A 56,845-nucleotide genomic window follows, 5' to 3' on the forward strand; every position below is an offset into this window, starting at 1 on the left:
TATTTTCTAATATAATCCATTCCGTCGTCGCCGCTTGCGGCGACCGGGTTTGCCATCAGATCGAATTCCAACGACCGGAGAGATCAATGAAAAAGCTTGCTACCGCCGCTGCAGTCGCTGCCCTCCTGGGTGCCTCCGCTTCCGCTTCTGCCTGGTGGGGGCCGGGCGGTGGTTACGGCCCGGGCTATGGTTCCGGCTTCGGCGACATGTTCAACGACATGTTCGGTGACGGCTGGGGCGACTTCAACATGAACATGAGCGGCGGTGGTCGCGGTTATGGTCGCGGTCGCGGCTATGGTCGTGGTTACGGCTATGGCTACGACAACCCCTACTACGGCGGCTACCCCTACTACGGTTACGGCGCGCCCTACTACGGCGGCCCCTACGCAGCGCCCTACGGCGCACCTTACGGTGCCCCCTATGGCGCTCCCATGCCGGCTCAGCCCGCGCAGCCGGCTCAGCCCGCCTCGAAGTAAGCAGGGTCAAGCCTGATCGCCCCCTTGGCGGGGCGAACGACAGGACGCCGGGCGCAAGCCCGGCGTCCTGTTTTGCGTTCTGGGGGGCGTGAGGCGCGGGCTAGCCGAGCAGCGCCAGGCTGGTGTCGGCGAGCAGCAGGCCGATGCCGGTGGCCACCAGCACGTCGCTCGGGTAGTGCAGCCCGAGGATCACCCGCGAGCCGGCCACCAGCAGGGTGAAGGGCACCAGGATCCAGGCGAGTTGGGGGAAGTAGTGGATCGCCACCATGGTGAAGACCACCGCGTGCAGGGTGTGCCCCGAGGGGAAGCTGTAGCGGTCGAGTGGCGGCACCAGTGCGACGATGTCGCTGGCATGGTTGCAGGGACGCTCGCGGCGGGTGAAACGCTTGAGCGATTTGTAGAGCGCCAGTGCCACCCCGCCGGTGAGCAGCATGTGCAGACTGGTCTGCAGCCCGTAGGCGCCGTGGGTCAGTGGCAGCAGTGCGATCAGGCTGTACCAGAAGATACCGTCGCCGAGCCGGCTGATCAGGGCGAAGCTGCGCTGGATCCACTGCCGCCGGCTCGGGCGGCTGCAGGCTCGGCAGAGCGTCGTCTCCAGGTCGTTCAGGTGTTGTAGCCACATCTGCATGACAAGTCTCCGCTGCGACGCTGTCGATGGATGACTTCGATCAGTCGCTCCTCGAGCCCCTCGAGGACGCGTTCCCAACTCATGCCCTCGGCGTCGTGACGGGCCGCCTCGCCGATCCGGCGCAGTCGCGCGCGATCGCTCGCCGCCTCGCGGGCGGCCCGGAGGTAGTCGTCGCGCTCGCCTAACGGCACTGTAACGCCGTTTCGCCAGGGGTCAATGTATGTGTGTGCGGCGGCATCGTCGTAGGCGATCACCGCCAGGCCGCTGGCCATCGCCTCGGTGACCACGTTGCCGAAGGTCTCGGTCTCGCTGGGGAACAGGAACAGGTCGCCCGAGGCATAGTGCGCCGAGAGCGCCTGGCCGGTCTTCGCCCCGGTGCAGACATAGTCGGGGGCGCTGCGGCGCAGCGGTGCCAGCTCCGGCCCGTCGCCGACGAGCACGAAGCGCGCGCTCGGGTGCTCGGTGCGGATCGCCTCGAAGGCGGCGCAGGCCAGCTCGAGGTTCTTCTCCGCGGCGATCCGTCCGACATAGAGCACCGCCAGGTCGTCCGTCTCGCAGCCCCAGGCGCGGCGCAGCGCCGGGTCGCGCCAGCGCGGCGAGAAGCGCTCGATGTCGACCCCGCGCCCGAACACATGGACATTGGTGAAACCGGAGACGGTGAGCGTCTCGCGCAGCGCCTCGGTGGGCACCAGGGTGGCCTGAGAGCGGTTGTGGAAGCGGCGCAGCGTGGCGACGATCGGGCGGGTGAGCATGCCCAGCCCATAGTGCTGGCTGTATTGGTGGAACTGGGTGTGGAAGCCGGTGACCGTCGCCACCCCGAGTGAGCGCGCCGCGGCGAGCGCGGCGTGCCCGAGAGGTCCCTGGGTGGCGATATAGACCAGGTCCGGGCGGGTGCGGCGCCACAATCGGCGCAGCCGCCAGTAGACCGGCAGACCGAAGCGCAGTCCGCGATAGCCGGGGATCGGCAGTCCGGGGACCACGATCTCGATCGGGGTTGCGCCCGACTCGTCGCGTTGGCGCGGACGCACCACCCTGACCCGGTGACCGCGCGCCATCAGCCCCTCGGCGAGGTGACGCATGGTGTGCGCCACGCCGTTGATCTCCGGGGGGTAGGTCTCGGTGACGATGGCGACACTCAACACGGTGGGTCGGGGGGCGGTGGTGTTCATGGCTCAGGCGGCTTCGGGCTGCAGGTCCAGTGATCGGGCAATGGCCGTGCGGGTCTGCTCGGCCAGTTCATGACGTCTTGCGCTCGGCGCCGGCGCCAGTGGCGCCAGACACTCGATCCTGACCTGCAGCGCCGGGTGACGCACGATGCGCAGCAGGCTGAGGACCAGGTTGTCGTCGTCGGTGTAGGCGGCGGCGCGCTCGGGGGCCGGGTGGTCGGCGTGCTGGTAGCGGATGGCCACCGGCTGAACCCGGGTGCCGGGGATCTGGGCGAGCGCGAACAGCCGTGGGTGGAAACGGCGCAGTCCCTGGCCGTCGCTGGTGGTGCCTTCGGGGAAGATCACCACCGCGCGACCGCCGCGCAGGTCATCGGCGATGCCCTGCATCACCTGTTCGGTCTGGTGGGCGCCGCGGACGATGAAATGGGTGCCGGCGAGGCGCGCCAGCCAGCCGATCAGCGGCCAGCGCCGCACCTCTGACTTCGACAGGAAGCCCATCTCGCCCTGGGCGCCGAGCACCGGCACGTCGAGCCAGGAGACGTGATTGGCGACCACCAGCGCGCCCGGTGCGACCCGGCCGCTGACCTCCAGGGTGAGGCCGAGCACCCGGCACAGCCGCCGATTCCACCAGCGCACCGCGCGCGCGGTCCAGGCCGGTGGATGGCCGAGGCGATCGAGTAGATGGATCCAAAGACCGATCATGGTTCCGGTGATCAGGTGCTCGATCAGGCGCAGCAGGCGCCAGCCGGTCGTCAGCACGCCGGCCCGCTCAGGATTGCGCGGCGCGTTCGAGGAAGTGTCTGGAGTAGCTTGGGTTGAGTTCATCGACATTGAGCAGCATCAGTACGTCCGCGACGCCGAAGTCGGGGTCGCGACAGGGTTCGCCGCATGCCTTGGCGCCGAGCCTGACATAGGCGCGCAGCAGCGCCGGCAGCGGGGCGTCGAGGTTGTCGTCCGAGGCGTGTTCGGTGTGCAGCGGCGCGCGCGGGGTGACCCGCAGCGTCTCCGGCGCCAGCGCCTGGCGGCGCAGCCGGTTCATGATCGCCGCCGCCTGCAGATCGTGCTCGCCGAGCGGCACGCTGGCGCAGCCGAACAGATAGTCCACCCCATGGAGATGGATGAAGCCGGCCAGTCCCGACCACAACACCGCGATCGCCGGACCCTGGCGATAGGCCGGGTCGATGCAGGTGCGCCCGATCTCGAGCTTGCGCCCGGGCAGCGCCAACACCGGGTCGAGCCGGAACTCGCCCTCGGAGTAGAAGCGTCCGAGCCGGGCCGCCTGGTTGTCGAGCAACAGTCGGGTGCAGCCGATGATGCGTCCGGTGCGCCCCTCGCGGACCAGCAGATGCTGGCAATAGGCATCGAAGGCATCCTCGTCGAGCCCTGGGGTGAGGCTGTCGAGCGTCGCTCCCATCTCGCCGGCGAACACCCGATGACGCAGGGCCAGGGCCTCGCGGATTTCTGGTGTGGACGAGGCCAGTTCGACGTAGAGACGTTCGGTGCGCTTGACGACCGACGCAGACGCGGATGCGACCATTGCAGACCCTCTGCTGTTTCCCTGATTGACTGAGAGGGTGATGGTAGGTCGCGACTGTTGCGGGGCGGTGTGGGTGAGATGACGCCAGCATGAAGACCGCCGGACGACTTTGGTGGGTCAGTCGCGCAGCGAGATCACCGGCCAGCCGCGGGCCTCGGCGGTGGCGCGCAGTTGCGGGTCGGGATCGACCGCGACCGGGTGCTCGACCTGCTCGAGCAGCGGCAGGTCGTTGTGCGAGTCGCTGTAGAAGTGGCTGCCGGCGAGGTCGCGATCGTGCTCGGCGAGCCAGGCGGTGAGTCGCTCGACCTTGCCCTCGCGGAAGGTCGGGGTGCCCTCGACCTCGCCGGTATAGCGCCCGTCGCGCTCGGCCGGCAGGGTGGCGAGCAGGTGCGGGATGTCGAAGCGCGCGGCGATCGGCGCGGTGATGAAGGCGTTGGTGGCGGTGATGATCATCGGGGTGTCGCCGGCGTCGCGGTGACGCGCGATCAGCGCATGCGCCTGCTCGAGCATGATCGGGGCGATGCAGGTGTCGAGGAAGTCGGCGCGCAGCGCCTCGAGGCGTTCGCGCGGCAGCTCGCTCAGTGGCCGCAGGGTGAAGCGCAGGAAGGCGTCGATGTCGAGCGTGCCGTTGCGGTAGTCGTGGTAGAAACGGGTATTCTCACGGGCGTAATGCTCGCCGTCGACGATGCCCTGGGAGACCAGGTACTCGCCCCAGAGGTGATCGGAGTCCCCGGCGAGCAGGGTGTTGTCGAGATCGAAGATCGCTAGTGGCATCGGGCGGTGAATCCTGATGGCTGTTGGTGTGGATGGGTTGGGCGGGCTGCGGGAGAGGGGACGCCCCTTGGGCGCGAGCCCGCCGCTCGATGGTCCGGGATTCCCCGGATGCTTGCAAGCACGCACCGCGCCAGTGCCGGGAGGCGGTGCGCGGTATACGGGAAAGCCCTTGGTTTGCAGACGCTTACTCGGGTCTTCGCTTGCCGCTATCAACGGGGTATGGAAGAATGCGAAGGCGCGATCCAGTGGGACAGAGTGACGTGATCGATCACGACGGCTTCAGACCGAACGTAGGCATCATCCTGAGCAATCGGGAGCGCCGTCTATTCTGGGGCCGGCGGATCGGACAGAACGCCTGGCAGTTCCCGCAGGGCGGCATCCGCTCCGACGAGACCCCCGAGCAGGCGATGTTCCGCGAACTCCAGGAGGAGGTCGGGCTCGACCACGACCAGGTCACCATCCTCGGCAGCACCCGCGGCTGGCTGCGCTATCACCTCCCCAAGCGCTATATCCGCCGTCATTGCGGCCCGACCTGCATCGGGCAGAAGCAGGTGTGGTTCATGCTCCGCGTCGACTGCGACGAGGGCGCCTTCCGCCTCGATCACTCCGACAAGCCCGAGTTCGACGCCTGGCGCTGGGTCCGTTACTGGCAGCCGCTCACCGAGGTCGTCTACTTCAAGCGCCACGTCTATCTGCAGGCGCTCGAGGAGCTTGCCCCCGCGCTCTACCCCGAGGGCGCGCCGACCCGCGAGCTGCGTCAGCGACCGCGCCAGTCGGCCGGCGGCGCGCTGCTGCGTCAGCGGCGCCGCTGAGTCGGTCGCGGCATGGCCGGAGGTCTCTGCAACCCCGGCCGACGGGTCTGCCGACCCGGATTCATCCATCCATCTCTCTAGAGTCCAGCTCCCTCTATGCTCGAAGCCCTGCGCCGTATCGTCCAGGAAGTCAACAACGCCCGGGATCTCGAACAGGCGCTGGGGATCATCGTACAGCGGGTCAAGCTGGCCGTCGGGGCCGACGTCTGCTCGGTCTATCTCAACGATTTCGACAAACGCCACCACGTGCTCCAGGCCAGCGACGGGCTGCGCGCCGCGGCGGTCGGTCGGGTGCGCCTGGAGATGGGCCGCGGGCTGATCGGTCTGGTCAGCGAGCGCGCCGAGCCGATCAACCTCGACGACGCCTTCAACCACCCGCGCTATCAGTGCATCACCGATACCGGCGAGACCAGCTATCACGGCTTCCTCGGCGCCCCGATCATCCAGAACCGCAAGGTGCTCGGGGTGCTGGTGCTGCGCCAGCGCGACAAGCGTCACTTCGACGACGCCGAGGTCACCTTCGTCGTCACCCTGGCCTCGCAACTCGCCGGCGCCATCACCTTCGCCCGCACCAGCGGCGAACTGGCGCGGTTGCAGGACGACGGCATCCCGCAGCGCTTCCTGCCCGGGCTGGCCGCCTCGCCGGGGGTCGGGCTGGGGCAGGCGGTGGTGGTCTATCCACCGGCCGATCTCGACGCCGTGCCCGATCGCGTCCCCGAGGGCGTCGAGGGTGAGATCGACCACTTCCGCGAGGCGCTCGATCAGGTTGCGGCCGATCTCGACCGCTTCGCCAGCCACACCCACAGTCATCTCGGCGCCGAGGATATGGCGCTGTTCGATGCCTGGCGGCTGATGCTCGAGAGCGACACCCTGGTCGACGGCACCATCGGGCGCATCCGCGCCGGCAACTGGGCGCCGGGCGCGCTGCGCGAGACCATCGCCGAGCACACCCGGGTGTTCGACGCCATGGATGACGCCTATCTGCGCGAGCGCGCCTCGGACATCCGCGATCTCGGGCGCTGTATCCTCATGCACCTGCAGAACCGCACCGTCGACCCCTTGCGTTATGCCGAGCAGACCATCCTCGTCGGCGAGGAGATCAGCGCGCTGCAGATCGCCGAGGTGCCGCGCGAGCGCCTCGCCGGCATCGTCTCGACCAAGGGTTCGGGCTCGTCCCACGTCGGCATCCTCGCCCGCAGCATGGGCATCCCGGCGGCGATGGGGGTCTCCGACCTGCCGGTGAGCCGGGTCGAGGGGCGCGAGATGATCGTCGACGGCTATCGCGGTCGCGTCTATGTCTCGCCGACACCGGCGGTGCGCACCGAATACCTGCGTCTGGCCGAGGACGACGTCGCCCTCACCAATGAACTCAAGGCGCTCTGCCACCTCCCGGCCGAGACCACCGACGGTTATCAGGTGCCGCTCTATCTCAACACCGGTCTGGTCTCCGAGAGCCGTCCGCTGGGCATCGAGGAGTCGGCCGGGGTCGGGCTCTACCGCACCGAGCTGCCCTTCCTGGTGCGCGACAGCTTCCCCGGCGAGGCGGCGCAGATGGCCAACTACCGTCAGGTGCTGGAGCTGTTCGCGCCGCGCCCGGTGACCATCCGCACCCTCGACATCGGCGGCGACAAGCCGCTGCCCTATTTCCCGATGCAGGAGAGCAACCCCTTCCTCGGCTGGCGCGGGGTACGCATCACCCTCGATCACCCCGAGATCTTCCTCGCCCAGGTGCGCGCCATCCTGCGCGCCGCCGTGGGGCTCGACAACCTGCAGCTGCTGCTGCCGATGATCAGCACCATCACCGAGCTGGAGGATGCGCTGCAGCTCATCCATCGCGCCCACGACGAGCTGCGCGAGGAGGGCTACCAGGTGCACATGCCGCCGGTGGGGGTGATGATCGAGGTGCCGGCGGCGGTCTATCTGATCGATTCGCTGGCGCGTCGGGTCGACTTCCTCTCGGTCGGCACCAACGACCTCACCCAGTACCTGCTCGCGGTCGATCGCAACAACCCGCACGTGGCCGAGCTGTATGACGAATTCCACCCGGCGGTGCTGCGCGCGCTGATGCAGATCGTCTCCGGTGCGCGGGTGCACGGGCGCGAGGTCAGCGTCTGTGGCGAGATGGCCGGCGACCCGCTGGCGATCTTCCTGCTGCTCGGCATGGGCGTGCACAGCCTGAGCATGGGCGCGGGCAGCCTGTTGCGGGTCAAGCGGGTGATCCGCAGCATCAGTCGCGCCCGCGCGCGCGAGGTGCTGCAGATGACGCTGCAGTGCGAGGACGGCGCCTCGGTGCGCCGACTGCTGCTCGACGAACTCGAATCCATGGGGCTCGGCGCACTGGTGCGTCCGGGTCGGTAGCACGCATCCAAGGGGGAGATCAGATCATGGGGCTGTTGAGTGCCATCACCGGCAATGCCGCCAGTCGCGATGCCGAGGCCGTCGGCGAGGAGCTGGCGCCGATCCTCGCCGACGGGGAGCGGGTCGAGCTGGCCTTCCAGCTGGTGCGCGACCAGTTCGTTTTCACCGACGCGCGGCTGATCCTGATCGACAAGCAGGGGCTGACCGGGCGCAAGGTCGAGTACCAGTCGATCCCCTATCGCTCGATCACCCGCTTCGCGGTCGAGACCGCCGGCCACTTCGACCTCGACGCCGAGTTCAAGCTGTGGATCGGCAGCGACCCCACGCCGCTGGTGCGCGAGATCCGCGGCGGCGAGAACGTCGCCGCCATTCAGCGCGCGCTGGCGACCATGGTGCTCGGCGGGTGAGCGGCGCGGGCAACCTGCTCGACGACCTGCGCCCGCCCGTCGAGGGCGAGCGTTTCGAGACCCTGTTCGCCCGTCCCGGGGCGCGTATCGAGCGTATCGTCAGCAGCGCCACCCCGGAGCCGGTCGACTACGATCAGCCGCACGACGAGTGGGTCTGCCTGCTCCAGGGCGAGGCCGTGCTGTGGATCGACGGCGAACGGGTGCGGCTGCGCGCCGGCGACTACCGACTGATCCCCGCCCAGACCCCGCACCGGGTCGAGTCCACCTCGACCGAGCCGGCCTGTGTGTGGTTGGCGGTTCACGTCGGGACATCCTGAAAAGTCTGCCCCGGCCTGGTGCCGGGGCAGCGCTGGCTCGGTCTGTCTCGACGAGCCTGTCACCAGGCTTACGGGGAGGCCGGGCAGCCCTTGGTGGCGAACTTCTTGTCGCCGCTGAACGCGCAGGTCCAGTCCCCGGCGGCGTCACGACTCCAGACGATGGTCTTGCCGATGATCTTGGGGTTGCCGGTCAGGGTGCAGGTGATGTTGCCGACCCCTGTGTCGGCGATGGCCGCCGTGACCGTGCAGCTCGAGGTGGTGGCCTTGAGACCGAGGTCGGTGACATCGCCAAAGTCAGGGGTGCGCCCCTCGTTGACCATCAGCTCCATCTCGGTCTTGCCGGGGGTGATCTCCGCAAGCCCGGCTGCGACCTGGGACTTGGCGACATAGTCCTGATAGGCGGGCATGGCAATCGCTGCCAAGACGCCGATGATCGCCACGACGATCATCAGTTCGATGAGCGTGAATCCCGACTGCTGTCTTTTCATTCCTGCTCTCCATTCTGTGGGTTGAGTTCGCTCTGCGATGCGTGCTCGACAAGCCTTGGCATCTGCTCCATGCAAGACAACTTTCGGGCCAGTTCCAATGATGCCTTAAGCGATTGATTGTGCGTATTCGCTGCTCGGCCTGTCGTCGCCGTTGGGTGAGACGATGTCACGATGTCCGGGTGCGGGGTGAGACAGTCGATCGAGCGTCACCGTTCGCGAGCGGGAAGCGCGAATGGCTTGGTCGGCGGGGTTTTTAAGCCTTGTGGTCGCTGTGAATTTTCATTCGAATGATTGGATTTTGTTTCTATGGTTGTCTAGAGGGCTGTTCCTGGTTGCTGTGATTTTTCATGAGGAGTCGTTTGAATTGCTCTTCATCTGTTATTTGGCGCTATGTATTGATGGCTTTTTTGCTGGTTGTCTGCCATTGTCGCTGGCGGATTTTGAGGTTTTTCGGGATCGTGCCTGTCACTGCTCAAAGGTGTGACATCTGGTGATGTCGCTATTGCGAAGTGTGACTCTGATGGTGAGTTGGCGCCCCTCTGTGTCGGCGATTTAAACTGGTCGTCTTGTTTATTGAATTGAGGTTTTGGAGGGGCTGTGCCGTCGGTATGTCTGGATACCGCGAGCGCCATTACCGGACTGACCAAGCGCACCCTGTGGCGCTATATCCAGGACGGACGCTTGCATGCGATTCGCGAGGGCCGGGGTCGACGCACCTCGGTGCCGCTGGCCGAGGTGGTGGCCCTGACCGACCGCGTGCTCGATGCCGAGGCCCAGGCGCTGGTGCTGGCCGCCGATCGCGGGGATGCCGAGGCGCAGTGCGACCTGGCGCTGCGGCTGCTCGAACTCGAGCGTCTGGGGAGCGCGCGCGACTGGTTCGCCCGCTCGGCGCGTGCCGGGTATGCCGATGCGATGTGCTGGCTGGCGCGGGATCTGTTGGTCGGGCGCTGCGGCGAGCGCGATGACGCCGGCGGGGTGCTGTGGCTGAGTCAGGCCGCAGCCTGTGGTTCGCCGCTGGCCGAGGCACTGTTGATCGAGCTGCACGGTGCGGTCTGTCGCAAGGCGCGCGCCGCGGCCGATCTCGAGGCCCTGGAGACGCGTCTCGATGCCGTCGAGCGCGAGGTGCTGTTGCGGGTCTTGAACGAGAGCGGCGGCGCGGCGGCCGCAGACGCGGACGGCGAGGGCGACATCGACCGTGTCGCGACCGCACCGATCGAGGAGGTCTGAGCGGTCTCGCTCAGTCGACGGGCGGCAGCCCCTTGTCGGGGTTGAGGATGCCGGCGGGGTCGAAGACCTGTTTGATCTCGCGCATCAGCGCGAGCGCCACCGGATCGAGTTCGCGGTCGACGAAGTCGCGCTTCTCCAGCCCCACCCCGTGCTCGCCCGAGAGGGTGCCGTCGAGCCCGATGACCAGCGCGAAGACCGCGTCCAGACAGGTTGCGGCGCGGGCGACCTCGTCGGGGTCGTCGGGATCGATCAGCAGGTTGACGTGGATGTTGCCGTTGCCGGCATGACCGAAGTTGACGATGGTGATGGCGTGCTCGCGCCCGAGCCGGTCGAGTCCGTCGATGAACGCGCCCATGCGCGAGACCGGCACCACCACGTCCTCGTTGATCTTCTTCGGCGCGACATGACGCAGCGCCGGCGACAGCGCCTTGCGCGTCTTCCACAGCGCGGCGACCTCGGCGGCGCCGTTGGCCCGGCGCAGCTCGATCGGCCCGCCCGCGCGCGCCGCCTCGGCCACCGCCGCGAGCGCGGCCTCGATCCCGGCCTCGGGGCCGTCGACCTCGATCATCAGCAGCGCGCCGGCGCCCGCCGGCAGTTCGAGTCCGGCGTAGCGGCTGACCATCTCCAGGGCGCGCGCGTCCATGAACTCCAGCGCGCAGGGCGTGATCGGCTGCGCCATGATCGCCGAGACCGCCGCCGCGGCGCCGTGGATGTCGCCGTAGGTGACGCGCAGGGTGCGCTTGGTCTCGGGCAGCGGGGTGAGACGCAGCGTCGCCTCGGTGATCAGCCCCAGGGTGCCCTCGGAGCCGATCAGCAGCCGGGTGAGGTCGTAGCCGACCACGCCCTTGGTGGTCTTGACCCCGGTGCGCAGCACCCGACCGCGACCGTCGACGGCGCGCAGTCCCAGGGTGTTGTCGCGCGGGGTGCCGTACTTGACCGCGCGCGGTCCGGCGGAGTTGTAGGCGAGGTTGCCGCCGATGGTGCAGGTGGCGGCGCTGGAGGGGTCCGGCGGCCAGAAGAAGCCGGACGCGGCGAGCGCCTGCTGCAGCGCGCCGTTGGTCACCCCGGGCTGGACCACCGCGAGGCGGTTGTCGGGGTCGATCTGCAGGATCTGGTCCATGCGCTCGAACGACAGCACCACGCCGCCGTGATCGGGCACCGTGGCCCCGGATGTGCCGGTGCCGCGCCCGCGCGCGGTCAGCACCGTGCCGGTGTCGTGACAGAGCCGGGCGAGTGCGGCGACCTGGTCCTCGTCGGTGGCGAACACCACCGCCTGGGGCAGGGCGTGGCGGCGGCTGTTGTCGTAGCCGTAGGGCCAGCAGTCGGCCGGGGCGGTGAGCAGGTTGCCGGGACCGGCGATCGCGGCGAGCCGGTCGCGCAGCGCGCGCGGCAGTTCAGTTGCCGGTGGGACGGTATTCAAAGAGCTTCACCACGCGCTTGACCCCGCGCACATAGCGCGCCTTCTCGGTCGCGGCATCGGCCTCGGCGGGGCTGACCAGCCCCATCAGATAGACCACGCCGTCCTCGCTGATCACCTTTACCCGGGTGGCGTCGAAGTCCTCGAGGTCGACCTTGGTCAGCGCCAGCTTGACCCGCGAGGTCAGGTAGGCGTCCTCGGACTTGCGCGCCAGGCTCACCCGCGGGCCGATGGTGATCTCGTCGACCACCCGCTGCACCTTGGCCAGACGACGGACCTTGTCGGCCGCGCGCCGGGCGAGTTCGGCGCGCTCGGCCTGACCGGTGAGCAGCACCGTGTAGTTGTAGCTGGTGACCGAGATGCGGGCGTGGTCCTGCAGCTCCCGGTCCTGCTGGATGGCGCTGATCGCGTTCATCTCGATCTGCTGGTCGTCGATGACCACGTAATAGGGCCGGCGGTCGTAGAGCGCGGCGGCGCCGACGGTGATGCCGCCGACCACCAGGGCACCACAGCCGCCGAGCAGGCTGCTGGCGAGAACGAGCGCTAGGGTTGCCGCGCGCCTCGTGCGCGCGCGCTCAGGCGTCGAGCGAGAAGGCATGTTTCACCCACTGGATCTGGTCCTGGCCGCTGATGGCGACCACATCGAAGCGGCAGCATAGCATGGTCGGATGACGCTGCAGGTAGTGCGCGGCCGCCGCCGCCAGACGGCGTTGCTTGCGCGCGTCGACGGTCGCCGCCGGGCTGCCGTAGCGCTCGCTGCGGCGATAGCGCACCTCGACGAAGACCAGGGTGTCGCCGTCGCGCATCACCAGGTCGATCTCACCGTAGCGGCAGCGATGGTTGCGCGCCTCGGTGGTGAGTCCGCGAGCGCGCAGATAGCGCTCGGCGAGCCGCTCCTTGGCCGCGCCGAGTCTGCCCGGGAGCAGCGCCATCGGGGACTCAGCGCGCCGCGCGCAGGGCCTCGACCTCGACCGGGCGCGGCCCGTCGACGGTGAAGCGCGCGAGGCTGAGACGACGGCGGATCTGTCCCGAGGCGTCGACCGAGAGCCCGCCGGTCTGGCCGGGATAGAGGCTGCCGGGATGACGGGCGAGGTCCTCCATGCGCGGCGCCAGGCGGTAGGCGTCGATGCCCATGGCATAGAGCCTGGCGAGCGGGTCCGGGGTGTTGTCGAGCCCGGCCATCATCCGATAGCGCGACAGCGGTCCCTGGCCGCCGACGCCGAGCATCCAGGGGATGTCGACGAAATAGAGCCCGACCAGGTCGCGGTCGCGCACCCGCTCGAAGCCGCCGGAGTAGACGTGCGAGGTGGCGATCACCGGCAACCGTCCGGCGCTGGCCTTGGTGATGAGCGGGTTGACCAGCCGCGCCAGATCCGGGGTGGCGATCAGGAACACCAGATCGGCGGCGGTGTTTTGGGTCAGCTCGGTGACCTGTCGGGCATAGCCGGCGTCGCTGGCGTCGACGGTGCGCTCGGCGACGAGGATGCCGCCGAGTCCCTGCCACTGATGGCTGAAGGCGCGCGCCAGACGCTCGCCCCAGCGTCCCTCGGGGCGTAGCACCAGGGCGCGTCTGAGACCGGCACCGCGCGCCTTGTGCGCGACCTCGGCGGCCTCGTCGTCGGGCGAGAGCGAGAACTGGTAGAGGCCGCTGGCATGGCCCTCGCGATGGGTGGTCTCGTTGAGCGCGAGGGTCGGCACGCTCAGCCGACCGCCGCGCGAGAGCGCGTCGACGCTCGCCTTCTGCAGCGGACCGATGACATAGTCGGCGCCGCCCTTGGCGGCGCGGGCATGGAGCCTGCGCACCGCGCCGGGATCTGTGCTGTTGACGAAGCGCAGCGCCGGTCGGCGTCCGCTGGCATCGGCCGCGCGCGCCGCCTCGATGCCGTCGCGCACCGCCGTGGCCGCCCCGGCGAAGCGACCGCCGCGCGGCAGCAGCACGGTCAGCACGTCGTCCTTGGCATAGCCGCTGGCGAGCTGGCTGACGTAGGCGGTGGCCAGCTCGGGCAGTGCCGGGTGCTTGGGGTGCGCGGCGCGCCAGGCGCGGTACTCGCGGGCGAGCGCGGAGGCGTCGTTGCCCCAGCGCTCGCTCAGGCGCAGCACCTCGACCCAGCCGCGCATCCGGCCCTTGCCCTCGCGGGCGAGGGTGTCGAGCCGATCGGGGGCGGCTTGTGACAGGGTCGAGAGCAGCGAGACCTGGTTGACCAGCCGTGCCTGCGGTCGGTCGAGCAGGGTGTCGATCATGTCGAGCGCCCGTGCCGCGGCGATCGGGTGATCGAGCAGCCGCTCGGCCGAGGCCAGGATGCCGTAGTACTGCAGCTGCAGCGCCTCGGGCAGGGCACGGTGACGGACCCGTTCGAGCCGGGCGACGGCCTCGCGCGGTCGGCCCTCGAGCAGCTCCAGGTCGGCCTCGGTGAGCAGCAACAGCTCGCGCTGGGCGGCGCTCAGCTCGCTCTGGCGGATGGCTGCGAGCGCCTTGCGCGCGGCGCCGGTGTCGCCGGCGGCGAGGAGGATGCGCGCGGCCTTGAGACGCAGCTGGGCGCGGGCCGGCGGCTCGGACTCGGCGGCCAGCGCCAGATAGCGTTCGGCGGCCTGCGCCGAGCGCCCCGAGGCGGCCAGCGCCTTGGCCTGGCCGAGCTCGGTGGCGCTGACCTCGGAGAGCGTCTGCCCCTCTTCCCAGATCGGATCGACTGCACAGGCGGTGAGCAACAGTGGCAAGATCAGGAGGGTCAGGAAGCCAGGGGTGGACAGCAGGGAGGGGTGGGCGCGATTCTTGTTCTTTTGCATGATTCCGTTGCGCTCGGTGGCCGGCGGAGGTGGGGGGATATGGAACGAGGTCGCGGAGTACTATACGTGGTGGCGACGCCGATCGGCAATCTTGCCGACATCTCGGAGCGTGCGCGTAACACCTTGAATGCGGTCGATTTGATCGCCGCTGAGGATACCCGGGAGAGCGGGCGGCTGCTCGCTCATCTGGGGATCTCGGCACGCCTGGTGTCCTGTCACGAGCACAACGCCGAGGGCTGCTGCGCGCGGGTGCTCGAGGCCCTCGGCGAGGGCCGCGACGTCGCACTGGTCTCGGATGCTGGGACCCCATTGGTGAGCGATCCGGGCTACGAGCTGGTGAATGCGGCACGCGCGGCCGACTTCACGGTGGTGCCGGTGCCGGGACCGAGCGCACTGATCTGCGCGCTCTCGGCCGCCGGGCTGCCGAGCGATCGCTTCCTCTTCCTCGGTTTCCCGCCGCGTGGTCAGTCGCAGCGCGTGGCGCTGTTCGAGTCGCTCCTCGCCGAGCCCGGCACCCTGATCCTCTACGAGAGCGGCAAGCGCGCGGTGGCGACGCTGCGTGACCTGGCCGCGGTGCTCGGCGAGCGCCGGGCGGTGGTCGGGCGCGAGCTGACCAAGCGCTTCGAGACCTTCCTCTCGGCCACCCCGGCGGCCTTGGCCGAGCGTCTGGAGGACGATGCCGAGCAGCGTCTCGGCGAGCTGGTGATCCTGGTCGAGGGCCAGCGCGGCGAGGCCGCCCCGGATCGCGCCGAACAGGAGCGGGTACTGCGCATCCTCGCCGAGGCCCTGCCGCTGCGCCGCGCCGCCGCACTCGCCGCGCAGATCACCGGCGCCAAGACCAACGCCCTCTACCGTCTCGGCGTCGAACTGGAGCTGGGCGGGAAGGGGTAGGGGGCGGCTTTCAGCCGCCAGCCTCCAGCCTCCAGCCTCCAGCCTCCAGCCGCCAGCCGCCAGCCGCCAGCCGCCAGCCGCCAGCCGCCAGCCGCCAGCCGCCAGCCTCCAGCCTCCAGCCTCCAGCCGCCAGCCGCCAGCCAACAGCCAACAGCCAACAGCCAACAGCCAACAGCGGATTGTCTTCGGCCCCCGATGGTGAGGGCAGGCGCCTACTGGGGGCTGGCGGCTGATCGCTCGATCCCGCGCGACCTAAGGCATGGTTCTCGGGTATACTGATTGCTTGGGAGTCGGCCAGACAGTCGCTTCCGTCCTGGTGACGGGGGAGGAAAGTCCGGGCTCCATAGGGCAGGGTGCCAGGTAACGCCTGGGGGGCGAGAGTCCACGGAAAGTGCCGCAGAAAAGATACCGCCGATCCCGTCCTCGGACGGGAGGTAAGGGTGAAATGGTGCGGTAAGAGCGCACCGCGCTGGTGGCAACATCAGTGGCAGGGTAAACCCCACCCGGAGCAAGACCAAATAGGGGAACTCGCGGCTTCGACCGCAGCGCGCGGCCCGCGCGTGTTCCCGGGTAGGTCGCTAGAGGCGTGCGGCGACGCGCGTCCCAGATGAATGACTGTCCACGACAGAACCCGGCTTATCGGCCGACTCCCTTCCTTCCATCGATCTACGTCTCCGTCCCCATTCAGTGCTCGCGCTCGACCTGGTCGAAAGGTAAAGCGTGATCTGAAGTTTATTCTCCAGCCTTTTGATATCAAAACCTTTCACCGGGTCTTCGGCGCTGGTCGAGCTTGCCGGCGTAAGTTGCTGACTGTCCAAGAATAAACTCCACCGTTTCCTTGACTGGCCCCAGACCCCTCTCTAACATGGGAGCCAAGTGGGGGGGAGTGGGGAATCAGGGAGCAGGAACCAGGCGGTTCGCCGCGGGGGCGCTCGGTGTTTCGGGGGGTCAGTCTCGTCAATCTCGATGCCAAGGGGCGTCTCGCGGTACCGGCCCGGTACCGTGAACGGCTGCGTGCTGCCTGTGATTCCCATCTGGTCGTGACGGTCGATCGTGACCGCTGTCTGTTGCTCTATCCGGAGCCCGAGTGGGAGACGATCGAGCACAAACTCGCCGCACTCCCCGCCTTCGATGCCACGGCACGCGCCATCCAGCGCCTCTATATCGGGAATGCACAAGACGTGGAAATGGATGCTCAGGGTCGAATCCTGTTGCCCCAGCATTTGCGTGATTTCGCCACGCTCGACAAACGGGTCGCCTTCGTCGGTCAGGGGGCCAAGTTCGAGCTGTGGGACGAGCACGCCTGGAACGCGCGTACCGCTGCGGCACTGAATGACACCGCGATCGACGAGCTGGCCGCCGCGGCCGGACTCGGGTCCTTCACCCTGTGAGCCCTCACATGCCCCTTGCACGCCCTGTCCCCGTGGACTCCCAGACCATTCATCGCTCGGTGCTGCTCGAGGAGGCGGTCAACGCGCTGGTGACCGAACCGGGCGGGCGCTATGTCGACGCCACCTTCGGGCGTGGCGGGCACAGTCGCGCCGTGCTCGCGCGCCTGGCTCCGACGGGTCGGCTGATCGGGCTCGACCGCGATCCCGAGGCGATCGCCGCCGCGCGCGCGCTCGACGACCCACGCTTTCGCATCCTCCACAGCGCCTTTGGCGGGATCGGTGCGGCGCTTGCCGAGGCCGGCGAGAGCGAACCGCTCAACGGCATCCTGCTCGATCTCGGCGTCTCCTCGCCGCAGCTCGATACCGCCGAGCGCGGCTTCAGCTTCAGCGCCGACGGGCCGCTCGACATGCGCATGGACCCGAGCCGGGGCGAGTCGGCCGCGGACTGGCTGATGCGTGCCGAACAGCAGGAGATCGCGCGCGTATTGCGCGAGTTCGGCGAGGAACGCTTCGCCAAGCGGATCGCGCGTGCGATCTGCGAGCGTCGCGCCGAGGCCCCGCTGCGCACCACCGCCGAGCTTGCCGCGCTGGTCGATCGCGCCCAGCCGGGGCGGCGCGAGCCGGGCAAGCACCCGGCCACCCGCACCTTCCAGGCGCTGCGCATCCAGGTCAACGACGAGCTCGGCGAGATCGAGCGCTGTCTCGACCAGGTCTGCGAGCTGCTCGCCCCCGGCGGGCGGCTGGTGGTGATCAGCTTCCACTCGCTGGAGGACCGCATCGTCAAGCACTTCATGCGTCGCGAGTCGCGCGGCGCGGTGTTGCCCAAGGGCGTGCCGGTGACCGGCGCCCCGGCCCCGGGGCGGCTGCGCCTGCTCGGCAAGGCGCAGCGTCCCTCGGCGATCGAGTCCGGGTCCAACCCGCGCGCGCGCAGCGCGATCATGCGGGTGGCCGAGCGGAGCCCAGCCGATGGCGCGAGCTGAGTTCTGGGTCGCCGCGGTGCTGGGGCTCATGGTGGTGGTCTCGGCCATCGCCGTGGTCCATACCAAGTATCTGACCCGGGTGCACTTCGCCCAGCTCCAGGACCTGCGCGCCCAGCGCGACGCCATCGACGTCGAGTGGAACCGGCTGCGACTCGAGGAGGCGGCGCTCTCCACCCATTCGCGGATCGAGCGGATCGTGCGCGAGCAGCTCGGCATGTTCTCGCCGCGCCCCGGCGACGTGCTGTTGCTCGAGGAGACCGGCCATGGCCAACCCTAGCCGTCGCCCCCGCCGCCCGCTCGAACCCGTCAAGCCCCGTCGTCCCGACATCGGGTTGCGCCGTCGGCTGTTGCTGATGGCACTGGTGGGGGCCTTCGTGCTGCTCGGCGCCGGGGTCTTCTATCGTCAGGTGGTCGAGACCGATTTCCTCCAGACCGAGGGCGAGCGGCGCTATCTGCGAGTGGCCGAGATCGCCGCGCGCCGCGGCATGATCAGCGACCGCAACGGCGAGCCGCTGGCCGTCAGCACCCCGGTCGAGACGGTGTGGGCCGATCCGCGCAAGCTCGTCGAGCGGCTCGACGTGCTCCCCGAGCTGGCGGCGTCGCTAGACCTTGATCCGCAGGCATTGCGTGAGCGGGTGCTGGCCAAATCCGATCGCGGTTTCATCTATCTCAAGCGTCGGGTCGACTTCGACGAGGCGCGTGCGGTGCGCGAGCTGATCGCACGCGAGCGTCTCGGCGGTGTCGACTTCGAGACCGAGTACCGGCGTTTCTATCCGGGCGCCGAGGTGTTCGGGCACGTCATCGGTTTCACCGACATCGAGGACCGCGGCCAGGAGGGCATCGAGTTCGCCTATGACGCCCAGCTCCAGTCCGAGCCGGGGCTGCGGCGGGTGATCCGCGACGGGCGCAAGCGCATCGTCCAGGAGGTCGAGCAGCTGCGCCCGCCGCGTCAGGGCGCCGATCTGGTGCTGAGTCTCGATCGGCGGCTGCAGTTCCTCGCCTATCGCGAGTTGCTTGCGGCGGTGCGCGAGCACAAGGCCGTCGGCGGTACCCTGGTGGCGCTCGACGTCGACACCGGTGAGGTGCTGGCGATGGTCAACCAGCCCGGCTACAACCCCAATGCGTTGCGCGACGGTGGCAGCGAGCGCCGCCGCAACCGCTGTGTCACCGATGTGATCGAGCCCGGCTCCACGGTCAAGCCGCTGGTGGTGGCCGCGGCGCTCGAGCGCGGGCTGATCACCCCCACCACCGAGATCGACACCGAGCCGGGCTACTTCCGGGTCGGGCGCAACCTGGTGCGCGACGTCCACGACTACGGTCTGCTCGATGTCACCGGGGTGATCGCCAAGTCGAGCAACGTCGGCGTGGTCAAGATCGCGCAGATGATGGAGTACGCCGACCTCTGGAACCTCTACGACCATCTCGGCTTCGGTCGTGTCACTGGGGTCGGCTTCCCCGGCGAGAGCCCCGGCAACCTGCGCCACTACTCCGACTGGCGGGTCTTCGAGCACGCCACGCTCGCCTTCGGCTACGGCCTGTCGGTGACCACGCTGCAGCTGGCCCAGGCCTATGCCGCACTCGCCGCCGACGGCATCAAGCGCCCGGTCACCCTGCTCAGACGCGAGCCCGGGGCGGCGGTGCCGGGGACCCGGGTGCTCAGTGCCGAGACCGCGCGCATGGTGCGCGCGATGATGGAACAGGTGGTGTCCGAGAAGGGGACCGCCCGGCGCGCGGCGATCGCCGGCTATCGCGTGGCGGGCAAGACCGGGACGGCGAAGAAGGCCGGTCCCAACGGCTATGCGGGTCGGCGCTATCAGGCGGTGTTCGCCGGTTTCGCCCCGGTGGACCGACCAAGACTGGTGATGGTGGTGATGATCGATGAACCGGGCGGCAAGTCCTACTACGGTGGGGTCGTCGCCGCCCCGGTGTTCCAGAAGGTGATGGAGGGTGCGCTGCGGCTGTTCAACGTGCCGCCGGATAATCCGCCTCCATCGATGTTGCTGAGTGGACGAGGAGGGCTGGGGCTGTGATCGCGCTCTCCTCGACGGCCTGCGCCTGGCGCCTGGGTGATCTCATCGACGGGTTTGCCGAGGCCGGTGATGCCGCCGATCGCCCGGTGTGCTCGATCGCCCTCGACAGCCGGTTGCTGTCGCAGGGCGGGCTCTTCCTCGCCTGCCAGGGTGGCAGCCTGCACGGGCTGGCCTTCGCCCAGGAGGCCAAGCATCGTGGTGCGACGGCGATCCTCGCCGAGGTCTCGGCCGACTGGCCGGTCGATGCCATCCTCGATCTCGGCGCCTGTCTCGGCTTGCCGGTGATCCCGGTCGAGGGGCTCGCGGCGCGCGCCAGCGCGCTGGCCGCGCGTTTCTACGGTGCGCCCAGCGAGCGTCTCGAACTGTTCGGCGTCACCGGCACCAACGGCAAGACCAGCGTCAGCCACTTCCTCGCCCAGGCGCTCGCTCCGGAGCTCGACTGTGCGGTGATCGGCACCCTCGGCAACGGCTTCCCGGGGGCGCTGCGCTCGCCGACCCACACCACCCCGGATGCGATCTCGCTGCAGGCGCTGCTCGAGTCGCTGCGCGCCCAGGGCGCGCGTGCGGTGGCGATGGAGGTCTCCTCGCACGCGCTCGCTCAGGGGCGCACCAGCGCCGCGCGTTTCAGCCATGCCGTCTTCACCAACCTCAGTCGCGACCATCTCGACTATCACGGCGACATGACCGCCTATGGCGAGGCCAAGCGCCGGCTCTTCCTCAGCCCGGGGCTGCAGTGGGCGGTGCTCAATCTCGACGATCCGTTCAGCGCACGTCTGCTCGAGACCCTGGCCCCGCAGGTCCAGGTCGCCGGTTACGGCACCGACCCCGAGGGTCCGACCCCGTCGCGCTGTGCGCTGCGGCTGCGCGCCCTGGCCATCGAGCCGCGTCCGCACAGCCTCTATCTGCATGTCGAGTCGCGCACCACCCGACGCACCGAGCGCGCCGAGCTCGAGGTTAGGCTGATCGGTCGCTTCAACGCCGCCAACCTCCTTGCGGTGCTGGCGGTGATGTGCTCGCGCGGGCTGCCGCTGGAGCGCGCGGTGCGCGAGCTGGCGCGCATCCGCGGGGTGCCGGGGCGGATGGAGTGCTTCGGCGGCGGAGATGCGCCGCTGGTGGTGGTCGACTACGCCCATACCCCGGACGCGCTCGAGAAGGCGTTGGTCAACGTCCGCGAACACATCAGTGGTCGGCTGATCACGGTGTTCGGTTGCGGCGGCGATCGCGATCGCGGCAAGCGCCCGCTGATGGGGTCGATCGCCGAGAGTCTCAGCGACGGCCTGATCCTCACCGACGACAATCCGCGCACCGAGTCGCCCGAGGCCATCGTCGCCGACATCCTCGAGGGCGTTGGCGAGCGCGAGCGGGTGCGCGTCGAGCACCAGCGAGGGTTGGCGATCCGGCTGGCGATCGCGCTCGCCGGTCGCGGCGACGCGGTGCTGGTCGCGGGCAAGGGACACGAGACCTATCAGGACATGGGTGACTTGAAGAGACGATTCAGCGATCGCGCACAGGCCGTCGAGGCGTTGCGCGAGTGGCGGGAGGGACATCACTGATGTGGACGCTAGGCGAGGCCGTGGCCAAGGCCGGGGGCCGACTCCAGGGCGCTGACTGCCGTTTCGACGGGGTTGGGACCGATAGCCGGGTCGACTGCAGCGGCCAGCTGTTCGTGGCCCTGCGCGGGCCGCGCTTCGACGGTCATGAACACGTCGAGGCGGCGCGTCGCGCCGGCGCGGTGGCGGCGCTGGTCGATCATCCGGTGGCGGTCGATCTGCCGCAGTGGGTGGTCGACGACACCCGCCTCGGGCTGGGCCGGCTGGCGCATGCCTGGCGGGCGCGGTTGCGCGCCCGGGTGGTGGCGATCACCGGCAGCAACGGCAAGACCACCGCCAAGGAGATGGTCGCGGCGATCCTCGGCCAGGCCGGGCGGGTGCACGCCACCCGCGGCAACCTCAACAACGACATCGGCATGCCGCTGACCCTGCTCGGGGCGCGCGACGAGGATTTCCTGGTGCTCGAGATGGGCGCCAATCACCCCGGCGAGATCGGTTACATGACCGATCTCGCTCGCCCCGACGTGGCGCTGATCACCAATGCCGGTCGCGCCCATCTCGAGGGTTTCGGCTCGCTCGAGGGGGTCGCCCGCGCCAAGGGCGAGATCGCCCGCGGGCTGCTCCCGCACGGCATCCTGGTGGTGCCCGAGGACTCGCCCTACACCGGGTTGTGGCGTGAGCTGGCGTTTGCCCAGCGGGTCTCGACCTTCGCCATCGACGACGGACCGCGTACCGCGGCGACGGTGCGCCCGGCGCTTCGCGCCGAGCGTCCCGAGATCACCGCCGAATGGGACGCGCGGGGGTTCCGCACCCGCTTCGTCGCGCACTACGGTGGCGAGAGGCATGCACTCGCGCTGCCGCTCGCCGGCGAGCACAACGTGCGCAATGCCCTGGCGGCGATCGCCGTGGCGCTCGCCCTCGGGGTCGAGGGCGAGGCGATCCGCGACGGGCTGGCCGCGCTGCGCCCGGTCCCCGGCCGACTCTGCCCACGGCTGTGCGGGGCGGGGCGGTTGCATCTGATCGACGACACCTACAACGCCAACCCCGACTCGATCGCCGCGGCGATCGCGGTGCTGAGGGCCTTTGCCGGACGGCGCTGGCTGGTGCTCGGGGATCTCGGCGAGCTCGGTCCCGAGGCCGAGTCGCTGCACCGCGAGATCGGCGAGCAGGCGCGCGCCGCCGGCATCGAGCGCCTCGCCGCGGTGGGCCCGCTGAGCGCCGCGGCGGTCGACGGCTTCGGCGCCGGGGGCGAGCACTTCGCCGATCAGGCGGCGCTGATCGCCGCGTTGCGCGCCGAGTTGGGGGAGGATGACCGGGTCTTGATCAAGGGTTCGCGCACCGCGCGAATGGAATGCATCGTAGAGGCGCTCTGCGCCGCTGGAGGAGACGAGTTTGCTGCTGTATCTGACTGACTGGCTCGCCGGGCTCGATAGCGGGTTCAGCGTATTCCGCTATCTCACCCTGCGCGCCATCCTCGGGGTGTTGACCGCGCTGGCGATCGCCTTGCTGGTGGGGCGGCCGATGATCCGTCGGCTGCGCGCCTACAAGATCGGCCAGACGGTGCGCGACGACGGCCCGCAGAGCCATCTGTCGAAGTCCGGCACCCCGACTATGGGCGGCGCGCTGATCCTGGTGGCGGTGGCCATCAGCACCCTGCTGTGGGCCGATCTCGGCAACCACTACGTCTGGATCGTGCTGCTCACCACCCTGGCCTTCGGCGCCATCGGCCTGGTCGACGACTACAAGAAGCTGGTGCAGCGCGACCCGCGCGGGCTGCCGGCGCGCTGGAAGTATCTGTGGCAGACGGTGTTCGGCTTCATCGCCGCCGTCGCCCTCTATGTCAGCGCCGCCACCCCGGCCGAGACTGCGTTGCTGATCCCCTATCTCAAGAACGTCTCGATCCAGCTCGGTCCCTGGTTCATCCTGCTGACCTATTTCGTCATCGTCGGCTCGAGCAACGCGGTCAACCTCACCGACGGGCTCGACGGGCTGGCGATCATGCCGACGGTGCTGGTGGCCGGGGCGCTGGGTCTCTTCGTCTACGCCAGTGGTCATGCCGAGATCGCCGACTATCTGCTGATCCCCTATGTCGCCGACGTCGGCGAGCTGGTGATCTTCTGCGCCGCGCTGGTCGGCGCCGGGCTCGGTTTCCTCTGGTTCAACGCCTATCCGGCCCAGGTGTTCATGGGGGATGTCGGCGCGCTCGCGCTCGGCGCCGCGCTCGGCACCGTGGCGGTGGCGGTGCGTCAGGAGCTGGTGCTGTTCGTGATGGGCGGGGTGTTCGTGGTCGAGACCATCTCGGTGATGCTCCAGGTGATGTCGTTCAAGCTCACCGGCAAGCGCATCTTCCGCATGGCGCCGCTGCACCATCACTTCGAGCTGCAGGGCTGGCCCGAGCCGCGGGTGATCGTGCGCTTCTGGATCGTCACCGTGGTGCTGGTGCTGATCGGACTGGCGAGCCTGAAGATCCGTTGACATGACTGAGCGACTCACCCAGCCCCCAGCCCCCAAGACCCTGGTCGTCGGCCTCGGCAAGACCGGGCTGTCCTGCGCGCGCTACCTGCATGCCCAGGGCGTGCCGACGGCGGTGACCGACTCGCGCGCCCAGCCCCCCGGGCTCGATGCGCTGCGCGAGTCGCTGCCGGAGCTGGCGGTGTTCGTCGGCGGTTTCGAGCGCGAGGTGTTCGAGGCCGCCGAGCAGCTGGTGGTCAGCCCCGGGGTGGCGCTCGCCGAGCCGCTGATCGCCGCGGCGATCGCCCGCGGGGTCGAGGTGGTCGGCGACATCGAACTGTTCGCCCGCGCCGCGCGCGCGCCGATCTGCGCCATCACCGGCTCCAACGGCAAGAGCACGGTGACCTCGCTGGTCGGGCTGATGGCGCGGCTGGCCGGGCGGCGCGCGGCGGCTGGCGGCAACCTCGGCGAGCCGGCGCTGGAGCTGCTCGATGCGCGCGCCGAGCTCTATGTGCTCGAACTCTCGAGCTTCCAGCTCGAGACCACCCACAGCCTTGGCGCCGAGGTCGCGGTGGTGCTCAACCTCTCGCCCGATCACATGGACCGCTACCCGGATCTCGCCGGCTATGCCGCGGCCAAGGCGCGGATCTACCGCGGCGCGCGGGTGGCGGTGGTCAACCGCGACGACCCCGAGGTGATGGCGATGGTCGCCGCCGAGCCGGCGCGCGCGCTGATCGGCTTCACCCTCGGCGAGCCCGGTGCGGACGACTACGGGGTACGCCGTCATCGCGGCGAGGACTGGATCTGTCGCGGCGACACGCCACTGCTCGAGTGCGCGCGCCTCGCCCTGGCCGGACGCCACAACCTCGCCAACGCGCTCGCCGCGCTGGCGCTCGCCGAGGCCTGCGGGCTGCCGCGCGAGGCCTGCTGCAAGGCGCTGACCAACTTCCCCGGGCTGGCGCACCGCTGCGAACTGGTGCGCGAGCGTGACGGGGTGCGCTGGTACGACGATTCCAAGGGCACCAACCCGGGCGCCACCGTGGCCGCGCTCGACGGGCTGGTCGGCGCGGGTGACCCCGCTCGGGTGGTGCTGATTGCCGGCGGCGACGGCAAGGGTGCGGACTTCACGCCGCTGCGCCCGGCGGTGGCGCGCGCCGCGCGCGCGGCGGTGCTGCTCGGGCGCGACGCGCCGCTGATCGAGACGGTGCTCGCCGGCGTGGTACCGGTGTGCCATGCCGCCGACATGGCCGAGGCGGTGCGACTGGCCGCCGAGCTGGCGCAGCCGGGGGATCGGGTGCTGCTCTCGCCGGCCTGTGCGAGCTTCGACATGTTCGAGGGCTATGCCCATCGTGGCCGGGTCTTCGCCGCGGCGGTGCGGGGGTTGTCGCAATGAGCGTCGCCGCCCGTCCAGTGCGCAACCCGCGTCGTCGCCGCGAGCGGCTGCCCGCATTCGACCACGCGTTGCTGATCTGCGTGCTCGCGCTGCTCGGCTTCGGTCTGGTGATGGTCGCCTCGGCGTCGATGTCGATCGCCGAGAGCTGCTGCGGCACGCCCTTCTATTACGTGATCCGTCACACCATCGCGCTCGTGCTCGGGCTGATCGGCGGGGTCGCCGCCTATCGCCTGCCGCTGCTGTGGTGGGAGCGCTACGGGGTCTGGCTGTTCCTGTTCGGCATGGCCTCGCTGATGTTGGTCCTGTTGCCGGGGATCGGCTACTCGGTCAATGGTGCGACGCGCTGGATCCCGCTCGGTCCCTTCAATCTCCAGCCCTCCGAGTTCATGAAACTGTTCGCGGTGGTCTATGTCGCCGGCTATCTGGTGCGTCACGCCGATGCCGTGGCCAACCGGATCTCGGGCTTCATCCATCCGATGATCCTGGTCGGGGTGGCCGGTGCGATGATCCTGATGCAGCCCGACTTCGGCACCACCGCGGTGATGCTCGCCACGGTGATGGGGATGCTCTTCCTCGGCGGGGTGAGCGTGCTGCCCTTCGTGCTGCTGATCGCGGTGGTCGGTGCCGGGCTGATCACCCTGGTGCTCGTCTCCCCCTATCGGATGCAGCGCGTCACCTCCTTCCTCGATCCTTTCGATGACCCCTTCAACAGCGGCTACCAGCTCAGCCAGGCGTTGATCGCCTTCGGTCGCGGCGAGTGGCTGGGGGTCGGCCTCGGCAACGGCATCCAGAAGCAGTTCTTCCTGCCCGAGGCGCACACCGACTTCCTCGCCTCGGTGATCGGCGAGGAGTTCGGTCTGCTCGGCACCCTGCTGCTGGTGGCCGCCTTTGCCTTCGTCACCTGGCGCGCCTTCGCCATCGGCGCCCGCGCCCAGGCGCTGGGCAAGGCCTTTGCCGCTCATGCCGCGCAGGGCATCGGGTTGTGGATCGGGATGCAGGCATTCGTCAACATCGGGGTCAATGTGGGGCTGCTCCCGACCAAGGGGCTGACCCTGCCGTTTCTCAGTTACGGCAGCAACAGCCTGATCGTCGCCTGTATGGCGGTGGGGCTGCTGCTGCGCATCGATGCCACGGTGCGTCAGACGCAGTCCGAGGCGGGACCAAGACGGGGGTTGAAATGGGTCCGTGCATAGGCGTCATGGCCGGCGGTACCGGTGGGCACGTGTTTCCCGCGCTGGCGGTGGCCGAGCGGCTGCGCGCCGAGGGCGCGCGGGTGTTCTGGATCGGTACCCGGCGCGGCATGGAGTCGCGGCTGGTGCCCGAGCACGGCTTTGAGATCGAGTGGCTCGGCATCGAGGGGGTGCGTGGCAAGGGCTGGCGCTCCCGCGTGCTCGCCCCCTGGCGGCTGGCGCGCGCCTCGTGGCAGGCCGCGCGCATCCTGCGCCGGCGGCGCCCGGCGCTGGTGCTCGGCATGGGCGGCTTCGTCTCGGGTCCCGGCGGGGTGATGGCGCGCGTGCTCGGCATCCCGTTGGTGGTACAGGAGCAGAACCGGGTGCCGGGGCTGACCAACCAGTGGTTGTCGCGGATCGCGCGCCGGGTCTTTGAGGGCTTCCCGGGGAGCTTCGCCCCCGGTCGCGCCGAGGTCAGTGGCAATCCGGTGCGCGCCGAGATCGCCGCGCTGCCGACCCCGGCCGCGCGCTGGCGCGAGCGTGACGGCGCGGCGCGGCTGCTGGTGCTTGGCGGTTCGCTCGGGGCGCTCGCGCTCAATCGCACGCTGGCCCCGGCGCTCGCCCGGCTCGCCCCCGAGACGCGTCCGCTGGTCCGCCATCAGGCCGGCGCGCGCACCCTGGAGGAGGCGCGCGCGGCCTATCGCGAGGCCGGTGTCGAGGCCGAGGTGGTGCCCTTCATCGACGACATGGCCGCGGCCTATGCCTGGGCCGACCTGGTGGTCTGTCGCGCCGGCGCGCTGACCGTCTCGGAGCTCGCCGCCGCCGGCGTGGGCGCGGTGCTGGTGCCCTATCCGCACGCCGTCGACGACCACCAGCGGGCCAATGCCGGTTATCTGGTCGAGGCCGGCGCGGCGCGTCTGCTGCCGCAGACCGAGCTCACCGCCGAACGCCTCGGCGAGCTGCTCGCCGAGCTGCTCGGTGATCGCGCCGCGCTGCTGGCGATGGCCGAGGTCGCGCGCGGGCGCGCCCGACCGGAGGCGGCGGCGCGGATCGCCGCCCGGTGTCTCGAGGAGATCGGTCGATGAACGCACATCTGCAACATACCGCCGCTAACATGGGGCGGGTCCGGCGTCTGCACTTCATCGGTATCGGTGGGGCGGGGATGAGCGGGATTGCCGAGCTGATGGCCAACCTCGGCTACGAGGTCAGCGGCTCGGACCTGCGCGAGAGCGAGGTCACCCGCCGGCTCGCCGGGCTCGGCGTCGAGATCCATGTCGGCCATCGCGCCGAGCAGGTCGTCGATGTCGACGCGGTGGTGGTCTCGACGGCGATCGATGAGGACAACCCCGAGATCCGCGCCGCCCGTGCCGCGCGCATCCCGATCGTGCGCCGTGCCGAGATGCTCGCCGAGCTGATGCGCTTCTACTACGGCGTGGCGGTGGCCGGGACCCACGGCAAGACCACCACCACCAGTCTGGTGGCGAGCATCCTCGCCGAGGGCGGGCTCGACCCGACCTTCGTCATCGGCGGGCGGCTCAACAGCGCCGGGGCCAACGCCAAGCTCGGCACCACCAAGTATCTGGTGGCCGAGGCCGACGAGAGTGACGCATCCTTCCTGTATCTGCAGCCGATGGTGTCGATCGTCACCAATATCGACGCCGATCACATGCACACCTACGGTAACGACTTCTCGCGGCTGCGCAGCACCTTCGTCGAGTTCCTCCATCACCTGCCCTTCTACGGGTTGGCGGTGCTCTGTATCGACGACCCGGTGGTACGCGAGCTGGTCTCGACCATCCCCCGGCCGGTGCGGACCTATGGCACCCACCCCGAGGCCGATGTGCGCGCCAGCGCGCTGCGCCAGTGCGGCATGCGCACCAGTTTCCGCGTCGAGAGCGACGCGCTCGACGGACCGCTCGAGCTGACCCTCAACCTGCCGGGCAGACACAATGTGCTCAACGCCCTGGCGGCGATCACCGTGGCGCTCGAGCTCGGCGTCGAGGAGCCGGCGATCGCGCGCGCGCTGTCGCGCTTCGAGGGGGTGGGGCGGCGCTTCGTCTCCCACGAGCTGCGCGACGCCTGGGGGCGCGACCTGCTGGTGGTCGACGACTATGGCCATCACCCGCGCGAACTCGCCGCGACCCTGGAGGCGGCGCGTGCGGGCTGGCCGGGGCGGCGGCTGGTGCTGGTGTTCCAGCCGCATCGCTATTCACGGACCCAGGAGCAGTTCGATGATTTCGTTGCGGTGCTCTCGGGGGTCGATGCCCTGGTGCTCTGCGAGGTCTATCCGGCCGGCGAGCAGCCGATCCCCGGTGCCGACGGGCGTGCACTGAGCCGCGCCATCCGTACCCGGGGCGAGTGCGATCCGGTGTTCGTCGAGGGCCCCGAGGCCGTGCCCGAGCTGCTGCCCAACCTGCTCGAGGACGGCGATATCGTGCTGGTGGCCGGGGCCGGCGACATCGGTCGGCTGGCCGCGCGACTGCCGCAGCTGCTGGAGCAGGGCCGATGAGCGAGACGACGACACCCTGGCGCGGCACCCTGCTCGAACACGAGCCGCTGGCCCGCTACACCAGCTGGCGGGTCGGCGGTCCGGCGCGAAGGCTCTACCGTCCCGCCGATCTCGACGACCTCGCCGTCTTCCTCGCCGCGCTCGACCCCGACGAGCCGCTGCTGTGGCTGGGGCTGGGGAGCAATGTGTTGATCGACGATGCCGGGTTCCCCGGCACCGTGATCCACACCCTGGGCTGTCTCGACGGGTTCGAGCGTCACGGCGAGCACGGCCTGCGGGTCGGCGCCGGGGTGGCCTGCGCCAAGCTCGCCCGCGTCGCCGCGCGCGCCGACCTGGTCGGGATCGAGTTCCTCGCCGGTATCCCCGGCACCCTCGGCGGCGCCCTGGCGATGAACGCCGGGGCCTGGGGCGGCGAGACCTGGCCGTGGGTGGCGCGCGTGCGCACCATCGATCGCCGGGGGCGGGTCCGCGAGCGCCCGGCGAGCGACTTCACCCCGGGCTATCGCGAGGTGCGCGGGCCGGCGGGCGAGTGGTTCGTCGGCGCCGATCTGGCGCTCGAACCCGGCGACGGCGCCGCGGCGATGGCGCGGATTCGCGCCCTGCTCGATCGTCGCGCCGCCACCCAGCCGATCGGTCAGCCGAGCTGCGGCTCGGTGTTCCGCAATCCGCCGGGGGACCATGCCGCGCGACTGATCGAGGCCAACGGGCTCAAGGGGCGACGACTCGGCGGGGCCCAGGTCTCGGAGCGTCACGCCAACTTCATCATCAACACGGGCGATGCCACCGCCCGGGACATCGCCGAGCTGATCGCGCTGGTGCAGACCACGGTCGAACGCGCCAGCGGGGTCCGGCTGATGCCCGAGGTGCGGCGGGTCGTCGGGGGGGAGTCATGACCAGGCATCGGGTTCAGGACGCGGCCGAGTTCGGCCGGGTCGCGGTGTTGCTCGGTGGCGAGGCGGCCGAGCGCGAGATCTCGCTGAGGAGCGGGCGTGCGGTGCTCGAGGCGCTGCGCCGTCAGGGCGTCGACGCCGAGCCGCTCGACCCCGGCGCCGACGTGCTCGAGCGCTTGCGGGTCGGGGGCTTCGCGCGCGCCTTCGTGGTGCTCCACGGACGTGGCGGCGAGGACGGCCAGATCCAGGGCGCGCTCGAGCGCATCGGCATGCCCTACACCGGCTCCGGGGTGCTCGGTTCGGCGCTGGGCATGGACAAGCATCGCTGCAAGCTGCTGTGGTCGGGGGGCGGTCTGCCCACCGCAGACGCCGTGCTGCTGCGCGACGAGGACGACCTGCCGGCGGCTGCGGCGCTCGGTTTCCCGTTGATGGTCAAGCCGGTGCACGAGGGCTCGAGCATCGGCATGGCCAAGGTCGAGGACGTCGCCGGGCTCGCCGCCGCCTGGCGTGCGGCGAGTGCCTTCGACGCCCTGGTGCTCGCCGAGCGCTGGATCGCCGGGGCGGAGTACACCTGTGCCATCCTCGGCGAGGAGGCGCTGCCGCTGATCCGGCTGGAGACGCCCAACGTCTTCTACGACTACGAGGCCAAGTACAGCGCCGACACCACCCGCTATTTCTGCCCCTGCGGACTGGAGCCGGCGCGCGAGCACGCGCTGCAGTCGCTCGCGCTCGACGCCTTCGAACAGGCCGGGGCGAGCGGTTGGGGGCGGGTCGACCTGATGCTCGACGCCGCAGGAGACCCCTTCCTGCTGGAGATCAATACGGTGCCGGGGATGACCGATCACAGCCTGGTGCCGATGGCGGCGCGGGCGGCGGGGATGGACTTCGATCGGCTGGTGTGGCGCATCCTGGAGACGAGTTTCGACCGTGGCTGAACGACGCCGTCGCGGGGCTACCAGGAAGCGTCCGCTGTCGCAGCGGCTGGGGCGCTCGCGCTGGCGCACGCTGCTCGGGGTGTTGTTGCTGCTGGCGATGCCGGTCGGCGGCTGGCTGTTCCTGCGCTGGGAGCCCTTTCTGCTGCCGGTGCGGGTGGTCGAGGTCGAGGGCGAGCTGCACCATCACTCCTCGGCGCTGCTCAGCCAGACCCTGACCGAGCGGCTCGACGGCGGCATCCTGACCGCCAACCTGGTCGAGCTCAAGCGCGCGGCCGAGTCGCTGGCCTGGGTCGGTCATGCCAGTCTGCGTCGGGTGTGGCCCGATCGGTTGCTGGTGCTGGTCGAGGAGCATCGACCGATCGCGCGCTGGAACGACGACGGTCTGGTGACCGCCGAGGGGGTGGTGTTCCGGCCGCGCGCCGCGACCCTGCCGGCGGGGTTGCCGGTGCTCGTGGGTGAGGAGGCGCGTGCCGCCGAGCTGGCGAGTCGCTATCAGGATTGGCGCGACCGGCTGATGCTGGTCGGTCATCTGATCCAGACCCTGGCGGTCGATCCGCGCGGCGACTGGCGCGTCGAGCTGGTCATGGGCACCGAGCTGCGGCTCGGTTCCGAGCAGGTCGAGGAGCGGCTCGCCCGTTTCATCGCCAACGCCCCGCAGCTCGAGGCGGTTGGACAACTGTTGGTCGTGGATCTGCGCTACAGCAACGGGTTCGCCGTGCGCTGGGCGGACGAGAGACAGGCGCAGGTCCGCGCGAACTCGGGTCGCCCGGAGTGGCCCGACAATCGAGGATAGAACCGGATGTCGCGACGTAACGACAAGAATCTTTTGGTGGGCCTGGACATCGGGACCTCCAAGGTCGCCGCCCTGATCGGCGAGCTCAAGGATGATGACCAGATCGAGATCATCGGTATCGGCGCCCATCCCTCGCGCGGACTCAAGCGCGGGGTGGTGGTCGATATCGAGTCGACGGTGCAGTCGATCCAGCGTGCGGTGGAGGAGGCCGAGCTGATGGCCGGCTGCGAGATCCACTCGGTGCACGCCGGGATCGCCGGCAGCCATGTGCGCAGCTTCAACTCCGACGGTGTCGCCAAGGTCAACGAGGGCGAGGTCACCCAGGCCGATGTCGATCAGGTGATCGACTCGGCGCGCGCGGTGGCGATCCCGGCCGATCAGAAGACCCTGCACATCCTGCCGCAGGAGTTCATCATCGACGAGCAGGGCGGGGTGCGCGAGCCGATCGGCATGTGCGGGGTGCGGCTCGAGGCCAAGGTGCATATCGTCACCGGCGCGGCGAGCGCGGCGCAGAATCTCACCCGATGCATCCGCCGCTGCGGACTCGATGTCGACGATCTGGTGCTCTCGCAGCTGAGCTCGAGCTACTCGGTGCTCGGCGAGGACGAGAAGGAGCTCGGCGTCTGTCTGGTCGACATCGGTGCCGGCACGACCGATATGGCGGTGTTCACCAATGGCGCCATCCGTCACACCTCGGTGATCCCGATCGCCGGCGACCAGGTCACCAACGACATCGCCGTGGCGCTGCGCACGCCCACCCAGTACGCCGAGCAGATCAAGGTCGAGCATGCCTGCGCGCTTGCCCAGCTCGCCACCGACAGCGAGGCGATCGAGGTGCCGAGCATCGGCGATCGGCCGCCGCGCCGGCTCTCGCGGCAGATGCTCGCCGAGGTCGCCGAGCCGCGTTACGAGGAGCTGCTGACCCTGCTGAAGAACGAGCTGCGGCGCAGCGGGCTGGAAGAGGTGGTCGCCGGCGGCGTGGTGCTCACCGGCGGCGGGGCCAAGATGGAGGGCCTGGTCGAGCTGGCCGAGTCGGTGTTCGACATGCCGGTGCGTCTCGGTGTGCCGCAGCACGTCGTCGGCATGCCCGAGGTGGTCGACAACCCGGCCTATGCGACCGGGGTGGGGCTGCTGATGTATGCGCGCCAGCACCGCTTCGCCCGTGCCCCCGAGATGGCCGAGGGGCCGGGGTTGCAGGGGATGTGGTCGCGCATGCGCGGCTGGTTCCAGGGCACGTTCTAGAGGGACGATGCCGCCGCTTCGGTCGCTCCGGGGCGGTGGTGTCGGCAGGGCGGTGTCGCGAGCGGCACCGTAGTCGGGATGGACCGCGGCCTGCGGTCTCAGGGCCCGGTGTCCGGAGGACGCCGGGGATGTCGGGGGGCGGTGCCGCCTGGAGCGCGGCACCGACGAGGTTTCAGGTTTTTGCGCACTGCAACAAGAGAGGAGATTTCACATGTTCGAACTGATGGACACCCATAGCCAGAACGCGGTCATCAAGGTCATCGGCGTCGGCGGTGGCGGCGGCAACGCGGTCAACCACATGGTCGCCTCGACCATCGAGGGGGTCGACTTCATCTGCGCCAACACCGACGCCCAGGCGCTGAAGAATTCCAACGTCAAGACCATCCTGCAGCTCGGCGCGGGCATCACCAAGGGGCTGGGTGCGGGCGCCGACCCCGAGGTCGGGCGCAACGCCGCGATGGAGGACCGTGATCGCATCCAGGACGCGCTCGAGGGCGCCGACATGGTCTTCATCACCGCCGGCATGGGCGGCGGTACCGGTACCGGCGCCGCGCCGGTGGTCGCCCAGGTGGCCAAGGAGCTGGGCATCCTCACCGTCGCCGTGGTCACCAAGCCCTTCCCCTTCGAGGGCGGCAAGCGCAGTCGCGTGGCCGAGGCGGGCATCGCCGAGCTGGCGACCAATGTCGATTCGCTGATCACCATCCCCAACGAGAAGCTGCTGGCGGTGCTCGGTAAGGAGATGAGCCTGCTCGATGCCTTCCGTGCAGCCAACGACGTGCTGTTCAACGCCACCCAGGGCATCGCCGAGCTGATCACCCGTCCGGGGCTGATCAACGTCGACTTCGCCGACGTCAAGACGGTGATGTCGGAGATGGGCGTGGCGATGATGGGCACCGGCGCGGCCCAGGGCGAGAACCGCGCCCGCGAGGCGGCCGAGGCGGCGATCCGCAGCCCGCTGCTGGAGGACATCGATCTCGCCGGCGCTCGCGGCATCCTGGTCAACATCACCGCCGGGATGAGCCTCACCATCGGCGAGTTCGACGAGGTCGGCAGCACGGTGCGCGAGTTCGCCGACGATGACGCCACCGTGGTGGTCGGGACCGTGGTCGACCCCGAGCTCGAGGACGAGCTGCGGGTGACCGTGGTCGCTACCGGACTCGGCGGCAATCGCGCCAAGGCCCGCCGCCCCGGGCTGCAGGAGCCGGCGATGCGTCTGGTCAGCGGTGACGGCGGTGAGGGTGCGCCCGACTATCGCGAGCTCGATCGCCGTCCGGCGGTTGCGCGCAAGGCGGGTGCCCAGGCGGCCTCGGAGTCGGTCGGGGAGAGCGACCTGGACTATCTCGACATCCCCGCGTTCCTGCGTCGTCAGGCCGACTGATCAGGGGTTTCCCTGTATCTGAAAGGCGTTTTAAAACAGGGGGGTCGTGTCTTGTCGCGTGCGAAACTTGATAAATCTTCGGGAAAACCCTAAGCTATCCGAAACCGCACCCGTCGTGATGACGCGCGTGCACATGAATCGAGCACAGGACAAACGGCGCGGGATCGGTTGAACCGGTCCCGCGCGGTACTCGAACGGCAACCGGCAGGGATCGCCGTCGGCCGCCGTGGATAGCGAGGGGTAACCCGGGCGATGATCAAGCAACGCACCTTGAAGACCGTGATCCAGACCACCGGCGTGGGACTCCACACCGGTGAGAAGGTCGCGCTCACCCTGCGTCCGGCCGCCCCGGATACCGGTATCGTGTTCCGGCGGGTGGATCTCGACACCCCGGTCGAGATCCAGGCCACGCCCTTCAATGTCGGCGACACCCGGCTCTCCACCACCCTGGTGCGCGGCGACGTGCGGGTCTCCACCGTCGAGCATCTGCTCGCCGCCTTCGCCGGCTTCGGCATCGACAACGCCTATGTCGACCTCGGTGCCGCCGAGGTACCGATCATGGACGGCAGCGCTGCGCCCTTCGTCTTCCTCATCCAGTCGGCCGGTGTCGAGGAGCAGCCCAGGGCCAAGCGCTTCATCCGCATCAAGCGCCCGGTCGAGGTGCGTGACGGTGACAAGTTCGCCCGCTTCACGCCTTATCACGGCTTCCGGGTCGATTTCTCCATCGATTTCGATCATCCGGCCTTCCACGCCCGGGTCAATCGCGCCAGTATCGACCTCTCGACCCACTCCTTCGTGCGCGAGGTCAGCCGCGCCCGGACCTTCGGTTTCCTCAAGGAGATCGAGGCGCTGCGTCAGCAGAATCTCGCCCTCGGCGGCAGTCTCGACAACGCCGTGGTGGTCGACGAGTACCGGGTGCTCAACGAGGAAGGCCTGCGCTACGACGACGAGTTCGTGCGTCACAAGATGCTCGACGCCATCGGTGACCTGTACCTGCTCGGCCACTCGCTGGTCGGCGCCTTCTGCGGTCACAAGTCCGGACACGCACTCAACAACATGCTGGTCCGCGCCCTGGTTGCCGACACCGCCGCCTGGGAGGAGGTCAGCTTCGAGGACGGTGAGTGCGCTCCCATCGGTTATGGTCAGCCGGTGGCCGCGATCTGAGTCGCCGGGTCGGGGCGGGGCGACGATGATGACCGTGCCCCGCCCAAGCCAATCCACTGCAGCAACGACCGATCGATGCCGAGGCATCGATCGGTCGTTTGCGTGCGCCCGTGCCCCTGCGCTCAGTCGCTCGAGGTGTCGTCCTCGGCATGATGCTCGGCGAGCCGTCTGAGCGTGGCGGCGAGCTCGGGGTCGTCGAGGTGTTCGGCGGCGGTGCGCAGGTGTTCGACGGTTGCCGCTGAGAGTCGACGCGGAGTACCGACCTGGGCCTTGGGAGCGTGCTGGCGCTGAGGTTGCGGCGGCCGGGTCTGGATGCGCACCGCGGTGAGGTCGCGCGCGGCCAGCGCGGCGCCGAGATCGCGGGCGAGAAAGCGCGCGCGGGTGGCCCACGCCGGCGAGTCGAGTACCAGCACCAGGGTGGTGTCCTCGAGGTGGGCGTCGATGCAGTGACGCTGCAACCCCCCGGGGACGCGTTGACGAGCGGCCTCGAGCAGCTCGAGCTCACGCTGTCGCCGGGCGAGCCGGTCGCGCACCATGGGGTTGTTCCAGAGCAGGTCGTGGATCGTCTTGGGCCGGTCGGGCATCACTGCGGGCTGTCGCTGTGTCGAGGATGAGGCGTGCACTGGTGCCCGATGATATCCATGAGGCGTAGGTATTCAATCATCGGGCGTTTCCGGTCGATCGCCAATGGGGCCGTCTCGGCAAAGCCATGATCAAATCACGTCGCCATAGTATAAACTCGCGCCCTCTGGCGTGAGCCCAACCGTAGAGAGAAGCGATGCATCATCTCGATCGAAGCAAGGCCCTGCGCGGCCAGGTGATCCTGCTGGCCCTCGGGGCCTGCGCCCTCGGTGGCGGCGGGATCGGATTCCTGACCGGTCAGTCCCTCACCCGCATCGAGCCGCCTGCTCCACCGCCCGCCTCCGCATCCACCCTCTCGATCCCCGCCAACCCCTCCACCGATGAAATCAACGCGCTCGCCGCCCGTCTCGGTGAGATGCAGGCCGAACTGCTGCGACTCAATGCGCTCGGCGCGCGGCTGGTGCAGATGTCAGGGCTCGACGCCGAGGAGTTCGACTTCGATCGACCGCCGCCGCAGGGTGGACCCGCCGAGGGACCGGTGCGCGACTACACCATCAAGGAGCTGGTCAGCGAACTCGGCAGCGTCGCCAGCCTCATCGATGATCGCCAGCGCAAGCTCGGGGTGATCGAGGGCGTGGTGATGGAGCAGGGGCTCAAGGCGCAGGCGTTGCCGACCAACTGGCCGGTCGCCTCCGGTTATATCACCTCCAACTTCGGCTATCGCATCCATCCGACACGCAAGGTGCGGTTGTTCCACAGCGGTGTCGACTTCGCCAGTCCGCGCGGCACCCCGATCGCTGCGGCTGCCGATGGCGTGGTCGAGTTCAGCGGCCGGCGCAATGGCTACGGTTGGGTGGTCGATATCCGTCACATGGACGGGCTGATCACCCGCTACGCCCATAACAGCAAGAACCTGGTCGAGGTCGGGCAGATGGTGCGCCGGGGCCAGAAGATCGCCACCGTCGGCTCGTCGGGCGTCGCCACCGGTCCGCACGTGCACTTCGAGGTGCTCAAGGACGGCGAGCCGGTCGACCCCATGGCCTATCTCGGCAAGACGCCCAAGCGCACCCTGGCCGACGCCGGTGCCGATCAGTCGGGCGGCTGAGCGTCGTCTGCAGCTTCACCGGGGCGTGTCACGCGTCCCTCGTCATGCCGTGCGCCCTGCGGGGGCCTCGTTCGCTCCGCCCCCGGCGGTCCCGCAAGGGTCAAGTAAATCCGGTACAATTTCCCGATTTTCCCAGGACAGGTTTCAGTCAATTCGATGGTCACTCAACTGCTCAAGAAGGTCTTCGGCAGCCGCAACGATCGCCTGGTCAAGTCGCTGCTGAAATCGGTCGCGAAGATCAATGCACTCGAACCCGAACTCGAGCGGTTGTCGGACGAGGCGCTCGCGGCCAAGACGCCCGAGTTTCGCCAGCGGCTGGCCGGCGGCGAAGCCCTCGAGGCGCTGCTCCCCGAGGCCTTCGCGGTGGTGCGCGAGGCCGGACGACGGGTGCTCGGCATGCGTCACTTCGACGTCCAGATGGTCGGCGCCATGGTGCTCAACGACGGCAAGATCGCCGAGATGCGCACCGGTGAGGGCAAGACCCTGGTCGCGACCCTCGCCGCCTATCTCAATGCGCTGCCCGGCAAGGGCGTGCACGTGGTGACCGTCAACGACTATCTGGCGCGTCGCGACGCGGCCTGGATGGGACGTCTCTATCACTTCCTCGGGCTCTCGGTCGGCGTCATCAACTCCTCCGGCGGCATGGGGCCGGACGCCGCCTCCTACCGCTTCGATCCCGACTACGTGCCCAGCGGGGACGCCGGCTACCGTCACCTGCGCCCGGTCACCCGGCGCGAGACCTATGCCGCCGACATCACCTACGGCACCAACAACGAATACGGCTTCGACTACCTGCGCGACAACATGGCCTTCTCGGCCGAGCAGCGGGTGCAGCGCGATCCCTTCTACGCCATCGTCGACGAGGTCGACTCGATCCTCATCGACGAGGCGCGCACGCCGCTGATCATCTCCGGTCCCTCGGACGGCAACACCGAGCTCTACAACCAGGTCAACGCGCTGATCCCGCGGCTGACCCGTCAGGAGCCGACCACCAACGAGGACGGTCAGCCCGATTTCGGTCCCGGTGATTACTCGGTCGACGAGAAGATGCGCCAGGTCTATCTCAGCGAGGAGGGCCACGAGCGCGTCGAGCAGATGCTGCTCGAGGCCGGACTGCTCGAGGCCGGCGCGAGCCTCTATGACCCCGGCAACATCGCGCTGATGCACCATGTCTACGCGGCGCTGCGTGCGCACGCCCTGTTCCAGAAGAACGTCGACTATATCGTGCGTGACGGTCAGGTGATCATCGTCGACGAGTTCACCGGCCGTACCATGCCGGGGCGGCGCTGGTCGGAGGGGCTGCATCAGGCGGTCGAGGCGAAGGAGGGCGTGGACATCCAGCCCGAAAACCAGACGATGGCCTCGATCACCTTCCAGAACCTGTTCCGGCTCTACCCCAAGCTCTCGGGCATGACCGGCACCGCCGACACCGAGGCCTACGAGTTCCAGCAGATCTATGGCCTCGAGGTGGTGGTGATCCCCACCAACCAGCCGATGATCCGCGACGACCGTGGCGACCTGGTCTATCTCACCCAGGACGAGAAGTATCAGGCGATCATCGAGGACGTGCGTGACTGCGTTGCGCGCGGTCAGCCGGTGCTGGTCGGCACCGCCTCGATCGAGACCTCCGAGCTGGTCGACCGGCTGCTCACCAAGGAGGGGCTCGGCCACGAGGTGCTCAACGCCAAGCAGCACGAGCGCGAGGCCGGCATCATCGCCCAGGCCGGTCGCCCCGGCGCGGTGACCATCGCCACCAACATGGCCGGTCGAGGGACCGACATCGTCCTCGGCGGCAACCTCGAGGCCGAACTCGAGGCCGCCGGCCCCGATGCCGACGTCGAGGCGCTGCGCGCCGACTGGGAGCAGCGCCATGCGGCGGTGCGCGAGGCCGGCGGTCTGCACGTGATCGGCACCGAGCGTCACGAGTCGCGGCGCATCGACAACCAGCTGCGCGGCCGCTCCGGGCGTCAGGGCGATCCGGGCTCGACCCGCTTCTATCTCTCGCTCGAAGACAATCTGATGCGCATCTTCGCCTCCGAGCGGGTCGGCGCGCTGATGAAGCGCCTCGGCATGCAGAAGGGCGAGGCGATCGAGCACCCCTGGGTGACCCGCGCGATCGAGAACGCCCAGCGCAAGGTCGAGGGACGCAACTTCGACATCCGCAAGCAGCTGCTCGAGTACGACGACGTCGCCAACGATCAGCGCAAGGTGATCTATCGCCAGCGTCGCGAGCTGATGGACGTCAACGACGTCAGCGCGACCGTCGCCGCGATGCGCGCCGACGTCCTCACCGAGGTGATCAACGGCTACATCCCGCCGGAGAGCTTCGAGGAGCAGTGGGACCTGCCCGGTCTCGAGGAGGCCCTGGCCGAGCACTTCGGCGGTGATTGGCCGCTGCGCCGTTGGCTCGAGGAGGACGACTCGCTCCATGAGGAGACGCTGCGCGCGCGCATCGCCCAGACCCTGGAGACGCGCAACGGCGAGAAGGAGCAGCTCATCGGCGCCGACAACATGCGCCAGCTCGAGAAGGCGGTGATGCTGCAGACGCTCGACGCGCAGTGGAAGGACCACCTCGCCGCGATGGACTATCTGCGCCAGGGCATCCATCTGCGCGGCTATGCGCAGAAGAACCCCAAGCAGGAGTACAAGCGCGAGGCCTTCGAGATGTTCTCGGCGATGCTCGAGGCGATCAAGCAGGAGGTGATCGGCACCCTCGCCAAGCTGCAGATCCAGACCGCCGCCGACCTGCCCGAGCGCCAGTCCGCGCCGAGCGCCGACTTCGAGTTCAAGCACGAGACCTTCACCGGACTCGACACCGACCAGGCCGAGCCCAAGCCCGAGGCCGATCCGGCGGCACGCGCCGCGCAACCCGAGGGCGATGCGCCCTATGTCCGCGACGGTCGCAAGATCGGGCGCAACGAGCCCTGTCCCTGTGGCTCGGGCAAGAAATACAAGCAGTGTCACGGCAAGGCGAACTGAGACCATGACCAGCACCGACACGATCGACTTCCTGCCGGTCTCCGGCATCCGTCTCGGCGCCTGTGCCGCCGGTATCCGCTACCAGGGGCGTGACGACCTGGTGGCGATGGAACTGGCCGAGGGGACGACCTGCGCCGCGGTGTTCACCCGCAACGCCTTCTGTGCCGCACCGGTGACCCTGGCGCGCCGCCATCTCGCGAGCGCCGCGCCGCGCTATCTGCTGATCAACGCCGGCAATGCCAACGCCGGCACCGGTCGACAGGGGCTGGAGGCGGCGCAGGCGAGCTGCAGCGCGCTGGCCGGCCTGGCCGGCTGCGCTTCGGAGCAGGTGCTGCCCTTCTCCACCGGGGTGATCGGCGAGCACCTGCCGGTCGAGCGCTTCAGCGCCGCGCTGCCGGGGCTGCTGCCGGTGCTCGCCGCCGACGCCTGGCCGGCGGCGGCACGCGCGATCATGACCACCGACACCTTCCCCAAGCTCGCCTCGCGCCGCTTCCAGTGCGGCGGACAGACAGCGACCCTCACCGGGATGGCCAAGGGCTCGGGGATGATCTGCCCCGACATGGCGACCATGCTCGCCTTTATCGCCACCGACGCCGCCATCGCCCCCGAGGTGCTGCAGCAGGCGTTGCAGACGGCCAGTGATCGCTCCTTCAATGCCGTCAGCGTCGACGGCGACACCTCGACCAACGACGCCTGCGTGCTCGCCGCCACCGGCGCGCTCGGCAATGCGCCGGTCAGCGATCCGGCGAGCGCCGACGCGACGGCCCTGCAGGAGGCGCTGGAGTCGCTCTGCACCGAGCTGGCGCGGGCCATCGTCAAGGACGGCGAGGGCGCGACCAAACTGGTCACCATCGCCGTCGAGGGCGCGCGCGACTGGCACGAGGCGCGTCGGGTCGGCTATACCATCGCCCACTCGCCGCTGGTCAAGACCGCGCTCTTCGCCTCCGATCCCAACTGGGGCCGGATCCTCGCCGCGATCGGTCGCGCCGGGGTCGAGTCGCTCGACATCGACCGGGTGCAGGTGTGGCTCGGTGATGTGGCGATCGTGCGTGACGGCGGGCGTGCCGCCGACTACGAGGAGGCCGCCGGCGCTGCGGTGATGGCCGAGTCCGAGATCCTCATCCGTGTCGATCTCGGCCGCGGTGAGGCCGAGGCCCAGGTACTCACCTGCGATCTGTCCTACGACTATGTCCGCATCAACGCCGAATACCGCAGCTGATCGCGATCCCGCCGAGATCCATGTCATGGTCGGCGCCATCGCCGACCACGAGGGCCGGATCCTCATCGCCCGCCGTCCCGAGGGCGTGCACCAGGGCGGGCTGTGGGAGTTCCCCGGCGGCAAGCTCGAGACGGGCGAGTCGCCCATCGCCGGGCTCGCCCGTGAACTCGACGAGGAACTCGGTATCCGTGTCGAGCACAGCCGACCGCTGATCCGGGTGCGTCATCACTACGGCGACCGGCGGGTGCTGCTCGACGTCCACCGGGTCGAGCGCTATGCCGGCACGCCCGAGGGGCGCGAGGGCCAACCGCTCGACTGGGTACACCCCGAGACGATGGACCCCGACGACTTCCCCGCCGCCGACCGGCCGATCATCACCGCGCTGCGCCTGCCCCCGCTGATGCTGATCACCGGGGCCGATCCCGAGCACACCGGGCAGTTCCTGCGCCGGCTCGAGCGCGCCCTGGAGGACGGGGTGCGACTGGTGCAGCTGCGCGCGCATGCGCTCGGCGCCGCCGCCTATCGCGCGCTGGCCGAGCAGGCGTTCGAGCGCTGCGAGCGTCATGGTGCCAGGCTGCTCCTCAATCGCGCCCCGGAGGAGGTCGTCGGGGTGCCGCGTCACGGGCTGCACCTGGGCTCGAGCCTGCTCGCGCGGCTGGGCGCGCGTCCCGGCGCGCCCGGCGAGCTGGTCGGCGCCGCCTGTCACGATGCCGCCGAGCTCGATCGTATCGCCACCCTCGGGCTCGACTACGCGCTGCTCTCACCGGTCAAGACGACCGCCACCCACCCCGGCGCCGCGGCCCTCGGCTGGTCGCGTTTCGCCGCCATCGCCGCCACCGCCAATGTTCCGGTCTACGCCCTCGGCGGCATGACCCGCGACGACCTCGACACCGCCTGGGACCTCGGCGCCCAGGGCATCGCCGCCATCCGCGGGCTGTGGCCCGGCGACTAGCTTTCAGCGGCCAGCCGCCAGCCATCAGCTACCGGCCACCAGCTACTTGCCGCCAGCGTCGTAGGATGGGCAAAGCGCAGCGTGCCCATCGAGGCGCACGCAGGCACCGAGCACGCTGCGCTTTGCCCGGGACGGGTCGCTGTTGGCCGGGAATCGACCGTCATCCACGCCCAAAACCCCTTCGTGTCCTTGGTGTCTTCGCGGTTCGAGTCAGCTTCCAGCGACCAGCCGCCAGCGGGTTGAACCGCAAAGCCGCAAAGGGCGCGAAGAGAAGAAGGGCTTCCAGCTGCCAGCCTCCAGTGAGGAGGCTGGATCGTCTTGTGCGCCGCAGTTGACTGCAAACCTAGACTTCAGGCCGCTCGCTGAAGGTCGGTCAGTGTCTTTGCGTCCTTGGCGGCTTTGCGGTTCAATCCCGCTGGCCGCTGGCCGCTGGCCGCTGGCCGCTGGCCGCTGGCCGCTGGCCGCTGGCCGCTGGCCGCTGGCCGCTGGCCGCTGGCCGCTGGCCGCTGGCCTGGGCCGACTCAATGCTCCGGCGATGTCTGCTGGGGCGGGATCTCGGGGTCGGTCGGTTCGCTGATGCGGTGGTTCTCGTTGAACCACTCGCCGAGGTCGATGAGGCGGCAGCGCTCGCTGCAGAAGGGGCGCCAGGGCGAGTGCTCGCTCCATTCGACGGGGGCGGCGCAGTTGGGGCAGGGGACGGTGATGGACATGGATCAGAAAAGACAGCAGGTCAGTCGGAAGGGGATGTCGTCGCTGGTCTGGGCCGGGCGCTCTTCACTCTCGATGGTCATGAAGCGGATGCTGAAGCGGTTCTTGTGACCGCTGACCTCGGGGTAGAGTCCGCTGTTGGCATCGACGCCGATGCGCACCAGTTGTGGCGGCACCTGGGTCTCCAGCGCCTCCTGATAGAAGCCCGCCTCGGCCATGGCCTGACGCGGCGGGGCGCTGGCGCGTACCAGCGAGAGTGTCAGCGCGATCGCCTGGTGGGCCGGGCGCAGGTCCTCGAGCCAGTCGGCCAGACGCTGTTGACGCTGTTCGGGCGGTTGCAGCAGCCAGTGGTGGAGTTGCGGCAGATCGAAGCTGCAGCTGCCGCCGGGGATGCTGTTGCGCTGGGCGACGCCCTTGAGGAAGTCGTCCTCGCGGGCGATCTGGCCGATTGGACCGTCGATGGCGAGGATGGCGTTACGCGAGCGCTCCAGGTCGCTGAGCACGCGCTCCAGGGCGCCGGGGTCGACGCCGGGCCGCGAGGCGATGCGGCGCAGGGTCTCGAGCGTGCGTTCGAGTTCCTTGAGCAGCTCGTTGCGCACATCGGCGCGGGCGGTGATGGCGACGATCTCGATCAGGCTCTCGAGCGCGGCGCGCGTCGCCCAATCCTCGGGCTGGGGCGCGAAGTGATCGAAGCGCTCGAACAGGTGTTCGAGCCGGAGGAAGGTCCGGGTGCGCTCGTTGAGCGGATGTTCGAAGGTCAGGACTGTCGGCACGGCGGATGTCTCGGGATCAATTCGACCCTTGGCTCTCGGTGGCTGGCGCGGTGCGCGGCCCCCGGCTGACATTGACCGCCGACGCCCGACGGGCGTCGGCCCCTCGCTCGATTGTGCGGCTTTTGTTCACAGAAGTCACGGGGGGATCGGGCTATGGCCGCCAGCCGCCAGCCGCCAGCCACCAGCTGCCAGTCACCAGCTACCAGCTACCAGCTACCAGCCACCAGTCACCAGTCACCAACTACCAGCGGGCGTGTGCATTCAGCCGCAGCGATGAGTGAAGGCCGACCTTTCCCTACTGGAGGCTGACCGCTGGTGGCTGATCGCTGATCCCCCTTTCTCAACCCAGCCGCAACGCCTGCTTGTAGAACCTGGGCACGGCGTCGGGGTCGCTGGTCATGAGGATGTCGTCGAGCAGCCAGTGCGGCATCCGGCCCTGGTCGGCCATGTGCGCGAGCTGGGTCTGCAGGCCCTCCCAGTAGAAGCCGTCGCCGCAGCCGTCGAAGAACACCAGGGGGCCGGACTCGATCACCCCGAGCTTCATGTCGGTGAGGGTCAGGCCGATCTCCTCGAGGGTGCCGACGCCGCCGGTGAGGAAGATGTGGAAGCTGGCGATCTCGAACCAGCGCTGGCGCGACTGTCGGCTGCGGCTCTGGAAGGTCTGGTAGAAGTCGGCGCTGTCGTTGGGCTTCTGATCGATGGTCTCGATGAAGCTCGAGCCGACCATCAGCCCCATCTCGTGGGCCACGTCGGTGACCTGCTGCATGGCCCCGGGGCCGCCGCCGGTGAGGATGCTGATGTCGTTGCCGAAGAGTCCGCGCAGGTTGGTGAGCAGGCGCTCGACCTGGGCGATGCCGTGGTCGTTGAGCGGTCTGGTCGAGCCGTAGATGGCGAACACCAGGGTGTCGTGGAAGCGCGAGACGTTCTCCGGTGCGGTGAAGTAGCCGCGCAGCCCGCGGAAGACGTGCTTGACCACGTGCCCCCGTGCGTCGTTGCACCAGAACACCTCGATCCCCAGTCCCTCGTAGTCGGCCAGCCGGCCATGATCGCGTGCCGAGAGGAAGTGTCCGTGCTCGAACGAGGCGCGGCGGAAGATGATCCGGCCGATGCGTTGCTGCAGCGCGGCGGCGCAGATCTCGGTGTGCTCGACCAGGTTGGGGAAGTAGCCCAGCAGCAGGGTGGCGCGCGCGCCGTCGGGGAGTTCGGAGAGCACCGAGGTGCCGCACTCGGGGCGGGTGTCGAGCCTCAGTCCCTCGGCCACCAGCCCGGCGGCGAGCTCGGTGCCGCGACGCGGATCCGGCGGGGTCTGCGGCTGGGTCCAGATGTGCTCGGGCTCGTCGCCGACGCGCAGTCGCGCGGGGGCGTGGCTGATCGCCATCATCCGGTGGGAGTAGTGGTCGCGGTTGGCGCCGCTCTCGAGCCGGTCGAACACCGCCTTGAGGGTCTCGAACTCCGGGTCGGGCTGGTTGCCCGGCTCGCCCTGACGCTCGGGGCCGCCGTGCCAGTAGCGACGACGGGGTTCGAGTGCGATCGCCTCGTGGACGGTGGCGGCGACGCTGGGGTTGATGATGAGCTGGTCGGAGCGGTTGATGAACTCGAGATAGATGTTGGTGCCCCGGGTGGTGATCGGATCGAGCACCGTGGCCTGCAGGTGCAGCCCCAGCGCCTCGTCGAGGTTGCGCAGCACCACGTAGTGACGATGGAGGAACATCGAGCAGGCGGTGACCAGCCCGTCGCGCGGGGGCAGCTCGATGTGCTCGACCGGCTCGCGGATCTGCAACCGGTTGAGCAGGTCCTTGCCGTCGGCATGGGTGGCGATGGCGGTGACCTGCTCGATACCGAGCGGCTGGGCGAAATGGAAGATCTGGCGCTGCGGGCGCAGGATCAGATAGCCGTTGCTGTCGATCGAGAAGCCGGAGGGCACCTGGATGGCGTTGTCGCGGATCAGTCGGTGGATCTCGGTCGAGTCGAGTCGGGTGTCCTCGGGACAGAACACCAGTCGCCCGACGCGCAGTCCGGGGACGACGATGCGCTCGAGATGCTCGCCGATGCCGTAGGAGGCGATGGCGGCGACGATCTGCAGGCGCAGGTCGCAATAGGTGTGGTCGAAGGTCGGGGCCGGCGCGGCGGGGACGATGTTGATCCCCAGTCGCGCCAGTCGGCTGCGCGCGGCGAACAGCAGCTCGGACTCACGCCCGGCGACGCGGGAGCGGAACTCGGGGCCGAGTGCGAAACGGGCCTCGACCAGGAATCCCTCGTCGGTGCGCTCGACGACCTTGGTGATCCAGCCGTCGCTGGTCTGTGGAGTGGCGTACATGGCAGCATCCTGAAACGATGGTGTCAGGGAAGGCGACCCGATCGATGGTACGCCTCCATCCCCGCTCGCGCGACCAGGGGGTGTTGGCCTGGGCGTGACGATTGCGTGACCGGTCTGCGGCGTGGCTCAGGCCGCGGGCTGCTCCAGTGTCTCCATGAACTGGGGGCCGAACAGTCGGCGCAGCTCCTCGCGACTGGTCTGACCGGTGCGCAGTCGCTGCAGCGCGACCTCGCGCATCGCCACATAGCGTCCGGGTCGCTCCAGCATCTCCACGCCGCCGCGCGGTGCGCCCTCGCCGATCCAGTGCGCCAGGGTCTCGTCGATCAGCAGGAGTTCATAGACCAGCACCCGGCCGTGATAGCCGGTGTGGCGGCACCGTGGGCAGCCGACGCCGCGATACAGCGGCTCGCCGCGCTCGGCCAGGTCGCGGGCGAGGTCGTCGCCGAGGTCGGGCTGGCGACAGTGCTCGCAGAGCCGTCGGGCGAGACGTTGGTTGACCACGCCGATCAGTGCCTCGGCGATGGTCGCGGCGGGGATCTTGAGGGTGCGCAGCCGGTTGACCACCGCAAACACGCCGTTGACGTGCAGGGTGGAGAGCACCAGGTGGCCGGTCTCGGCCGCGCGCATCGCCGCCTCGGCCGTCTCGCCGTCGCGGATCTCGCCGACCAGCATGATGTCGGGGTCGTGGCGCAGGAAATGGGTGATGGCCTGGTCGAAGCCGTAGCCGGCGCGGCGGTTGACCTGGGTCTGGGTGGCGAAGGGCAGGGAGTACTCGATCGGGTCCTCGACGGTGATGATGTTCTTGCCCGTGAGCCCCTGGGCGCGCAGTCCGGCATAGAGGGTGGTGGTCTTGCCCGAGCCGGTGGGACCGGTCATCAGGATGATGCCGTGGGGCTGCTCGAAGAGCGCCTGGAGCAGCGGCAGGTGCGCGGGCAGGAAGCCGAGTTCGTCGAGCCCGCTGATATAGGCCCCGGTGGGCAGCAGACGCAGCACCACGTTCTCGCCGTGCGGGGTGACCACGGTGGAGACGCGGACGTCGTAGGTGTCGTCATTGACGGTGGTGGTGAAGCGACCGTCCTGCGGCAGCAGGCTGTCGGCGATGTCCATGCCGGCACGCACCTTGATCGCGGCGGTCAGCCGCGCCAGCACCGGCTCCATGCAGTAGACCGGCAGCAGTACCCCGTCGATGCGGAAGGAGAGATGGATCGAGCGCGACTCGGGCTGGATGTGGATGTCGGTGGCGCGTTCGGCCACGGCATAGTGGAGGATGCGCGCGAGCAGGGTGTCGGTCGAGAGGGTGTTCTGCTGGTCGAGCCGGAGCTTCTCGTACTCCTGCACGAAGGCGCGCTCGAGGGCGCTCGACTCGTCCCCGCCGAGCTGTGCGATCAGCTTGGGGACGGCGGAGAACTCGGTCTGCAGCAGCCGGACCCGCATCCCGGTGCGCCGGTCGATCAACGCCATCAGCCGCTGCGGATCGGCGTTGCCCATCGCCACCCGCAGCTCGCCCTCGACCACGTCGATGGGACACATCCCGTGGTTGATGCAGAGCTCGCGACGGAACAGCTCGCGGACCTCCTCGTGTGGTGGCGGCAACTGCTCGAAGGGGCAGTAGGGCAGGTCGTACTGCACCGCCAGACAGCGCGCCACCTCCTGCTCGGTGACCAGCCCGAGCCGGATCAGCAGGGCGCCGAGCGGCTCACCGCTGACGCGCTGTTTCTGCAACGCATAGACGATCTGCGAGCGGTTGACCGCGCCGCTGGCGAGGAGCTGCTCGCCGAGCAGCGGACGCTTGTGCTGGATGGGGCCTGGCGGGGTGCTGGGGGCGATATCGGCGGGCATGATGCGGGCTCGGCTCTCGTACGGTTCGGGTTCGGGGCGGGTCAGTTGCAGTCCATCGAGACATAGACGGTGAGGGTGGCGATCTGGGCCTCGTCAGTGGCGGTGTCGTCCACGCTCCACGTCTTGCTTTCGGCGGTGGTTTCGGCGGCTTTCCCTTTTTGGCGCACGCAGCCGAAACGGGCATCGACCAACCCATCCTTCTGGGCGTCGATCATCCGTGCCAGGTCGGGGGTGACCCGCTCCAGGATCATCACGTTGTGCGTGTCCTTGCGATAGCTGCCGATCGCGCCGTCGGGGACGGCCCAGTCGAGGGCCTGGAAGCTGACCTCCATGTCCTGCGGGTTGCCGTTGCTGTCCTGATAGCCGTAGTGGGTCTCGAACCCGACCCCCCGCCCCGAGGGCAGGCTGACGCCGGCGGCGAGCATGGCGCTGACCAGGTCCTCGCGGCGAACCGCGTCGCCGCCCTCGTTGACCTGTCCGGTGGGGCTGGCCGGGTCGTCGAGCAGTACGTGACCCTGGCCGACGGTGTAGCTGCCGTAGGCGTTGTGCCAGCCGCCGATGAAGATGAAGTCGTTGATCAGCTTGACATAGGTCGACTGGCGCATCAGATCGCCGCCGACCTTGGCCATGCTGATCAGCATGCCGATCACGATCAGCGCGATCGACAGCTCGAGCAGGGTGAAGCCGGCGGCGCGGCGTGGCGGGGTGGTTGGTCGGTTCATCGCGGGGTCACGGGTGCTGGTCATCGAAGACGCCCAGTGCGTCCTGGGCGCGGACATTGTTCCTGACGGAGTCGTAGAGCGGGTCGAGCTGGTTGTCGATGAGGTCGTCGAGCTCGTCGAGCCGGCCCTTGACCTCGTCCTCGATCTCGACCTTCTCGACCAGCGCCAGGGCGGCGAACACCGCCCCGCCGGCGGCGGCGGCGACGCCGCTGGTGGCCACCACGACGGCGCCCGACTTGGCGCCGTAGCTGTTCATGGTGGCGGCGATGGCCACGGTCAGCGAGGCGCTGGCGCTGGCGATCCCGGAGGCGGCGGCGGCGACGTCGGAGGCGCCGCCGAGGACGTCGGCGCTGGCCATCTCCTTGACCACCTTGAGCTGCTCGCGATAGTCGCGCGCGGCCTGGCGGAAGATCGCCAGCGTGGTCTCGACGTTGGGGTGAGCGTGTCCACTCGCCGCGATCACCCCGGTGCAGCCCATGCGCTCGCGCAGCTCGTTGAAATAGCGCACGTGTACCCGGTCGTCGTTGCTCGCCGAGATCGGGCTGGTGGGGTGCTCGAAGGCGGTGCGGGTGGCGGTGTTGGGCGAGTTGCGCCCGTCGAACAGCGAGCCGTCGGCGTCGCGATCGGCGGTCCCGGGGTCGACCAGCAGATAGGCGACGTGCTCCTGCGCCGTACTCGAGGCGATGTGCACATGGTCGGTCGAGAGGGTCTGGTCCTGTGCGGTGCCGAGCGCCTGACAGAGATCGAGGCTGTTGGCCACGCCGAGCGCGCGCGGCGCGCCGGTCGGCGGCAGGCCCTCGGCGAGATAGGGATGGAGACGGTCGCGCCGGACGGTCAGCGCGGTATCGAGGCGCGGGTCGGCGCTGTCCGGGCGGACATAGACGGCATAGAGGAAGTCGTAGTCGCTGGCATTGCGCAGCGGCGCGCCGAGCCCGAGATCGACATAGGGCAGCAGGCCGATGACGGTGTCCTCGTCCTCGTGACCGTCGCCGTCGGCGTCCGCCCAGGGCAGACGGGCATGAACGAAGGCGAAGCCCTCGAGCGCGGCATGGGTGCTGACGACGCGTGGCGCGACCTCGGACTCGCGCACCGCCTCGCGGGTTGCCGGCAGCAGCTTGACCGCGAGCATCGCCACCGCGCCGAGCGCGAGCATCGCCACCGACAGCTCGATCAGGCTCAGGCCCTTTTGTTGATAAGCGTTCATTGGTACCAGCCGCGTCGTTCCAGGGTCATGGTGTTGTTGACCCGTGTGTTGCGATCGTCGATCACCTCCAGCAGGTTGTCGCGCGCGTTGCGCGCCTGCTCCAGCGCGGTCGCCTTCTCCTCCTTCTTCTCCTCGATGTCCTGCGCGCCGGTGGTGATCGAGTAGGCGGCCATGCCCATCGCATAGGCACTCAACGCGATCGCGCCGCCCTTGGCCGCGGCGCCGGTGGCCGTGGCCAAGGCATCACCGGTGCCGATGAGGTTGCCGGTGACGTCGAACACCGCGCTGCCGATGGCATGCTCCTGTGCCGTCTCGGCGTGGTCGAGGTTGTCGTGACGGATCTCGTAACCGAGGCGGCGGAAGTCCTCGAACCATTGCTGGGCGCGGGCGAGGTCGTCGGCGGCATAGGCGTCGCGCGCCGAGGCGTTGACCCGTGCGATCAGGCGGGGGCAGTCGAGCAGCGCGGCCAGCGTGGTGAAGCCGAGCGCCTCGACGCGGTCGTCGTAGACCGGCGGGGCGTCGCGTTCGCGCCGTCCGGGCGAGGCGAATGGCGTGGCCCGGTTGTCGCTGTCGACCACCCCGTCGGCGCCGGGGTCGACCAGCACCACCGCCATCCGCACCCGGGTGTCGGGCCGGTCGAGGGCGCGCACCGCGAGCATCTCCGCCGGCGTCTCGCGGGCGCCCTCGACCAGCGCCACGCAGAGATCGAGACCGTTGATCCCCGGCGTCGGCGGGCTGTAGGTCGGTGGCGCGCTGCCCGAGGGCTGGGTGATCCCGCTTTCGTTGGTGCTCGGGTTCCACGGGCCGGGGGCGGTCCAGCCGGCGGCGGCGGGGAGTTGCGGGTGGAAGTGTTCGGTCGGCTCGGTGAGCAGGCCGGCGACGGCGTAGCGCAACGCGAAGCCCTGGGGGTTGCGCGGCGGTTCGGTCAGCCCGAGGGTGCGATAGGGCACGAACCCGCTCGCCACCTCGCCGCCACAGGCGGCTGCGGCCTCGCCGCTGGCCGCGCTCGTCGCCGGACAGGGCAGTCGGTCGTGACTGACGAGATGGCCGATCAGCGCCTCACGCACCCGCTCGAGATCGCCCCCCGGGCGCTCGGCGCGATTGAGTTCGCCGAGCGCCTCGAGCAGTGGCGGCATGGCCATGAAGGTCAGTCCGCCGACCAGCAGTGCCACCGACATCTCGACCAGGGTGAAGCCGCGCTGCTTGGTGTTCATCGTCCCGTCCCCAGTTCGTCGGCGGTGCCCAGGATCTCGAGTCCGGCCTCTTGCTCGAAGCGATCGGGCAGCGGGCTGGGGGCCTCGACGTCGTCGAACTCGTCGGGCAGGTCCGGGTTGGGGTCGGCGCCGATCGCGCCCGGGTCCGGCTCGACCCGGGCGATGCACTGGCCGCTGTCCGGGTCGTACTGCTTGCCCTGCTCGCCGCAGCGATAGCCCTCGATCTCCTGCTCCAGGTTGGTGACCTCGTCGGTCAGGCGATCGACCTCGATCTGTGCCTGGCTCAGCTCGATCTGGGCATTGCCGAGCGCGAGATAGCGGTCGTAGAGGGTCTGGATGTGCTGCGCGAGATCGCAGGGCTGGGCGTCGTCGCACATGCCGCCGTCGCCGAAGCCGTCGGTCTTCGGCGGCTCGAGCGCGAGACCGGCGCTCTTGAGTGCGTTGAGCGCGCTGATCCAGGTCTGCTGGGTGGTGCTGGCGTTGGGCCGGAGCGCGGCGGCGTCCTTGACCTTCTGACAGTCCCCGCAGGCGCCCTTGAGGTTGGTGAGTGCGGTGCCGATAGCGGTGTAGTCGGTGCTCTCGGGCGAGGCGTTGATCTGGTTGCGCAGGGTGTCGCAGTCGGTGCTCGAGGCGCCGCTGCAGATACCGCTGTCGGCGAGCACCGTCTGGATCGCCGTGTCCAGCGCGGCGCGGGCGGTGAAGTGGGGCTGACGCGCGGCGTACTCGGCGATCAGCGCGGCGTCATAGGTCTTGAATTTGTCGGCCTCCTGCTCGAGCCAGGTCTTCTGGGCATCGGCCTGGGCGAGCGTCTCGGTCTGCTGGGCGCGGGCGTCGGCCCTGGCGTCGCGTCCGGCGGCAAGCGTCGAGCAGAAGCTGTCGCGGGCGTCGCTGTCGAGCGTCGCGCCATTGGCCTTGCCGGTGTCGCACGGCTCCTGGCTGATGTCGATCATGCGCTGGGCGCTGATCTCGGCCTCCAGCGCCGTGACATGGCCGTTGAGCGCGATGATCATGCCCGGCTCGCCGGGGTTCTCCTCCAGGCTGATGCCGCAGGCGGCGCGGGCATCCTCCAGCGTGGCGCCGCCCTCGATCTGTTCCTGCATGCAGGCCTCGACGGCGGGGTCGGCGCCGAGGTCGGGGTCGAGGTCGCCGAGGCGTTCGAGCCAAGGCGCCATCTGCTCGGGGATGCGCGCGTTCATGGCGTCGAGCTTGGGCTGGATCGCGGCGGTGGCCGCGTCCCACTCGCCCTGTCGTTCGGTCACCCTGGCCTGTGCGGCATCGCGGGGGATCAGCGCCGCGGCGAGGTCGGCGCGCGCCTGGGCGAGGTCGTCACCGAGCTCGGCGATCTTGTCGCTGAAGTCGGGCGCGGGGGCCTCCGGCGGGTTGAAGTCGGCATCGCAGCCGGCCTTGATCTTGTCGTAGATGAGCCCGTACTGGACGGTGTAGACGCCCGCCGCAGCGGTGGTGACCGAGGACAGACCCAGCGCGACCGAGGCCAGGCCGGTCCCGGTCGAGGCGAGCACCAGGGCGGCGGTGTGGATCGGCAGGGTGACGCAACCGGGCAGCACGAAGGGTGGGATGCAGGTCGCCGCCGAGCGGGCGATCTGCACGCCGGACTCGGTGACCTGTTCGGTGGCCGCGCCGATCCCGGTCCCGGTGGAGTAGATGTCGACGGCGCTGCGCGCGGTGCCGACACCGGCGAGGATGGTGCCGAGGAAGGCCGATTCGACGTTCGAGTTGGTGAAGTCGCAGACCTCCTGCTGGACGGCGAGCGCGTCGGCCATCAGGTTGAGGCTGCGGCGCACGATGTCGCAGGTGAGCACCCCCTCGACCTCGGCGAAGCCGCGTACCAGGGTCGAGTCGTCGTAGCGGTTGCGGGTGAGCGGGGTACCGGGGGCGTGGAACACCGGGCGGTCGAGAGCCTGGTTGAGCCCGTCGTAGAGCCCCAGGGTGTCGCTGCCCTGGCCGTCGGCGTTGAGCCGGCCGGGGACGGCGAGCGCATAGGCGACGTTGTGTTGCGCCCCGTCGCTTGCCTCGGTGTGCAGCAACGCGGTGTCGAGCGCCGTGCCGGCGGCGGTGTCGAGCGCCATGCAGTAGTCGAGCAGATTGATGTGCCCGGCGCCGTCGGTGAAAGGGTACTCGGTGCCGTCGCTGTTGCGCGGGTGGAAGAAGTGATCGTGACGGGTGAGGTCGATGCCGGCGCTGTCGCGATAGACGCCGTAGAGCAGCGGCACCTCGCCGGCGGAGTAGGTGCCGGCGGCCATCCCCAGGGTGCGGTAGGGCAGATAGCCCTTGTCGACGGCGCAGTCCTCGTGACCGTCGCCGTCGCCGTCGGGACAGGGCAGGCGGCGTTCGCGCACCATGAACTGCAGCAATTGACGATCGGCGAGTTCGAGCAGCGCCTGCCCCTTGACCTCGGCGTTGCGGTCGCGGGTCTGCTGGGTGAGATACATCACCCCCCAGATGGCGCTGGCGGTGAAGGTCAGGATCAGCAGCATCTCGATCAGCCCGAAGCCGCGCTCGGGTGGTCGCGGTCGGGGAGGTTGGGGGCTGGGGTGCGAGTGTGCTGGGATCATGGTGCGGCCTGGGGCGAGACTCAGTACATGGTGGTCTGCGAGATCAACTGGTAGACCGGGAGCAGGAACACGGCCACCACGAAGATGAAGAAGACGCCGGCGATCGAGATCATCAGCGGCTTGAGGATCTCGGCCAGGGAGTCGACGGTGTGATGCAGCCGGCGGCGGTACTCGACGGCGAGATAGTCGAGCTGCTCGTCGAGGTTGCCCGACTGCTCGCCGACGCTCACCAGACGGATCATCAGCCGCGGGAAGACGCCGGTGGCCTGGAGTTCGTCGCTGAGCCGGCTGCCGTTGCGGATGCCCTCGCGTACCCGCTGCAGGTGGCCGCGATAGTGCGGGTTGCGCATCGCCTCCTCGAGCACCGCCAGCGCCTCGCTGAGGTTGACCCCGGCGCGGATCAGCAGGCTCAGGTATTCGGTCATGAAGGCCAGCGCCGAGTCGCGGATCAGCCGCCCCGAGATCGGCAACCGCCACAGCAGCGCGTAGAGCCGCTGGCGCAGCCAGGTGGTGCGGGTGATGAGCAGGATGGCCAGCGCCAGGCCCGCGAGCAGCGCCCAGAACCAGTCCTCGATCAGCCGCTGCAGCCAGCCGGCGACCGCCATCGCCTTGATCGTCAGTGGTGGCAGATGGGCGTTCATCTGCAGGAACATCTGCTGGATGTTGGGCAGCACGTAGTCGATCCAGAACAGCGCCGCGAGCAGCACCACCAGGGTGACGAAGACCGGATAGATCAGCGCCTTCTGCACGTCCTGGCGGATGCCGCGCACCCGGTTGAGGTGCGCCGCGCCGTCGAGCAGCACCCGGTCGAGGTTGCCCGACTGCTCGCCGATGGCGATCAGCGACAGCACGGTGCCGGGGATGATCTCGCGATGGCGCTCCATCACCGCGCTCAGCGCGCTGCCGCCGCTGACCCCGATATGGAGTTCGTTGATCACCCGCGCCATCGGGCTGCGTCGGTTCTCCTCGCGCAGCTCGACCAGCGCCTGGTCGATCGGCAGGCCGCAGCGCAGCATCACCCCGAGGTTGTGGAGGAACTCGGCGAGCACCTCGGTGGGCACCGGGCGGCGGGTCAGGCCGATCATCAGGTCGATCAGCCCGCTGGCCGGCCCGGGCAGGCGCCACAGCCGCAGCACGGTGTCGTCGTGACGCTGCTCGATCATCGCGCGCGCGGTCAGGGTGTCGCTGAACTGGAACTTCTCCAGCCGCCATCCGGGGCGGCCGAGGTCGTCGGCATAGCGATAGAGGAAATAATGCATGGCGCGACTCAGGGTGAGGGACAGCTCAGCCGGTACCGGGTCGGCGGATCGACCACCCCGCTCGCGGCCAGACCCTGCGCGGACTGGAAGGCGCGCAGCGCCGCCAGGGTCGAGCTGCCCATGATGCCGTCGACGGCGTCGGGCGCGAGGTGGCCGAGCGCGGCGAGCCGCTCCTGGAGCAGGCGCGCGGCGTGCGAGCGCTCGCCGAAGGTCGGCTGGGTGGCGGCGATCGCGGTGCGATAGAAGGACAGCCGCTCGCCCTCGCCGAGATCGAGCGCGGGCCGTCCCTGACAGTTCTCGGTGATCGTCTCGCGGCTGCGCCAGGCGACCCACATCGCCCCGTCGTCAGGCTCATCGGTGGCGCCGTCGTCGAGACCGAACAGCCTCGGGTAGGCGGCCATCAGGGTCGCGAGGTCGGCGCCCGTCGCGCCGGCGCCGGCGGGCGCGCTCGGCGGTGCGCCGCTGTCGGCGGGGCTGGTCGGAGGTTCGCGCATGCTCATTGGGGCGTCGGCGTCGGCGTCGGCGTCGGCCGTCGGTCTCGCGTCGGTCGAGGCGCCCTGTTGCGCCGTCGCCTCGGTGTCTGCGCTGGGCTGGTGCGCGCCGAGCGCCGCGAGCTGTGTCTCCAGCCAGGGACGGAGTTGTTGCTGACGGCTCCAGCCGAGGCTGACGAGCGCGGCGAGCAGCAGTGTCAGCAGCAGCGCGAGACGCCAGCGCGGGGCGCTGGTGCGGTGCGTCGGCAGGGTCCGCAGCCCGGTATCGGCCTCGGCGACGGCCAGCCGCATCAGTCGTTGGTCGATGCGCAGACGCGGCTGGTGGAGCAGACCGTAGAGACAGCGATCCATGATCAGGTTGATGCGTCTGGGCAGACCACCGCTGGCCCGGTGCAGCAGGCGCAGCGCCGCGCGATCGAGACCGATGCGCTGGGCCGCGCCGGCCTGATCGAGCCGATTGAGCACATAGCCCCGGGTCTCGGCGCGGCTGAGCGGGGCGAGATGGACGTGCAGGGTGATGCGGCTGTTGAGCGGTCGCATCTCGAAGCGCCCGAGCAGGCCGAGGATCTCGGGCTGGGCGACCAGTACCACCTGCACCAGCTTGGTGTCGCTGGTCTCGAGGTTGGAGAGCTGGCGCACCAGCTCGAGGGTCGCGGCGTCGAGGTTCTGGGCGTCGTCGAGGATCAGCACGCAGTTGCGTCCGGCCGCCTGCTCGGCGCGGAAGAAGTGGTGCAGGGCCTCGAAGTAGGGCTGGATACCGAGCTGCGGCGGCGGCAGCTCGGCGAGCCCGAAGCCGCGGTGGATCGCGGCGATCAGCTCGCGCTCCTGGGGGACGCCGTGGAGGATCAGCGCGACCCGCTCGCCGGCGGCCTCGAGCTCGCGCATCAGCCGCCGCATCAGCGTGGTCTTGCCGATCCCGACCTCGCCGGTGACCAGCATGAAGCCCTTGCGTCGCTCGATCAGGTGCAGCAGCTCGCGATAGCCCTGATAGGTCCGCCGGCTGGGGAAGAAGCGGGTCTCGGTCGGCGTCACCGGGAAGGGGTCGCGACTCAGTCCCAGCTCGTCGAGATAGGGCGGTGCCCCGCCGGGGACGGTATCGCGCTCAGTGGCTGTAGGCATCGTGGTGCTGTCTGACATCGGGGTTGTTCGGGTGGCGGCTGTAGAGACGCGCGACCCGCTGTCTCGCCTCGGCGAGCGCGCCCTCGCGCCAGTCGATGGCGGCGAGGTTGAGGTTGGCCTCGAGGTCGTCGGCGTCGTAGCCGAGCACCTCCTGGTAGGCCTGACGCGCGGCCTCCAGCTCGCCGCGGCGCAGCTGCAGGAAGGCGCGCATGCGCACCACCGCCAGGCTGTCCGGGCCGATCATCGCCTCGGCCTGGGCGAGCAGCTGGTCGGCCTCGTCGAGCCGATCGGCCGCGCAGGCGCGCGCGAAGTCGGCGGCGATCTGGCGCATCGCCAGCAGCGCCGGATCGGGCGCGTCGAACAGCGGTGACTCGATCGTCCCGCTGTCCGGCGTCGGCACGGGGTCGGTCGCCGGCGTCTGCTCGGGCGCCGCCGGGGGCGCGGGGGACGGTCCGCGCGGCGCGTGCGTCTCCGTCGATGGTGCCGGTACCGGGGTCGCGATTGCCAGTGACGGCGGTGGCTCGGGGCCTGTCGGTTGGCTGCCGGCCAGTGGCCACAGCAGTACGCCGGCGCCGACCAGCGCTCCGCCGGCGATGCCGAGCGGCCAGCCGTGTCGGCGCCGTGCGGTATCG

50 protein-coding genes and 1 other RNA gene (1 of these 51 cut by a window edge) are annotated in these 56,845 nt (G+C 69.4%); 29 read left to right on the forward strand and 22 right to left on the reverse strand.

The genetic code is table 11. From position 1 onward, the window contains the following. Positions 1-86 precede the first annotated feature (86 nt). On the forward strand, positions 87-476 hold the full coding sequence (locus EBL85_RS01640) for a sulfur globule family protein (RefSeq protein WP_062277246.1): 390 nt from the start codon (positions 87-89) through the stop codon (positions 474-476). A 100-nt stretch (positions 477-576) separates the two neighbouring features. Here the strand turns inward: EBL85_RS01640 and EBL85_RS01645 are convergent, their stop codons facing one another. The 5 genes from EBL85_RS01645 to EBL85_RS01665 form a co-directional block, all read right to left on the reverse strand. Next, the gene (locus EBL85_RS01645; RefSeq protein WP_123140039.1) at positions 577-1,104 is read right to left on the reverse strand and encodes a phosphatase PAP2 family protein; all 528 of its coding nucleotides are present in this window, start codon (positions 1,102-1,104) and stop codon (positions 577-579) included. After that, entirely contained in the window at positions 1,080-2,273 is a 1,194-nt protein-coding gene (locus EBL85_RS01650) for a glycosyltransferase family 1 protein (RefSeq protein ID WP_123142003.1), read from the reverse strand. Before EBL85_RS01650 ends, EBL85_RS01645 begins: the two co-directional genes overlap by 25 nt. Positions 2,274-2,276: 3 nt before the next feature. Beyond that, positions 2,277-3,029 carry a 1-acyl-sn-glycerol-3-phosphate acyltransferase gene (locus EBL85_RS01655; protein WP_223806016.1) on the reverse strand — a complete coding sequence of 251 codons (753 nt, stop codon included), beginning with the start codon at positions 3,027-3,029 and terminating at the stop codon, positions 2,277-2,279. Positions 3,030-3,039: 10 nt separating this feature from the next. Further along, positions 3,040-3,807, reverse strand: coding sequence for a GNAT family N-acetyltransferase (locus EBL85_RS01660; protein WP_123142004.1), 768 nt, complete (start codon positions 3,805-3,807; stop codon positions 3,040-3,042). A 117-nt stretch (positions 3,808-3,924) separates the two neighbouring features. Beyond that, on the reverse strand, positions 3,925-4,581 hold the full coding sequence (locus tag EBL85_RS01665; RefSeq protein WP_123142005.1) for an HAD family phosphatase: 657 nt from the start codon (positions 4,579-4,581) through the stop codon (positions 3,925-3,927). 260 nt (positions 4,582-4,841) lie between these two features. Between EBL85_RS01665 and EBL85_RS01670 the strand changes: the two genes are divergently transcribed. From EBL85_RS01670 to EBL85_RS01685, 4 genes are all read left to right on the forward strand, one after another. Continuing rightward, positions 4,842-5,393, forward strand: a complete 552-nt coding sequence (locus EBL85_RS01670; protein WP_123140034.1) for an RNA pyrophosphohydrolase — start codon at positions 4,842-4,844, stop codon at positions 5,391-5,393. 96 nt (positions 5,394-5,489) lie between these two features. After that, entirely contained in the window at positions 5,490-7,751 is a 2,262-nt protein-coding gene (gene ptsP / locus EBL85_RS01675; RefSeq protein WP_123140033.1) for a phosphoenolpyruvate--protein phosphotransferase, read from the forward strand. 26 nt (positions 7,752-7,777) lie between these two features. Then, positions 7,778-8,158, forward strand: coding sequence for a PH domain-containing protein (locus EBL85_RS01680; RefSeq protein WP_123140032.1), 381 nt, complete (start codon positions 7,778-7,780; stop codon positions 8,156-8,158). After that, positions 8,155-8,475, forward strand: coding sequence for a cupin domain-containing protein (locus EBL85_RS01685; RefSeq protein ID WP_123142006.1), 321 nt, complete (start codon positions 8,155-8,157; stop codon positions 8,473-8,475). Before EBL85_RS01680 ends, EBL85_RS01685 begins: the two co-directional genes overlap by 4 nt. 68 nt (positions 8,476-8,543) lie before the next feature. Here the strand turns inward: EBL85_RS01685 and EBL85_RS01690 are convergent, their stop codons facing one another. Further along, positions 8,544-8,963, reverse strand: a complete 420-nt coding sequence (locus EBL85_RS01690; RefSeq protein ID WP_123142007.1) for a pilin — start codon at positions 8,961-8,963, stop codon at positions 8,544-8,546. Between the two features lie 597 nt (positions 8,964-9,560). Here EBL85_RS01690 and EBL85_RS01695 point away from each other — a divergent pair. Beyond that, a complete protein-coding gene (locus EBL85_RS01695) occupies positions 9,561-10,190 on the forward strand; it encodes a hypothetical protein (protein ID WP_123142008.1) in 630 nt (209 codons plus the stop codon). 10 nt (positions 10,191-10,200) lie between these two features. Here EBL85_RS01695 and EBL85_RS01700 read toward each other — a convergent pair whose 3' ends face one another. The 4 genes from EBL85_RS01700 to EBL85_RS01715 are packed head-to-tail and all read right to left on the reverse strand — an operon-like array spanning position 10,201 to position 14,391. Next, positions 10,201-11,610, reverse strand: a complete 1,410-nt coding sequence (locus EBL85_RS01700) for an FAD-binding oxidoreductase (protein WP_223806018.1) — start codon at positions 11,608-11,610, stop codon at positions 10,201-10,203. Then, entirely contained in the window at positions 11,585-12,205 is a 621-nt protein-coding gene (locus EBL85_RS01705; RefSeq protein WP_123142009.1) for a BON domain-containing protein, read from the reverse strand. The genes EBL85_RS01700 and EBL85_RS01705 overlap by 26 nt, the downstream gene beginning before the upstream one ends. Next, complete coding sequence (locus tag EBL85_RS01710) at positions 12,183-12,539, reverse strand: YraN family protein (RefSeq protein WP_123140027.1); 357 nt, start codon at positions 12,537-12,539, stop codon at positions 12,183-12,185. The genes EBL85_RS01705 and EBL85_RS01710 overlap by 23 nt, the downstream gene beginning before the upstream one ends. 7 nt (positions 12,540-12,546) lie before the next feature. Further along, on the reverse strand, positions 12,547-14,391 hold the full coding sequence (locus EBL85_RS01715) for a penicillin-binding protein activator (RefSeq protein WP_123140026.1): 1,845 nt from the start codon (positions 14,389-14,391) through the stop codon (positions 12,547-12,549). A gap of 39 nt (positions 14,392-14,430) precedes the next feature. Between EBL85_RS01715 and rsmI the strand changes: the two genes are divergently transcribed. The 19 genes from rsmI (at position 14,431) to lpxC (ending at position 35,157) form a co-directional block, all read left to right on the forward strand. Beyond that, entirely contained in the window at positions 14,431-15,282 is an 852-nt protein-coding gene (gene rsmI, locus EBL85_RS01720; protein ID WP_123140025.1) for a 16S rRNA (cytidine(1402)-2'-O)-methyltransferase, read from the forward strand. Positions 15,283-15,568: 286 nt separating this feature from the next. Continuing rightward, positions 15,569-15,937: RNase P RNA component class A (rnpB, locus tag EBL85_RS01730), an RNA gene on the forward strand. Between the two features lie 280 nt (positions 15,938-16,217). After that, complete coding sequence (gene mraZ, locus EBL85_RS01735; RefSeq protein ID WP_062277283.1) at positions 16,218-16,673, forward strand: division/cell wall cluster transcriptional repressor MraZ; 456 nt, start codon at positions 16,218-16,220, stop codon at positions 16,671-16,673. Between the two features lie 8 nt (positions 16,674-16,681). Further along, positions 16,682-17,653: a 16S rRNA (cytosine(1402)-N(4))-methyltransferase RsmH gene (rsmH, locus tag EBL85_RS01740; protein ID WP_123140024.1), complete on the forward strand. Its 972-nt coding sequence runs from the start codon at positions 16,682-16,684 to the stop codon at positions 17,651-17,653. Next, on the forward strand, positions 17,640-17,930 hold the full coding sequence (ftsL, locus tag EBL85_RS01745) for a cell division protein FtsL (protein ID WP_123140023.1): 291 nt from the start codon (positions 17,640-17,642) through the stop codon (positions 17,928-17,930). The genes rsmH and ftsL overlap by 14 nt, the downstream gene beginning before the upstream one ends. Continuing rightward, positions 17,917-19,683 (forward strand): penicillin-binding protein 2, encoded by a 1,767-nt coding sequence (locus EBL85_RS01750; protein ID WP_123142010.1) that lies wholly within the window; start codon positions 17,917-17,919, stop codon positions 19,681-19,683. Before ftsL ends, EBL85_RS01750 begins: the two co-directional genes overlap by 14 nt. Then, positions 19,680-21,236 carry a UDP-N-acetylmuramoyl-L-alanyl-D-glutamate--2,6-diaminopimelate ligase gene (locus EBL85_RS01755; RefSeq protein ID WP_190288023.1) on the forward strand — a complete coding sequence of 519 codons (1,557 nt, stop codon included), beginning with the start codon at positions 19,680-19,682 and terminating at the stop codon, positions 21,234-21,236. The genes EBL85_RS01750 and EBL85_RS01755 overlap by 4 nt, the downstream gene beginning before the upstream one ends. Beyond that, positions 21,236-22,645: a UDP-N-acetylmuramoyl-tripeptide--D-alanyl-D-alanine ligase gene (murF, locus tag EBL85_RS01760; protein WP_123140021.1), complete on the forward strand. Its 1,410-nt coding sequence runs from the start codon at positions 21,236-21,238 to the stop codon at positions 22,643-22,645. The genes EBL85_RS01755 and murF overlap by 1 nt, the downstream gene beginning before the upstream one ends. After that, a complete protein-coding gene (gene mraY, locus EBL85_RS01765; protein ID WP_123140020.1) occupies positions 22,626-23,708 on the forward strand; it encodes a phospho-N-acetylmuramoyl-pentapeptide-transferase in 1,083 nt (360 codons plus the stop codon). Before murF ends, mraY begins: the two co-directional genes overlap by 20 nt. 1 nt (position 23,709) lies before the next feature. Then, positions 23,710-25,077, forward strand: a complete 1,368-nt coding sequence (gene murD, locus EBL85_RS01770) for a UDP-N-acetylmuramoyl-L-alanine--D-glutamate ligase (RefSeq protein ID WP_123140019.1) — start codon at positions 23,710-23,712, stop codon at positions 25,075-25,077. Continuing rightward, complete coding sequence (ftsW, locus tag EBL85_RS01775) at positions 25,074-26,270, forward strand: putative lipid II flippase FtsW (RefSeq protein ID WP_123140018.1); 1,197 nt, start codon at positions 25,074-25,076, stop codon at positions 26,268-26,270. Before murD ends, ftsW begins: the two co-directional genes overlap by 4 nt. Further along, a complete protein-coding gene (murG, locus tag EBL85_RS01780) occupies positions 26,255-27,331 on the forward strand; it encodes an undecaprenyldiphospho-muramoylpentapeptide beta-N-acetylglucosaminyltransferase (RefSeq protein WP_123142011.1) in 1,077 nt (358 codons plus the stop codon). The genes ftsW and murG overlap by 16 nt, the downstream gene beginning before the upstream one ends. Further along, positions 27,328-28,755, forward strand: coding sequence for a UDP-N-acetylmuramate--L-alanine ligase (gene murC, locus EBL85_RS01785; protein WP_123140016.1), 1,428 nt, complete (start codon positions 27,328-27,330; stop codon positions 28,753-28,755). Before murG ends, murC begins: the two co-directional genes overlap by 4 nt. After that, a complete protein-coding gene (murB, locus tag EBL85_RS01790) occupies positions 28,752-29,648 on the forward strand; it encodes a UDP-N-acetylmuramate dehydrogenase (protein WP_123142012.1) in 897 nt (298 codons plus the stop codon). The genes murC and murB overlap by 4 nt, the downstream gene beginning before the upstream one ends. Next, complete coding sequence (locus EBL85_RS01795) at positions 29,645-30,580, forward strand: D-alanine--D-alanine ligase (RefSeq protein WP_123140014.1); 936 nt, start codon at positions 29,645-29,647, stop codon at positions 30,578-30,580. The genes murB and EBL85_RS01795 overlap by 4 nt, the downstream gene beginning before the upstream one ends. Beyond that, positions 30,573-31,373 (forward strand): cell division protein FtsQ/DivIB, encoded by an 801-nt coding sequence (locus EBL85_RS01800; protein ID WP_223806021.1) that lies wholly within the window; start codon positions 30,573-30,575, stop codon positions 31,371-31,373. Before EBL85_RS01795 ends, EBL85_RS01800 begins: the two co-directional genes overlap by 8 nt. Before the next feature lie 6 nt (positions 31,374-31,379). Beyond that, entirely contained in the window at positions 31,380-32,615 is a 1,236-nt protein-coding gene (gene ftsA, locus EBL85_RS01805; protein WP_123140013.1) for a cell division protein FtsA, read from the forward strand. A 211-nt stretch (positions 32,616-32,826) separates the two neighbouring features. Continuing rightward, entirely contained in the window at positions 32,827-33,993 is a 1,167-nt protein-coding gene (gene ftsZ / locus EBL85_RS01810; protein ID WP_123140012.1) for a cell division protein FtsZ, read from the forward strand. Between the two features lie 252 nt (positions 33,994-34,245). Then, positions 34,246-35,157 (forward strand): UDP-3-O-acyl-N-acetylglucosamine deacetylase, encoded by a 912-nt coding sequence (gene lpxC / locus EBL85_RS01815; RefSeq protein ID WP_062277320.1) that lies wholly within the window; start codon positions 34,246-34,248, stop codon positions 35,155-35,157. Between the two features lie 122 nt (positions 35,158-35,279). On the opposite strand, the gene EBL85_RS01820 is transcribed toward lpxC, so the two are convergent. Then, a complete protein-coding gene (locus EBL85_RS01820; RefSeq protein WP_123140011.1) occupies positions 35,280-35,741 on the reverse strand; it encodes a DciA family protein in 462 nt (153 codons plus the stop codon). Positions 35,742-35,935: 194 nt separating this feature from the next. On the opposite strand from EBL85_RS01820, the gene EBL85_RS01825 reads away from it, so the two are divergent. The 4 genes from EBL85_RS01825 (at position 35,936) to EBL85_RS01840 (ending at position 41,994) form a co-directional block, all read left to right on the forward strand. Further along, positions 35,936-36,844: a M23 family metallopeptidase gene (locus tag EBL85_RS01825; RefSeq protein WP_123140010.1), complete on the forward strand. Its 909-nt coding sequence runs from the start codon at positions 35,936-35,938 to the stop codon at positions 36,842-36,844. A 156-nt stretch (positions 36,845-37,000) separates the two neighbouring features. Next, positions 37,001-39,823: a preprotein translocase subunit SecA gene (gene secA, locus EBL85_RS01830; protein WP_123142013.1), complete on the forward strand. Its 2,823-nt coding sequence runs from the start codon at positions 37,001-37,003 to the stop codon at positions 39,821-39,823. 4 nt (positions 39,824-39,827) lie between these two features. Next, positions 39,828-41,042: a bifunctional glutamate N-acetyltransferase/amino-acid acetyltransferase ArgJ gene (gene argJ, locus EBL85_RS01835; RefSeq protein ID WP_123140008.1), complete on the forward strand. Its 1,215-nt coding sequence runs from the start codon at positions 39,828-39,830 to the stop codon at positions 41,040-41,042. A 25-nt stretch (positions 41,043-41,067) separates the two neighbouring features. After that, positions 41,068-41,994 carry a Nudix family hydrolase gene (locus tag EBL85_RS01840; RefSeq protein WP_123140007.1) on the forward strand — a complete coding sequence of 309 codons (927 nt, stop codon included), beginning with the start codon at positions 41,068-41,070 and terminating at the stop codon, positions 41,992-41,994. Between the two features lie 521 nt (positions 41,995-42,515). Here the strand turns inward: EBL85_RS01840 and EBL85_RS01850 are convergent. From EBL85_RS01850 to EBL85_RS01905, 11 genes are all read right to left on the reverse strand, one after another. Beyond that, entirely contained in the window at positions 42,516-42,704 is a 189-nt protein-coding gene (locus tag EBL85_RS01850; protein WP_123140006.1) for a DNA gyrase inhibitor YacG, read from the reverse strand. Positions 42,705-42,707: 3 nt separating this feature from the next. Continuing rightward, positions 42,708-43,475: a cell division protein ZapD gene (gene zapD / locus EBL85_RS01855; protein WP_123142015.1), complete on the reverse strand. Its 768-nt coding sequence runs from the start codon at positions 43,473-43,475 to the stop codon at positions 42,708-42,710. Between the two features lie 340 nt (positions 43,476-43,815). Then, complete coding sequence (locus tag EBL85_RS01865) at positions 43,816-45,792, reverse strand: LOG family protein (RefSeq protein WP_123140004.1); 1,977 nt, start codon at positions 45,790-45,792, stop codon at positions 43,816-43,818. Between the two features lie 126 nt (positions 45,793-45,918). After that, positions 45,919-47,631, reverse strand: a complete 1,713-nt coding sequence (locus EBL85_RS01870; RefSeq protein WP_123142017.1) for a GspE/PulE family protein — start codon at positions 47,629-47,631, stop codon at positions 45,919-45,921. Between the two features lie 41 nt (positions 47,632-47,672). After that, the gene (locus EBL85_RS01875) at positions 47,673-48,353 is read right to left on the reverse strand and encodes a type II secretion system protein (protein ID WP_190288024.1); all 681 of its coding nucleotides are present in this window, start codon (positions 48,351-48,353) and stop codon (positions 47,673-47,675) included. A gap of 7 nt (positions 48,354-48,360) precedes the next feature. Further along, positions 48,361-49,557, reverse strand: coding sequence for a type II secretion system protein (locus EBL85_RS01880; RefSeq protein ID WP_123142019.1), 1,197 nt, complete (start codon positions 49,555-49,557; stop codon positions 48,361-48,363). Beyond that, entirely contained in the window at positions 49,554-50,771 is a 1,218-nt protein-coding gene (locus EBL85_RS01885; protein WP_123142020.1) for a type II secretion system protein, read from the reverse strand. The genes EBL85_RS01880 and EBL85_RS01885 overlap by 4 nt, the downstream gene beginning before the upstream one ends. Next, a complete protein-coding gene (locus tag EBL85_RS01890) occupies positions 50,768-53,344 on the reverse strand; it encodes a type II secretion system protein J (protein WP_148040505.1) in 2,577 nt (858 codons plus the stop codon). The genes EBL85_RS01885 and EBL85_RS01890 overlap by 4 nt, the downstream gene beginning before the upstream one ends. Before the next feature lie 20 nt (positions 53,345-53,364). Next, a complete protein-coding gene (locus EBL85_RS01895; protein ID WP_123142022.1) occupies positions 53,365-54,603 on the reverse strand; it encodes a type II secretion system F family protein in 1,239 nt (412 codons plus the stop codon). 8 nt (positions 54,604-54,611) lie between these two features. Beyond that, on the reverse strand, positions 54,612-56,213 hold the full coding sequence (locus EBL85_RS01900; RefSeq protein ID WP_190288025.1) for an ExeA family protein: 1,602 nt from the start codon (positions 56,211-56,213) through the stop codon (positions 54,612-54,614). Further along, positions 56,197-56,845 carry the 3' portion of a tetratricopeptide repeat protein gene (locus tag EBL85_RS01905; RefSeq protein ID WP_123142024.1) on the reverse strand. It continues 59 nt past the right edge of the window, so 649 of the gene's 708 nt are visible here — the last part of the coding sequence; its start codon lies beyond the right edge, outside the window; its stop codon occupies positions 56,197-56,199. Before EBL85_RS01905 ends, EBL85_RS01900 begins: the two co-directional genes overlap by 17 nt.

This window comes from Marichromatium sp. AB32, from assembly GCF_003718675.1.
Taxonomy (GTDB): domain Bacteria; phylum Pseudomonadota; class Gammaproteobacteria; order Chromatiales; family Chromatiaceae; genus Marichromatium; species Marichromatium gracile.

Bases quoted from the DNA above. Each gene is read 5' to 3' on its own strand.
- EBL85_RS01640 (WP_062277246.1), top strand. From the start codon at position 87: ATGAAAAAGCTTGCTACCGCCGCTGCAGTCGCTGCCCTCCTGGGTGCC.
- EBL85_RS01645 (WP_123140039.1), bottom strand. From the start codon at position 1,104: ATGCAGATGTGGCTACAACACCTGAACGACCTGGAGACGACGCTCTGC.
- EBL85_RS01650 (WP_123142003.1), bottom strand. From the start codon at position 2,273: ATGAACACCACCGCCCCCCGACCCACCGTGTTGAGTGTCGCCATCGTC.
- EBL85_RS01660 (WP_123142004.1), bottom strand. From the start codon at position 3,807: ATGGTCGCATCCGCGTCTGCGTCGGTCGTCAAGCGCACCGAACGTCTC.
- EBL85_RS01665 (WP_123142005.1), bottom strand. From the start codon at position 4,581: ATGCCACTAGCGATCTTCGATCTCGACAACACCCTGCTCGCCGGGGAC.
- ptsP (WP_123140033.1), top strand. From the start codon at position 5,490: ATGCTCGAAGCCCTGCGCCGTATCGTCCAGGAAGTCAACAACGCCCGG.
- EBL85_RS01680 (WP_123140032.1), top strand. From the start codon at position 7,778: ATGGGGCTGTTGAGTGCCATCACCGGCAATGCCGCCAGTCGCGATGCC.
- EBL85_RS01690 (WP_123142007.1), bottom strand. From the start codon at position 8,963: ATGAAAAGACAGCAGTCGGGATTCACGCTCATCGAACTGATGATCGTC.
- EBL85_RS01705 (WP_123142009.1), bottom strand. From the start codon at position 12,205: ATGCCTTCTCGCTCGACGCCTGAGCGCGCGCGCACGAGGCGCGCGGCA.
- EBL85_RS01710 (WP_123140027.1), bottom strand. From the start codon at position 12,539: ATGGCGCTGCTCCCGGGCAGACTCGGCGCGGCCAAGGAGCGGCTCGCC.
- EBL85_RS01715 (WP_123140026.1), bottom strand. From the start codon at position 14,391: ATGCAAAAGAACAAGAATCGCGCCCACCCCTCCCTGCTGTCCACCCCT.
- rsmI (WP_123140025.1), top strand. From the start codon at position 14,431: ATGGAACGAGGTCGCGGAGTACTATACGTGGTGGCGACGCCGATCGGC.
- rsmH (WP_123140024.1), top strand. From the start codon at position 16,682: ATGCCCCTTGCACGCCCTGTCCCCGTGGACTCCCAGACCATTCATCGC.
- ftsL (WP_123140023.1), top strand. From the start codon at position 17,640: ATGGCGCGAGCTGAGTTCTGGGTCGCCGCGGTGCTGGGGCTCATGGTG.
- EBL85_RS01750 (WP_123142010.1), top strand. From the start codon at position 17,917: ATGGCCAACCCTAGCCGTCGCCCCCGCCGCCCGCTCGAACCCGTCAAG.
- murF (WP_123140021.1), top strand. From the start codon at position 21,236: ATGTGGACGCTAGGCGAGGCCGTGGCCAAGGCCGGGGGCCGACTCCAG.
- murD (WP_123140019.1), top strand. From the start codon at position 23,710: ATGACTGAGCGACTCACCCAGCCCCCAGCCCCCAAGACCCTGGTCGTC.
- ftsW (WP_123140018.1), top strand. From the start codon at position 25,074: ATGAGCGTCGCCGCCCGTCCAGTGCGCAACCCGCGTCGTCGCCGCGAG.
- murG (WP_123142011.1), top strand. From the start codon at position 26,255: ATGGGTCCGTGCATAGGCGTCATGGCCGGCGGTACCGGTGGGCACGTG.
- murC (WP_123140016.1), top strand. From the start codon at position 27,328: ATGAACGCACATCTGCAACATACCGCCGCTAACATGGGGCGGGTCCGG.
- murB (WP_123142012.1), top strand. From the start codon at position 28,752: ATGAGCGAGACGACGACACCCTGGCGCGGCACCCTGCTCGAACACGAG.
- EBL85_RS01795 (WP_123140014.1), top strand. From the start codon at position 29,645: ATGACCAGGCATCGGGTTCAGGACGCGGCCGAGTTCGGCCGGGTCGCG.
- ftsA (WP_123140013.1), top strand. From the start codon at position 31,380: ATGTCGCGACGTAACGACAAGAATCTTTTGGTGGGCCTGGACATCGGG.
- ftsZ (WP_123140012.1), top strand. From the start codon at position 32,827: ATGTTCGAACTGATGGACACCCATAGCCAGAACGCGGTCATCAAGGTC.
- lpxC (WP_062277320.1), top strand. From the start codon at position 34,246: ATGATCAAGCAACGCACCTTGAAGACCGTGATCCAGACCACCGGCGTG.
- EBL85_RS01820 (WP_123140011.1), bottom strand. From the start codon at position 35,741: ATGCCCGACCGGCCCAAGACGATCCACGACCTGCTCTGGAACAACCCC.
- EBL85_RS01825 (WP_123140010.1), top strand. From the start codon at position 35,936: ATGCATCATCTCGATCGAAGCAAGGCCCTGCGCGGCCAGGTGATCCTG.
- secA (WP_123142013.1), top strand. From the start codon at position 37,001: ATGGTCACTCAACTGCTCAAGAAGGTCTTCGGCAGCCGCAACGATCGC.
- argJ (WP_123140008.1), top strand. From the start codon at position 39,828: ATGACCAGCACCGACACGATCGACTTCCTGCCGGTCTCCGGCATCCGT.
- EBL85_RS01840 (WP_123140007.1), top strand. From the start codon at position 41,068: ATGGTCGGCGCCATCGCCGACCACGAGGGCCGGATCCTCATCGCCCGC.
- EBL85_RS01850 (WP_123140006.1), bottom strand. From the start codon at position 42,704: ATGTCCATCACCGTCCCCTGCCCCAACTGCGCCGCCCCCGTCGAATGG.
- EBL85_RS01865 (WP_123140004.1), bottom strand. From the start codon at position 45,792: ATGTACGCCACTCCACAGACCAGCGACGGCTGGATCACCAAGGTCGTC.
- EBL85_RS01870 (WP_123142017.1), bottom strand. From the start codon at position 47,631: ATGCCCGCCGATATCGCCCCCAGCACCCCGCCAGGCCCCATCCAGCAC.
- EBL85_RS01875 (WP_190288024.1), bottom strand. From the start codon at position 48,353: ATGAACCGACCAACCACCCCGCCACGCCGCGCCGCCGGCTTCACCCTG.
- EBL85_RS01880 (WP_123142019.1), bottom strand. From the start codon at position 49,557: ATGAACGCTTATCAACAAAAGGGCCTGAGCCTGATCGAGCTGTCGGTG.
- EBL85_RS01885 (WP_123142020.1), bottom strand. From the start codon at position 50,771: ATGAACACCAAGCAGCGCGGCTTCACCCTGGTCGAGATGTCGGTGGCA.
- EBL85_RS01890 (WP_148040505.1), bottom strand. From the start codon at position 53,344: ATGATCCCAGCACACTCGCACCCCAGCCCCCAACCTCCCCGACCGCGA.
- EBL85_RS01895 (WP_123142022.1), bottom strand. From the start codon at position 54,603: ATGCATTATTTCCTCTATCGCTATGCCGACGACCTCGGCCGCCCCGGA.
- EBL85_RS01900 (WP_190288025.1), bottom strand. From the start codon at position 56,213: ATGCCTACAGCCACTGAGCGCGATACCGTCCCCGGCGGGGCACCGCCC.